39 protein-coding genes and 3 tRNA genes (1 of these 42 running past the window's edge) are annotated in these 43,012 nt (G+C 56.2%); 23 read left to right on the forward strand and 19 right to left on the reverse strand.

The window, feature by feature from the left end:
• Nucleotides 1–36 carry the final stretch of a hypothetical protein gene (locus OKC27_RS09535; RefSeq protein ID WP_182970889.1) on the forward strand. Its footprint begins 1,962 nt before the window's first position, so only the last 36 of its 1,998 coding nucleotides appear in the window; its start codon lies off the left edge, out of view; it ends in the stop codon at nucleotides 34–36.
• A gap of 84 nt (nucleotides 37–120) precedes the next feature.
• On the opposite strand, the gene glgC is transcribed toward OKC27_RS09535, so the two are convergent.
• The gene (gene glgC / locus OKC27_RS09540; protein ID WP_042063835.1) at nucleotides 121–1,395 is read right to left on the reverse strand and encodes a glucose-1-phosphate adenylyltransferase; all 1,275 of its coding nucleotides are present in this window, start codon (nucleotides 1,393–1,395) and stop codon (nucleotides 121–123) included.
• Nucleotides 1,396–1,584: 189 nt separating this feature from the next.
• Between glgC and OKC27_RS09545 the strand changes: the two genes are divergently transcribed.
• Nucleotides 1,585–3,225 carry an EAL domain-containing protein gene (locus tag OKC27_RS09545; protein ID WP_182970888.1) on the forward strand — a complete coding sequence of 547 codons (1,641 nt, stop codon included), beginning with the start codon at nucleotides 1,585–1,587 and terminating at the stop codon, nucleotides 3,223–3,225.
• Here OKC27_RS09545 and OKC27_RS09550 read toward each other — a convergent pair.
• The 9 genes from OKC27_RS09550 to OKC27_RS09590 form a co-directional block, all read right to left on the reverse strand.
• Nucleotides 3,188–3,682, reverse strand: a complete 495-nt coding sequence (locus tag OKC27_RS09550) for a hypothetical protein (RefSeq protein ID WP_042063839.1) — start codon at nucleotides 3,680–3,682, stop codon at nucleotides 3,188–3,190. The two genes, OKC27_RS09545 and OKC27_RS09550, sit on opposite strands and share 38 nt — an antisense overlap.
• Before the next feature lie 175 nt (nucleotides 3,683–3,857).
• Nucleotides 3,858–4,220 (reverse strand): DUF2750 domain-containing protein, encoded by a 363-nt coding sequence (locus OKC27_RS09555; protein ID WP_005337077.1) that lies wholly within the window; start codon nucleotides 4,218–4,220, stop codon nucleotides 3,858–3,860.
• A gap of 180 nt (nucleotides 4,221–4,400) precedes the next feature.
• The gene (locus tag OKC27_RS09560; RefSeq protein WP_042063841.1) at nucleotides 4,401–5,705 is read right to left on the reverse strand and encodes an inosine/guanosine kinase; all 1,305 of its coding nucleotides are present in this window, start codon (nucleotides 5,703–5,705) and stop codon (nucleotides 4,401–4,403) included.
• A gap of 187 nt (nucleotides 5,706–5,892) precedes the next feature.
• Entirely contained in the window at nucleotides 5,893–6,285 is a 393-nt protein-coding gene (locus tag OKC27_RS09565; RefSeq protein ID WP_270693378.1) for an MAPEG family protein, read from the reverse strand.
• 34 nt (nucleotides 6,286–6,319) lie between these two features.
• On the reverse strand, nucleotides 6,320–7,294 hold the full coding sequence (hemH, locus tag OKC27_RS09570) for a ferrochelatase (protein WP_270693377.1): 975 nt from the start codon (nucleotides 7,292–7,294) through the stop codon (nucleotides 6,320–6,322).
• A gap of 98 nt (nucleotides 7,295–7,392) precedes the next feature.
• A complete protein-coding gene (adk, locus tag OKC27_RS09575) occupies nucleotides 7,393–8,037 on the reverse strand; it encodes an adenylate kinase (RefSeq protein WP_042657889.1) in 645 nt (214 codons plus the stop codon).
• 303 nt (nucleotides 8,038–8,340) lie between these two features.
• On the reverse strand, nucleotides 8,341–9,099 hold the full coding sequence (gene miaE, locus OKC27_RS09580; RefSeq protein WP_005346385.1) for a tRNA isopentenyl-2-thiomethyl-A-37 hydroxylase MiaE: 759 nt from the start codon (nucleotides 9,097–9,099) through the stop codon (nucleotides 8,341–8,343).
• 218 nt (nucleotides 9,100–9,317) lie between these two features.
• A complete protein-coding gene (purF, locus tag OKC27_RS09585) occupies nucleotides 9,318–10,838 on the reverse strand; it encodes an amidophosphoribosyltransferase (RefSeq protein WP_058051778.1) in 1,521 nt (506 codons plus the stop codon).
• 21 nt (nucleotides 10,839–10,859) lie between these two features.
• Nucleotides 10,860–11,348: a CvpA family protein gene (locus OKC27_RS09590; RefSeq protein WP_042657886.1), complete on the reverse strand. Its 489-nt coding sequence runs from the start codon at nucleotides 11,346–11,348 to the stop codon at nucleotides 10,860–10,862.
• Between the two features lie 8 nt (nucleotides 11,349–11,356).
• Here OKC27_RS09590 and OKC27_RS09595 point away from each other — a divergent pair, with 8 nt between their 5' ends.
• The gene (locus OKC27_RS09595; RefSeq protein ID WP_162626921.1) at nucleotides 11,357–11,533 is read left to right on the forward strand and encodes a hypothetical protein; all 177 of its coding nucleotides are present in this window, start codon (nucleotides 11,357–11,359) and stop codon (nucleotides 11,531–11,533) included.
• Between the two features lie 2 nt (nucleotides 11,534–11,535).
• Here the strand turns inward: OKC27_RS09595 and serS are convergent, their stop codons facing one another.
• From serS to lrp, 5 genes are all read right to left on the reverse strand, one after another.
• Entirely contained in the window at nucleotides 11,536–12,831 is a 1,296-nt protein-coding gene (serS, locus tag OKC27_RS09600) for a serine--tRNA ligase (RefSeq protein ID WP_270693376.1), read from the reverse strand.
• Nucleotides 12,832–13,121: 290 nt separating this feature from the next.
• On the reverse strand, nucleotides 13,122–14,459 hold the full coding sequence (locus OKC27_RS09605; protein ID WP_270693375.1) for a replication-associated recombination protein A: 1,338 nt from the start codon (nucleotides 14,457–14,459) through the stop codon (nucleotides 13,122–13,124).
• Between the two features lie 76 nt (nucleotides 14,460–14,535).
• Nucleotides 14,536–15,144 carry an outer membrane lipoprotein chaperone LolA gene (gene lolA, locus OKC27_RS09610; RefSeq protein WP_042063852.1) on the reverse strand — a complete coding sequence of 203 codons (609 nt, stop codon included), beginning with the start codon at nucleotides 15,142–15,144 and terminating at the stop codon, nucleotides 14,536–14,538.
• A gap of 80 nt (nucleotides 15,145–15,224) precedes the next feature.
• On the reverse strand, nucleotides 15,225–17,741 hold the full coding sequence (locus tag OKC27_RS09615; RefSeq protein WP_042657884.1) for a DNA translocase FtsK: 2,517 nt from the start codon (nucleotides 17,739–17,741) through the stop codon (nucleotides 15,225–15,227).
• A gap of 202 nt (nucleotides 17,742–17,943) precedes the next feature.
• On the reverse strand, nucleotides 17,944–18,435 hold the full coding sequence (gene lrp / locus OKC27_RS09620; protein ID WP_005300047.1) for a leucine-responsive transcriptional regulator Lrp: 492 nt from the start codon (nucleotides 18,433–18,435) through the stop codon (nucleotides 17,944–17,946).
• Between the two features lie 150 nt (nucleotides 18,436–18,585).
• Between lrp and ald the strand changes: the two genes are divergently transcribed.
• The 3 genes from ald to OKC27_RS09635 all read left to right on the forward strand — a co-directional run bounded on the left by ald (nucleotide 18,586) and on the right by OKC27_RS09635 (nucleotide 22,150).
• Nucleotides 18,586–19,701, forward strand: coding sequence for an alanine dehydrogenase (ald, locus tag OKC27_RS09625; RefSeq protein WP_042657883.1), 1,116 nt, complete (start codon nucleotides 18,586–18,588; stop codon nucleotides 19,699–19,701).
• Nucleotides 19,702–19,888: 187 nt separating this feature from the next.
• Entirely contained in the window at nucleotides 19,889–20,839 is a 951-nt protein-coding gene (gene trxB / locus OKC27_RS09630) for a thioredoxin-disulfide reductase (RefSeq protein ID WP_042062225.1), read from the forward strand.
• 63 nt (nucleotides 20,840–20,902) lie between these two features.
• Nucleotides 20,903–22,150, forward strand: coding sequence for a diguanylate cyclase (locus tag OKC27_RS09635; protein WP_182932480.1), 1,248 nt, complete (start codon nucleotides 20,903–20,905; stop codon nucleotides 22,148–22,150).
• A gap of 108 nt (nucleotides 22,151–22,258) precedes the next feature.
• Here the strand turns inward: OKC27_RS09635 and OKC27_RS09640 are convergent, their stop codons facing one another.
• Nucleotides 22,259–22,729 (reverse strand): glycine zipper 2TM domain-containing protein, encoded by a 471-nt coding sequence (locus OKC27_RS09640; RefSeq protein ID WP_182937644.1) that lies wholly within the window; start codon nucleotides 22,727–22,729, stop codon nucleotides 22,259–22,261.
• Nucleotides 22,730–22,748: 19 nt separating this feature from the next.
• On the opposite strand from OKC27_RS09640, the gene aat reads away from it, so the two are divergent.
• The 3 genes from aat (at nucleotide 22,749) to infA (ending at nucleotide 24,456) form a co-directional block, all read left to right on the forward strand.
• Nucleotides 22,749–23,456 carry a leucyl/phenylalanyl-tRNA--protein transferase gene (gene aat / locus OKC27_RS09645; protein WP_042062222.1) on the forward strand — a complete coding sequence of 236 codons (708 nt, stop codon included), beginning with the start codon at nucleotides 22,749–22,751 and terminating at the stop codon, nucleotides 23,454–23,456.
• Complete coding sequence (locus tag OKC27_RS09650; protein ID WP_042062220.1) at nucleotides 23,453–24,169, forward strand: arginyltransferase; 717 nt, start codon at nucleotides 23,453–23,455, stop codon at nucleotides 24,167–24,169. Before aat ends, OKC27_RS09650 begins: the two co-directional genes overlap by 4 nt.
• 68 nt (nucleotides 24,170–24,237) lie before the next feature.
• On the forward strand, nucleotides 24,238–24,456 hold the full coding sequence (gene infA / locus OKC27_RS09655) for a translation initiation factor IF-1 (RefSeq protein ID WP_005300033.1): 219 nt from the start codon (nucleotides 24,238–24,240) through the stop codon (nucleotides 24,454–24,456).
• 68 nt (nucleotides 24,457–24,524) lie between these two features.
• Here infA and clpA read toward each other — a convergent pair whose 3' ends face one another.
• Both clpA and clpS read right to left on the reverse strand, forming a co-directional pair.
• Nucleotides 24,525–26,780 carry an ATP-dependent Clp protease ATP-binding subunit ClpA gene (clpA, locus tag OKC27_RS09660; protein WP_042657877.1) on the reverse strand — a complete coding sequence of 752 codons (2,256 nt, stop codon included), beginning with the start codon at nucleotides 26,778–26,780 and terminating at the stop codon, nucleotides 24,525–24,527.
• A 59-nt stretch (nucleotides 26,781–26,839) separates the two neighbouring features.
• Nucleotides 26,840–27,157, reverse strand: coding sequence for an ATP-dependent Clp protease adapter ClpS (gene clpS / locus OKC27_RS09665; RefSeq protein ID WP_005337111.1), 318 nt, complete (start codon nucleotides 27,155–27,157; stop codon nucleotides 26,840–26,842).
• Between the two features lie 229 nt (nucleotides 27,158–27,386).
• On the opposite strand from clpS, the gene cspD reads away from it, so the two are divergent.
• The gene (gene cspD, locus OKC27_RS09670) at nucleotides 27,387–27,605 is read left to right on the forward strand and encodes a cold shock-like protein CspD (RefSeq protein ID WP_005300025.1); all 219 of its coding nucleotides are present in this window, start codon (nucleotides 27,387–27,389) and stop codon (nucleotides 27,603–27,605) included.
• A 117-nt stretch (nucleotides 27,606–27,722) separates the two neighbouring features.
• Here the strand turns inward: cspD and folD are convergent, their stop codons facing one another.
• Complete coding sequence (gene folD, locus OKC27_RS09675; RefSeq protein ID WP_182937645.1) at nucleotides 27,723–28,577, reverse strand: bifunctional methylenetetrahydrofolate dehydrogenase/methenyltetrahydrofolate cyclohydrolase FolD; 855 nt, start codon at nucleotides 28,575–28,577, stop codon at nucleotides 27,723–27,725.
• A gap of 213 nt (nucleotides 28,578–28,790) precedes the next feature.
• Here folD and OKC27_RS09680 point away from each other — a divergent pair.
• The 13 genes from OKC27_RS09680 to OKC27_RS09740 all read left to right on the forward strand — a co-directional run.
• Nucleotides 28,791–28,867 (forward strand) — tRNA-Pro (locus OKC27_RS09680).
• A 37-nt stretch (nucleotides 28,868–28,904) separates the two neighbouring features.
• Nucleotides 28,905–28,981, forward strand: a tRNA-Arg gene (locus OKC27_RS09685).
• Nucleotides 28,982–29,033: 52 nt separating this feature from the next.
• Nucleotides 29,034–29,109: transfer RNA gene (locus tag OKC27_RS09690), tRNA-His, on the forward strand.
• Between the two features lie 323 nt (nucleotides 29,110–29,432).
• The gene (rstA, locus tag OKC27_RS09695; RefSeq protein ID WP_270806189.1) at nucleotides 29,433–30,143 is read left to right on the forward strand and encodes a two-component system response regulator RstA; all 711 of its coding nucleotides are present in this window, start codon (nucleotides 29,433–29,435) and stop codon (nucleotides 30,141–30,143) included.
• A gap of 21 nt (nucleotides 30,144–30,164) precedes the next feature.
• On the forward strand, nucleotides 30,165–31,490 hold the full coding sequence (rstB, locus tag OKC27_RS09700; RefSeq protein WP_270806190.1) for a two-component system sensor histidine kinase RstB: 1,326 nt from the start codon (nucleotides 30,165–30,167) through the stop codon (nucleotides 31,488–31,490).
• Between the two features lie 54 nt (nucleotides 31,491–31,544).
• Nucleotides 31,545–31,727: a hypothetical protein gene (locus OKC27_RS09705; protein ID WP_270806191.1), complete on the forward strand. Its 183-nt coding sequence runs from the start codon at nucleotides 31,545–31,547 to the stop codon at nucleotides 31,725–31,727.
• A gap of 152 nt (nucleotides 31,728–31,879) precedes the next feature.
• On the forward strand, nucleotides 31,880–34,429 hold the full coding sequence (gene mprF / locus OKC27_RS09710) for a bifunctional lysylphosphatidylglycerol flippase/synthetase MprF (RefSeq protein WP_270806192.1): 2,550 nt from the start codon (nucleotides 31,880–31,882) through the stop codon (nucleotides 34,427–34,429).
• An 11-nt stretch (nucleotides 34,430–34,440) separates the two neighbouring features.
• The gene (locus OKC27_RS09715; RefSeq protein ID WP_182937649.1) at nucleotides 34,441–35,163 is read left to right on the forward strand and encodes an AcvB/VirJ family lysyl-phosphatidylglycerol hydrolase; all 723 of its coding nucleotides are present in this window, start codon (nucleotides 34,441–34,443) and stop codon (nucleotides 35,161–35,163) included.
• A gap of 764 nt (nucleotides 35,164–35,927) precedes the next feature.
• Nucleotides 35,928–36,518: a restriction endonuclease subunit S gene (locus OKC27_RS09720; protein ID WP_270806193.1), complete on the forward strand. Its 591-nt coding sequence runs from the start codon at nucleotides 35,928–35,930 to the stop codon at nucleotides 36,516–36,518.
• Nucleotides 36,519–36,568: 50 nt separating this feature from the next.
• Nucleotides 36,569–38,092 (forward strand): type I restriction-modification system subunit M, encoded by a 1,524-nt coding sequence (locus tag OKC27_RS09725; RefSeq protein ID WP_270806194.1) that lies wholly within the window; start codon nucleotides 36,569–36,571, stop codon nucleotides 38,090–38,092.
• Complete coding sequence (locus OKC27_RS09730; protein ID WP_270806195.1) at nucleotides 38,082–39,320, forward strand: restriction endonuclease subunit S; 1,239 nt, start codon at nucleotides 38,082–38,084, stop codon at nucleotides 39,318–39,320. The genes OKC27_RS09725 and OKC27_RS09730 overlap by 11 nt, the downstream gene beginning before the upstream one ends.
• A 20-nt stretch (nucleotides 39,321–39,340) precedes the next feature.
• Nucleotides 39,341–41,938, forward strand: coding sequence for a cold shock domain-containing protein (locus OKC27_RS09735; RefSeq protein ID WP_270806196.1), 2,598 nt, complete (start codon nucleotides 39,341–39,343; stop codon nucleotides 41,936–41,938).
• Nucleotides 41,928–43,012 (forward strand): type I restriction endonuclease (locus tag OKC27_RS09740; protein WP_270806197.1); only part of this gene is annotated, 1,085 nt, incomplete at its 3' end. The genes OKC27_RS09735 and OKC27_RS09740, both read left to right, overlap by 11 nt.

Below are 43,012 nucleotides of genomic sequence, written 5' to 3' on the forward strand. Positions count from 1 at the left end.
ATGGTGATGGCCGCCAAAGCGGTGGTTAGCGAGTAATATTCACCATTCACCTGCATGAAAAAGGGAGCCAACTTGGCTCCCTTTGCATTACAGCGTCTGACACAGTTTCAAGGACCTTCCTCAAACCAGCTTGTCCAGCATCTCCTTGGTCACCAGCACGATCCCCTGCTCGGAGCGGTAGAAGCGGCGGCTATCCTCATCGGCATTCTCGCCCACCACCAGCCCATCGGGCAGGACACAACCTTTATCCACCACCACCCGACGCAGACGGCAACCGGCACCGATCTCTACCCCGGGGAAGATGATGGCCTGATCCAGGGTGCAGAAGGAGTGCACCCGCACATTGGTAAAGAGCACCGAGTTGAGCACGAACGATCCGCTGACGATGGTGCCGCCCGAGAACATGGAGTTGATGGTCATGCCGTGCTGACCATTGCGGTCCTGCACAAACTTGGCCGGTGGCGTCAGGGTCTGGCTGGTCCAGATGGGCCAGTTCTGATCGTAGATATCGAGCTCGGGCAACACGGAGGCGAGATCCATGTTCGCTTCCCAGAACGAATCCAGGGTGCCCACGTCACGCCAGTAGGGTTTTTGCCCCTCGCGGGCGCCGACACAGGACATGCTGAAGGGGTGCGCAAACGCCAGCCCCTCCTCCACGATACGGGGGATCAGATCCATGCCGAAGTCGTGTTTGGAGTCCTGATTGAGAATGTCCTCTTCCAGCAGTTGATAGAGGTACTCCGCCTCGAAGATGTAGATCCCCATGGAGGCCAGCGAACGATCCTCGCAACCCGGCATGGCGGGCGGATTGGCCGGTTTCTCCACGAAGGCGCGGATCTTGCGCTGCTCGTCGATGTCCATCACCCCGAAGGCGGATGCCTCGGCTCTTGGCACCTCGATACAGGCCACCGTCACCTTGGCGCCGAGGCGCACATGGTCGAGCAGCATGGCGGCATAGTCCATCTTGTAGATGTGATCCCCCGCCAGCACCACTATGTATTTGGGGCCGTAGTCACGGATGATATCGACGTTCTGATAGATGGCATCGGCGGTGCCGCGATACCAGTGCACCTCGTCCACCCGTTGCTGGGCCGGCAGCAGATCGATGAATTCGTTCATCTGATAACGCAGGAAGGACCAGCCCGATTGCAGGTGACGCAGCAGGCTGTGGGATTTGTATTGAGTGACTACACCAACGCGGCGGATCCCCGAGTTGATACAGTTGGAGAGCACAAAATCAATGATCCGGAATTTGCCACCGAAATGGACGGCAGGCTTGGCACGGTTGTCGGTCAACTGTTTCAGGCGACTGCCACGCCCTCCTGCCAGCACCAGTGCCATACTCTGGTTCAGTAATTGTCGTGCTTTGGCACTATTTTCGGGCTCTAACAACATGATTTACCTCTGCCTTGTTTGATCTATTTTCAACTCATCTTCGCCTGATTCGGTAGCTGTGAAAGTGGTTTCACTCACATTTAACCGATCCCAATTGACCCTTTTAACCAAGTTGCGAGGAATAGCATGCTTTGCTCCGCCAGCTTGGTTAAAATTCCCCCATAAAGCAGCCACTTCAAGGATGACAAGATGGTTCACAAGCTCGGACGTTCCCTGTTTCTCATCGCCACCATAGTGACCATACCCCTGCTGCTACTGCAAGCAGTTTGGTTGGCCCTTCAGAGCACACCGCTCACCCTGGCCATTATTGTGGCCACCACACTGCTTGGCATGATCCTGCTGCTGATGCTGGCCATTCGTACCCTGGATGGCCTGCTCCAGCATCAGGAGCTCACCTGGGTCAAGGCGCTCAGAAGCCGGGATCCCTCCCAGCTCGATGAGCTCGCCTCCCGCGAGGTGCTGCAACAGTTGCTGGAGCAGTTCGAAAGCGCCGAGCAGAGCGCCCATCGCCAGCTGACCGAGCTCAGCAATCTGGCCACCACCGATGAGCTGACCCAGCTACTCAACCGCCACGCCTTTCGCCGCGACATGACCGAGTTGCTGCAGCGGGATCAGGACACCCAGACCGCCACCCTGGTGCTGATCCGCGCCACCGAGCTTGGAAAGATCAACGCCCAGCGCGGCTTCCAGTCTGGTGATGCCTATATCAAGGACATGGCCGCCCTCATCAAGCGGGTGGTTAGCCGCTTCCCGGGCAATCAGGTCTATCGCATCTCGGGGGCCGATTTCGCCGTGCTGGTGCAGCCGGTGGCCAATATCCCCCCTCATCTGCTGGGGCAGGATTTGAAAGCGGCCTTCGATCACTATCAGGATCAGCACGAGCTGGAGAGCACCGCTTACTCCGGCCTCACCAAGCTCAGCAGCGGTCAGCAAATCGAAGCGGTACTGGCCAGAGCGGATCTGGCGCTGGCCCGCGCCCAAACCGAGACCATCAACGGCTGGGCCATCCAGCAGGATGACAACGTCTCCGATCTGCAGGGGCAACACCACTGGCGCGAGGTGCTGACCGAGGTGTTGGCGCAGGAGCGGCTCAGCTTTACCTACCAGCCGATCCAGCCGCTGCACCGCAGCATGCTGGCCTACAACGAGATCTATACCCGCTTCAGCGGCAACGACGGCACCGCCCTGCCCACCGACACCCTGTTTGCCATGGCGCAGCGGCTGGATATGGTGATGCGGCTGGAGCAGCTGGTCATTACCCACATCATGCGCCAGTACCGGGCCTTTGGTGCCAACCAGAGTCGCTGGGGGATCAACCTCTCCCCCAACCTGCTGCAAAACAGCACCTTCCTGATCTGGCTTGACCGCCAGCTGCTTAAAGATCCCAATACCAGCGCCAATCTGGTGTTCGAACTGGATGAGGAGCATCTGGAGCGCAACCTGACCGGCGCCAAGCGGGTGTTCGAGCTGCTGCGCCGCAACGGCAGCCGCTCGGCTATCGCCAACTTCGGCAAGGGGATCGGCTCCTTTACCCTGTTTCGCGAGCTCAAGCCCGACTACATCAAGCTGGATCCCGCCCTTATTACCGGGCTGGAACAGGATCAGACCAACCAGCAGTTCGTGCGGATGATCGTCGATGTATCACATCGGATGGGGTGTCAGGTGATTGCAGAGGGGGTGGAACAGCTTGGCCAGAAACAGCTGCTGCAGGGGATGTACGTGGATGGTTTGCAGGGCTATCTGATCGCCCGGCCGCAACCGCTGCGACCGGATATCAGCCAGCTGGGGCTCTTTACTGAGGATGCTTCAGCTTCAAAAGGGTCAGAATGATGTCATTGAGCTGGCGATAGCGCTCCAGCTCTTTTTGATCGTAACGGGTCGCCAGCGTGGTGGGGTTGTGGCGATTCTTGAGGTAACGGTTGATTTGCAGGCGATTGAACCCCGCCACCTGATAAACCTGGCCAAGCAGGGTATTGAGTTCATCGTGCTCCAGACCGGCTCTGGCCAGATACTCCCCATCGGCGGGACTCTCGGTCTGATGGCTCCATTTGCCAATGCGGCCACTCTCCTGCAGATAGCTGAGCCATTGCTCGATATAGAGGGGTTTGCAGCCCGCCAGCAGATTGAAAAAGCCCACCGCATCGCAACGACAACCGCTCAGGAGTACGACCGCCAGCTGATCGTCATCGCACTGGAAGGTCACTGGCCCGGCTTGCGCCCAGTCCAGTGCCTGCACCCGAATGCTGGCCTTCTCACCCGCAGCTCCCGTTACGTCGAATACAAACATGGCGCTCCTCCCTTGGCAAAAGGTTGATGATGGACCATCCCCCTGACAGGTGCAAAGGCAAATCGGCTTTTAACTCATCAATCTGGATATTCGGCCATAAAAAAGACCGGTATCCTCACGAATACCGGTCTTTATCTTGATGGCCTGTACGTTCAGGCCATCAATGGAGGCGCTTTCAGGCGTCCAGTTCAACCAGTGCCTTGGCCAGCTCGATAGGCTCGAGCTCCTGACCTTCCAGATCGGCGTTCCAGTTCGGGCCGACCAGCACATCATCTTCATCCAGATCGTTGATCCAGATATCGAGAAACTCTTCCAGGTCGATCACTTCTGGCTCGTAATCGGCCCACTCGTCGACGCAGTGCAGACGGGCGTCCTCTTCGGCAGACCAGAGCGGCATCACGTCGGCGTCTTCAAATTCGGCGGAGCGGCAGACGACCCAGTCTTCCCCATAGCGCAGACCCCACACCTGACCCGACTCGCGGACTTGTTCGATAAACAGTTGGAAATTGGCGTCAAGGTTGTCGTTAAGCATGCTCATGGGATTCTCTCTTTCTTTCGGGTGCTGCGGCATTGTCGGGCGACAATACGATGGCCAAATGGTGTCGCAAAAGCGACATGGACTCAAGCATATTGGGGTTATTACTGGAAAAAAGCCGGGATAACCCCCATTAGCCTGCAAAAACGCCTCCCGATGGAGGCGCCTTGCAGATTCAGGAGATCAACGCTCCCAGTAAACCTCTTCCAGGCTGTCCTCTTTCTCCGGCAAACCGCGGGAGAGACGGGGGCTGCTCTGGGCCAGCACCTCGTAGCTGACACGGTTGGCATATTTGCACACCTGGGCCAGTGAGGAGTAGGTCAGGAACTCGGAGGTGTGCTTGGCAGAATTAGGCACATTCATCCGGTGATAGGAGTTGGCGACCATGTCGTGCAGCACGGCAGAGAGCGCGCCATCCCCTGCCCCGTTGGTGTTTTTGATCTTCTCCGGGCCACCCATGTACGGGGAGATGTGGGAGTAGATGCGGGCAGGTTTGCGGCACTTGGCGCGGGCCATCGGGCGGCTGAACTCATACATGTTGAACTCGGGGATCACGCCAGGCAGCAAGGTATGGGTGGTTTCGCGCTTGTAATCCTCGTCGGTGTAGCTCGCCATATAGAGACCGATGGGGCCAGCAGTACAGAGCACCATGTCGGCCCAGTCGAGCGCCTTGTCGGCAGCACCGAGCGGATCAGCGATGCCGGTCAGGGCTTCACCCTCGTCTTCGTTCATCGCCAGCACGGTCACGTTCTCGGCAATGAAGTCACGCCACCACTGGGGATTTTCGTCGATGACGAAACGGGTGCCCAGAGTCAGCACCACGGGAATACCGGCCTCGCGGGCATAACGGACGGCGGCCATCGCGGCCTCTTTCATCGGATCACCATCGTCACCACGCACGAGATAGGCGGTGATCACCAGTGCAGAGGCCCCCTTGATTACATCCTCCGGAATGTGCTGCACATCCAGCTGGTTCATCTTGCCGGCGTTGATGCCGAAGCTGCGCTCGCCACACTCGGTGATGAAGGTGAAGCAACGACCGATGGGGCCATCCACCGGCTGCAGATAGTCCAGATTGACGCGCGAAGAGGTGTTGCACAGATAGCGATAGGCGTAGCAGCCGATGCGAATGTCCTGGCTCATTACACCCAGCAGGATGGAGTGGGAATCGGCCAGCACCGAGTAGTTGTGTACCGTGTTGCCGATGGTGCCACCGGCAAACTCGCTCACCACCATGTTGTTGGCCTTGAGCTCGTCATAAATGCGTTCGGCCACGTCGTCGTTGATGACAACGGAGTGCCCCTTGCTCAGACCATAACGGGTCAGAAACGCTTCATCCACATGGGCTTCGATATCAACCAGGGTCTGATCAATCCCGACCACGTAGGCTTTGCCCAGCTCGGTTAACAGGGGATTTTGCGGCACCAGGGGATCGCGTCTGTCGACAGGGAAGTAGTGTTTGGACTTGCGCTGACCGGGAAATTTCATGGCAATGTTCTGTGCTCTGGGGGAAAGAGGGGCGGGATTTTAACACAATCCGCCGTCCCGAAAAGTCGCCCTGTTTAAATAATGGAGTCAGTATAGACAAGGGCCGCAAGGAAAAACGTTTGCCTTTTCACCATAAAAAAACCACCCCGCCCGGGGTGGTTCTGAAGTACAAAAATGCGGCCAGCTTTCAGAATGCCGCAACGCCCTGCAACAGAGCCAGCACCGAGAAGAGTCCGAGGGCGAGCCAGAACAGCAAGGTGCCCAGAAAACGGGGCACATTGGGGGCTTTGGGGATCTGGATGCCGATGGCATGAAGGATGCGACCAGCCAGCAGCATGGCGCCACCGGCATGCAGCCAGAGCGCACCGGCACCGGAAAGCTCGCACAGCGCCATCAGCAGCAGGGTCAGCGGCACATACTCGGCAAAATTGCCGTGAGCCCGGATCGCCGCCAGCAGCTCGGGGGCTTCCCCCTGCCCTATCATCACCCCGAACTGGGCGCGGCGTCTGACCACCCAGAAGGAGAGCCCCAGAAACAGCAGCCCCAGCAGACCTGCGTAAATCAGCGTGATATGTACCATGACTCGACTCCTTGTTTGACTGACTGTCGATCACTCATGCCAGTTCGCGGCAGATGAGCGAGACCATCATTCTGATGTGGGCCTGATCGCTGTTGAGGGCCGCAATATATTCAAACCGCTCGCCACCGGCCTCCATGAAGATCTCCCGGTTCTGTACCTGAATTTCCTCGAGGGTTTCGAGGCAATCGGCAGCGAAGGCCGGACAAATCACATCGAGCCGCTTGATGCCCGCTGCAGGCATACCGGCGATGGTCACGTCGGTGTAGGGCTTGAGCCACTCCTCCTTGCCAAAGCGGGACTGGAAGCTGGCCGTCCACTGCCCGGCCGCCAGCCCGAGCGCCTCGGCCAGCAGGGTGGCGGTATGGCGACACTGGTGACCATATGGGTCCCCTTCGTTCTCATAGCGCTCGGGAATACCGTGGAACGACATCAGCAGGTGATCACCCTGGCCGTGCAGCTCCCAGTGACGGCGCACGCTCATGGCCAGTGCCTGAATGTATTCGGGATGGGCGTGATAATCACGAATGAGCCGCACCACCGGCAGATTGCGCTCCTTCTTCATCGCCTTGCCCCAGGCATCGAAGACCGAGGCGGTGGTACTGACCGAATATTGCGGATAGAGCGGCAACAGGATCACCCGGTTGACCCCTTTGGTCTTGAGCGCCTGCCAGCCATCATTCACTGACGGGGAACCATAGGTCATCGCCAGCTCCACCGGCACCTCGACCCCCTCCCGCTTGAGCTCCTGCTCCAGCGCGGCGCGCTGCTGCTTGCTTATCACCATCAGCGGCGAGCCCTGCTCGGTCCACACCTGCTGATAGAGCTTGGCCACTTTGGGCGAGCGCGTCGGCAAGATAATGAAGTGGAGCAGCGGGCACCAGAGATAACGGGGCAGGTCCACCACACGGGGATCGTGCAGGAACTGGCTGAGGAACGCTTTGACGGCAGCGGTGGTCGGTGCGGCTGGGGTACCCAGATTGACCAGCAATATTCCGGTTTTCGTGGTCACGTTGGCTTCCTGTCTATCTGTCATTATGCAAAAAGGGCCCCGCAGGGCCCTTCTCTTTATTTATCTGATGGCACGGGAAACTGTGCCGGCAGCAAAGATCAGCCCAGAATGGTGGCAAGCTGCTTGCTGACCTGATCAACCGGCTGGGTGCCGTCGATCTTGACGTAACGGGTGTGGCCCGCTTCTGCCTCTTTGCCGTAGAAACCGATCAGCGGCGCGGTCTGCTGATGATATACATCCAGACGCTTGCGTACTGTGGTCTCTTCGTCGTCGGCGCGGATCACCAGATCTTCACCGGTCACGTCATCCTTGCCTTCCACTTTCGGCGGGTTGAACACCACGTGGTAGGTACGGCCGGAGCCGGAGTGAACGCGACGGCCGCTCATGCGCTTGACGATCTCTTCGTCCGGCACAGCAAACTCCAGCACGAAATCAACCACAACACCGGCGTCCTTCATGGCTTGCGCCTGGGGAATGGTGCGCGGGAAACCGTCCAACAGGAAGCCTTTGGCGCAATCCGGCTGAGCGATGCGCTCTTTGACCAGACCGATGATGATGTCGTCAGAGACCAGCTGACCTGCGTCCATCACAGCTTTGGCTTTCAGACCGAGCTCGGTACCCGCTTTGATCGCCGCACGCAGCATGTCTCCGGTGGAGATCTGGGGAATACCGTGTTTTTCCATGATGAACTGAGCCTGAGTACCTTTGCCGGCGCCCGGAGCCCCCAACAGAACAATGCGCATACACGCTCCTATTGATTGGTTATTCAAATCTTGCGAAGGCAAAAAAGTACACGGTTTCGCCCGTTTCTACAAGGGTGAGCCACCTGAATGAGCACTTTATCGCCACAATAACCGGCTGATCGAACAGGATTTCATCGCAAGGGGAAGACGCAAAAATAGCCAGGGATTCAGCATAGAGCGCCACATGCAGGAAGGACGTACGGCAGAAAAAAAGATCCCGGCTCGGGGCCGGGAATTGCGCTCAAAAGTAACTACTTGTCGCTCGTAGTAGGAACAGGGCAATAGTAGTTTGCCCCCTGTGCGTCAACAACTGTCAGATGTGACAGGCAGGCCGCTATGGAACCGGAACTGCGGATCCGGCGAGCAGATAAGCTCGGCTTCCAGCTTGCCAAAGAAGGCCACCCGCTCGCTGATATCCTCCCCTGCATACTGTTCGGCCAGGCTCAGGTAATCCTGATAGTGACGTGCCTCGGAGCGCAGCAAGGAGACGTAGAAGCGGCTCAGCTCTTCGTCCAGATGGGGCGCCAGCTTGGCAAACCGCTCGCACGAGCGGGCCTCGATATAGGCGCCGATGATCATCTTGTCGACTATGGTGGCCGGTTCATGGGTGCGCACATGCTGCATCAATTGGCGGGCATAGCGGGAGGCCGTCACCGGCCCGTATTCGATGCCGCGGGCCTGCATGATCTCCAGCACCTGCTCGAAGTGATGCAGCTCCTCCTGAATGAGCCGCACCATGGGAAACAGCAGCGGATTGCGTTCCAGCTCGGCAAAGACGGTGCGATCAGACTCCCCCATGCTGCGTTTGCCCAGGATCTCGGCCTTCTCCGGAATGGCATCCAGCTCGCGATAAAACTCCAGCTTGGGCAGCAGATGGCGCTTGCCCTTGGGCAGGCAGTAGCGGCGCACCAGACTGTGGGCGGTGAGTGCGGCCTTGGTCTCGCAGTTGGCGTGATCGATGAGCAGGGTCGGCAAACGGGCCGGATCCCGCGCCATCTCCACCCACTCATCCGGGGTCTCGCACTGCAAAAACTGGCGCACTGGGGCTAGCAGATCATCCATCTGAACTCTCGTTTGTTAAACACGCCGGTTAAAAGCGTATCGGTCATATATGTTGCCGCCTATGCTAGCGGATCCCGCTGACCATGCCCATATCCGGCAAAATAAACGGATGTTTTTCAAACAGATATTCCCTCCCCCTTCTGCCCGTGCGCGGCAGAAACGACAATGGGGGCCACTGGCCCCCATCTCGCTATCCCATCCGGCAAAACCGCAAACGTTTAACTGCCTTCGTTAAAAATTTCCAGATTGCTGGTGCCTTCCTGCCATTCACGCACCGCTTTGGTGTCATCGTTGCGCAGGGCGTTGAGGTGATCCAGGTAGGACTGATCCACATCGGAAGTGACGTAGTGGCCATTGAACACCGAGGTCTCGAAGTGACGCAGATCCGGGTTGATCTCCCGTACTGCTTCTTCCAGATCTTCCAGATCCTGGAAAATCAGGCCATCGGCGCCAATCAGCTTGCACACCTCTTCCACTTCACGGCCGTGAGCGATCAGCTCGTTGGCGGTGGGCATGTCGATACCGTAAACATTGGGGAAGCGGATTTCCGGCGCAGCCGAAGCGAAGTAGACCTTGGCTGCCCCTGCTTCACGGGCCATCTGGATGATCTGCTCGGACGTGGTACCGCGCACTATGCTGTCATCCACCAGCAACACCTTCTTGCCCTTGAACTCGGAGCCAATGGCGTTGAGCTTGCGGCGCACCGACTTCTTGCGCTGGGTCTGGCCCGGCATGATGAAGGTACGGCCGATGTAGCGGTTCTTTACGAAGCCCTGACGGTATGGCAGGTCGAGGGTGTGAGCGATCTCCAGCGCCACGTCACAGGAGGTCTCGGGGATGGGGATAACCACATCGACGTCGAGATCTTCCCATTCGCGGGCAATCTTCTGACCCAGCTTGCGACCCATGTTGAGGCGGGCAGCGTAGACCGAGACCTTGTCGATGCACGAATCGGGACGGGCAAAGTAGACATATTCGAAGATGCAGGAGCTCATCTGCGGGTTCTCCGCACACTGCTCGGAGAAGAGCTGGCCCTGCTCGGTGATGTAGATGGCTTCACCCGGCGCAATATCGCGCACCGTCTCGAAACCGATGGCGTCGAGCGCCACGCTCTCGGAGGCGAGCATGTACTCCACCTGACCCTGCTCGTCCTGACGACGACCGAGGATCAGCGGGCGAATGCCGTTGGGATCACGAAAGCCGATGAGGCCATGGCCAATCACCAGAGAAACCACAGCATAAGCGCCGCGGATCTGCTGATGGGTTCTGCGCACCGCCGCGAAGATATCTTCGGGGCGCAGCGCCATCTTGTCACAGCGATCCAGCTCATGGGCCAGCACGTTCAGCAACACTTCCGAGTCGGAGGTGGTGTTGATGTGACGGCGGGCGACCTTGAACTGCTGCTCCTTGAGCTCCTTGGCGTTGGTGAGGTTGCCGTTATGGGCCAGCACCATGCCGTAGGGCGAGTTCACATAAAAAGGTTGGGCTTCAGCGGCACTTGAGCTGCCTGCGGTGGGATATCTGACATGACCTATGCCGATGTTCCCTTGCAGACGCTGCATGTGGCGCACTTCAAACACGTCCTTCACCAGGCCATTGGCCTTGCGTTGCCGGAAGTTTCCACTCTCAATGGTCACGATCCCGGCGGCATCCTGTCCCCTGTGCTGCAACACCGTCAAGGCGTCGTAGAGGGCCTGATTGACGGGGGTGGTGCCAACTATACCGACAATACCACACATGTCTTTGCTACCTCGAAGTCACTATACCTGTTTAAGAAAACTGGATGAGTTCAACATGAACCCGAAAAACCACTGGATCACCGGCTTGAACTCCGGCACCAGCTTGGACGCCACCCACCAGTCGCTCTGGGAGAGGCTGGTGAAGGTATCCATGAAAAAAAGCAGGGCACTGACGATCAGCACCCCGCGAATTGCACCGAAGCAGACCCCCAGCACCCGATCGGTACCGGAGAGACCCGTCTTGTCCACCAACAGGCCCACCACATAGTTGACCACGCTGCCGAGGATCAGGGTCGCTACAAACAGGGCGGCGATGGCCAGACCGTTGCGCACCAGCGCGTCGGAGAACGAGGTGAAATAGACGGCAAGATCGGGATAGAAATGGCTGGCAATAAAGAAGGCGATAAACCAGGTGACAAGAGACATGGCCTCCTTGACGAAGCCGCGCACCAGGCTGATGAGAGCAGAAAAACCGACGATGCCGATGATGGCGTAATCAATCCAGACCATAGAAAAAGATGTCCTGCGAAATTGCGGCGCAGTCTAACAAAAACGATTGTGCATTGCTTGATAAAAATGTGTTAACTGTTCAAAGCGGCGCCGAAAAGCCGCATTTTTTCAGCACTAAAACGGTTGACCGGCGCCAGAATGCACAACGCCATGGCAATGCCATGGCGTTGTGGTCAGCGGTGTGAGCTTACCCGATGTGGGTCAGGCCACCCATGTAGGATTGCAGCGCAGCCGGGATGGCGATGCGGCCATCTTCCTGCTGGTAGTTCTCCATCACCGCGACCAGAGTACGACCCACCGCCAGACCGGAGCCGTTCAGGGTGTGTAGCAACTGCGGCTTGCCGTCGATACGCACGCGAGCCTGCATGCGGCGCGCCTGGAAGTCGGTACAGTTGGAGACAGAGGAGATCTCGCGGTAAGTGTTCTGGGCTGGCAGCCACACTTCCAGATCGTAGGTCTTGGCGGCGCAGAAGCCCATGTCACCAGTAGAGAGTGCCATCACGCGATACGGCAGTTCCAGCAGTTGCAGCACCTTCTCGGCGTGACCCACCATCTCTTCCAGCGCTTCCCAGGATTGCTCCGGGTGAACCAGCTGAACCATCTCGACCTTGTCGAACTGGTGCATACGGATGAGACCACGGGTATCACGACCGTAGGAGCCCGCTTCGGAGCGGAAGCAGGGGCTGTGGGCGGTCATCTTGATCGGCAGTTCCTGCTCGTCGAAGATCTCGTCGCGGGCCATGTTGGTGAGCGGCACTTCTGAGGTCGGGATCAGCGAGAACTTGCGCATCTTGCCTTCATCTTCCCCTTCGCCCTCAATCCCGGTATTGAACAGATCCTGGGAGAACTTGGGCAACTGGCCGGTGCCATAGAGGCTATCCGGGTTGACCAGATAGGGCACGTAGCACTCGGTGTAACCGTGCTGCAGGGTGTGTAGATCCAGCATGAACTGGGCCAGCGCGCGGTGCAGACGGGCAATCTGCCCCTTCATCACCACGAAACGGGCACCGGAGAGCTTGACGCCATTTTTGAAGTCAACACCCTTGGCCGCTTCACCGAGATCGATGTGATCACGCACCGAGAAGCTGAACTGACGCGGGGTACCCCAGCGGCGCACTTCCACGTTGTCGTTCTCGTCACGACCCACCGGAGTCGTCTCGCTCGGCAGGTTGGGGATGGCGTCGGCGATGGCTTTCAGCTGGGCCAACAGGGCATCCAGCTCGACCTTGCTGGTTTCCAGCTCGTCGTTGATCTTGGTCACTTCGGCCTTGAGCGGGGCAACATCTTCACCACGACGGGCAGCTTCACCGATGGATTTGGAGCGGGCGTTGCGCTCGGCCTGCAGCTCCTGGGTACGGGACTGCAGATCCTTGCGTTTCTCTTCCAGAGCGTTGACAGCCGCTACGTCCAGAACGTAACCGCGTGTCGCCAGACGAGCGGCAGCCTCTTCGATATCGCTGCGCAGATATTTGGGATCCAGCATGGTTTACCTACTTTTTTAAAATGGGATCTGGGCCTGAGTCATCATGACGGGCTGGGAAACAGATCCGGAAGTTAACATCGGTTGGCGCACCCCAATCGTGTTCAGAATCGGGCCTTCGAAATCAAGAAGATGGTATCAGGCCGAAACCAACGGGGTCAGACGGGCAGTGTAGCAGACCGCCCCCCCGCCCGAACAGGGACTATTTGGGTCGTTTTTGCCGACTTGTGGGGTCAGACACCCCATTTTTCCAGTGTCTGACCACTTTTCATCCAGCAGGAGAAAACACGCGACTAGCGACCCCGTTTTTGCGGGCTCTGCCGGTCCAGTTCATGGAGATAGTCGAGCTTCTGGCCGATCTGCTTTTCCAGACCGCGATCGGTGGGCTGGTAGTACTGCTTGCCCGCCAGCTCCGGCGGAAAATACTGCTCGCCCGCGGCATAGGCGCCCGGCTCGTCATGGGCGTAGCGATATTCGGCGCCATAGCCCAGATCGCTCATCAGTTTGGTCGGAGCATTGCGCAGGTGTACCGGCACCTCGAAGTCAGGCAGGTTTTTGGCATCATGGAGCGCCGCCTTCCAGGCGGTATAGACCGCATTGCTTTTCGGGGCACAGGCGAGATAGACGATCGCCTGGGCGATGGCTCGTTCCCCTTCCGCCGGACCGATCCGATGGAAGCAATCCCAGGCCGACAGGGCAACCTGCATGGCACGGGGATCGGCATTGCCCACATCTTCCGAGGCAATCGCCAACAAGCGACGGGCGATATAGAGGGGATCGCAACCGGCGCTCACCATGCGGGCGTACCAATAGAGCGCCGCATCCGGCGCCGAACCGCGAATGGATTTGTGCACCGCCGAGATGAGGTCGTAGAAGTGATCCCCCCCCTTGTCGAAGCGGGCCACATGCTCCCCCACCACGGCAGCGAGCAGACCGCTGTCGATCACCCGCGCCCCTGCGCTATCGGTTTCGGCCATGTCGGCCAACAGTTCCAGATAGTTGAGGGATTTTCGTCCGTCCCCATCCACCGCCTTGGCCAGCGCCTCTTTGACGCCGGGGGCGAAGGTGAGTGCCGGATCATTGAGACCACGGGGATCGGTCATCGCCTGATCAATCATGGCGAGGATATCGCTCTCTTCCAGCCGCTTGAGCAGATAGACCCGGGCCCGGGAGAGCAGTGCGTTGTTGAGTTCGAACGAGGGGTTTTCAGTGGTGGCACCGATAAAGGTAATGGTGCCATCTTCGATGTGAGGCAGGAACACATCCTGCTGGCTCTTGTTGAAGCGGTGCACTTCATCCACGAACAGGATGGTACGCACCCCGCGCCAACTGTTCTCCTTCGCCTTGTCAATGGCGGCGCGGATCTCCTTGATGCCGGAGGTGACCGCAGAGAGTCGCTCCACTTCCGCCTGGCAGTAGTGAGCCATCAGCTCCGCCAGCGTGGTCTTGCCGGTACCGGGCGGTCCCCACAGGATCATCGAGTGGCAGTGCCCCGCCAGAATGGCTTTGCGCAGGGGCTTGTCAGCCCCCAGGATATGTTGCTGACCGATATACTGGTCGAGGTTTTGCGGCCGCATGCGGGCCGCCAGCGGACGAAAGTCCGATGAGAAATCCAGCGACAAGTTGCTCATCTGTATTGACCGTTCAGTATCACGGATACCGCCATGGAAAAACGGTCCGACGAGAAATCCAACGACCGCCTGCTCATCAGCGCTGATCGTCCAGCTCGACCCCCTTCGGGATCTTGAAAACAAATTCGTTGCCCTTGAGCACCGGCTTGCGGTTAAAGCTACTCAGGGTGAATTCGCTCCACTGCCCTTGCGCCTCTTTCACATCGAAACGGCTGATGTTGTTGGCCCGATCGAAGGTGACACGGAAGGAGGCGATCAGCTCATCTTTGTTGCGGCTGGTGACGGTGTAGACATCCCCCTGCTGGGTCACGTCATAGTTCTTCCAGAACTTGTCGTCATTGCCGGCGATCAGAATAAAGGGGGTGTTGAGCACCGCATCTTTCAACTTGAGGGCGGTGACCTGCTCGACGAAGGGATCATAGACCCAGACATCCTGACCATCGGCCACGATCAGGCTCTCGTCCGGCGAGGTTGTGTGCCAGTTGAAACGGTTTGGCCGCTGCACCAGCAGATCGCCGCTGGCCTTTTGCAGCTCCTTGCCCTTGCTGTCATAGACGGTCTGGGCAAACTTGGCGGAGAAGAGGCTGACACCCGCCAGCTTCTGTTTGAGATCGCTGGCCGCATCGGCCCACACCTGACTGCTGGCCATCAACAGCACGGTACCCATCAACAGTTGTTTTTTCATCACGATCTTCATAAAGAGGCTCTCGATAAAAGGCCACGCCCGCGGAGGGCATGGCCAGGGATAGTATGAAACGGTGAGGCTTAGTCCCGCACCGGCGGCGGTGCCAGCACGTCGCGCTGACCATTGCCACCCGGTGAGCTGACGATGCCCTGATTCTCCATCTGCTCGATGAGACGGGCGGCCCGGTTGTAACCAATCTTGAACTTGCGCTGGACGCTGGAGGTCGAGCCACGGCGGGACTCCACCACAAAGGCGACCGCTTCGTCGAACAGGGGGTCCAGCTCTTCATCGCCACCACCGCCGTATTCGCCGCTGCCACCTTCGCCACCCGACTCACCGGAGAGGATCTCCTCGATGTAGTTCGGCTCGCCACGCAGTTTCCAGTCCGCCACCACCTTGTGCACTTCGTGGTCATCGACGAAGGCACCGTGTACCCGGGTCGGGTTGGAGGTACCGGACGGCATGTAGAGCATGTCGCCCATGCCGAGCAGGGATTCGGCCCCGCCCTGATCGATGATGGTGCGCGAGTCGATCTTGCTCGACACCTGGAACGAAATACGGGTCGGGATGTTGGCCTTGATAAGGCCGGTAATCACATCCACCGACGGACGCTGGGTCGCCAGAATGAGGTGAATACCGGCCGCCCGCGCCTTCTGGGCGATACGGGCAATCAGCTCTTCCACCTTCTTGCCGACGATCATCATCATGTCGGCAAATTCGTCCACCACCACCACGATGTGGGGCAGTTTTTCCAGCTCCGGCGGCATCTGATCCATGGAGTCACCCGGACGCCACAGCGGGTCGAGCAGCGGCTCGCCCGCTTCGATAGCAGCCAGCACCTTGTCGTTGTAGCCCTTGAGGTTACGCACGCCAACTGCCGACATCAGTTTGTAACGGCGCTCCATCTCGCCCACGCACCAGCGCAGGGCGTTGGCGGCGTCCTTCATGTCGGTCACCACCTCGGTCAGCAGATGCGGGATCCCTTCATAGACCGAGAGTTCCAGCATCTTGGGGTCGATCATGATGAAGCGCAGGTCATCGGGGGATGACTTGTAGAGCATGGAGATGATCATGGTGTTCACCCCCACCGACTTACCGGAACCTGTGGTACCGGCCACCAGCAGGTGCGGCATCTTGGCCAGATTCACCACCACCGGCTCCCCGGCGATGTCCTGACCCAGGCCCATGGTAAGCGGGTTGCGGCTGTCGCGGAAGGCATCGCAGTCGAGGGTCTCGCGCAGGTAGACGGTCTGGCGCACCCGGTTAGGCAGCTCGATACCGACGAAGGTCTTGCCCGGGATAACCTCAACCACCCGCACACTGCTGGCAGAGAGGGAACGGGCCAGATCGCGCGAGAGGTTGGTGATCTTGCTCGCCTTCATGCCCGGCGCCAGATCCAGCTCGAAACGGGTGATGACCGGGCCCGGATAGACACCGACCACCTTGGCCTGCACGTTGTAGTCGGCGAGCTTGGCTTCCACCAGACGGCCCATGCGATCCAGCTCATCCTTGCTCATCATCTGGGTCTTGGCAGGCGGTCTGTCCAACAGCTCGATGCTTGGCAACGGGGGCATCGTTGATTGCGGACGACGCTTGGGCCTGCTCGGTGCCACGGCCACCGGTGCGGCGACCTCATCGTCCCCTTCAGCCCACGGCAGATCCAGATCGTCTTCATCATCGTCATCGGCCACAGCCAGTACCGGTTGACGGCGACCATTGGCTGCCGCCACCGCACGTTTGGGCTTGGCAGCCGGAGCCGGCTCGTCATCTTCATCATCAAACTGCGGGTCGAACTCGAAGGTATCGTCGTCGAGTTCCGGCAGCCACTCTTCGGCGGCGGCCTTCTGATCCTTGGCCTTGGGTCGGCGGGTCCAGCTGGTGTGCGGCTCATCTTCCTCATCATCAAACGCGATAGCACCTACCCCGCCTTCCAGCAAGGGATCCGGCCCCTCGTTGCGGGGTTGACGCCAGCCACCGGTCAGCCAGCGACCGAGGGTAGTAGGGAAGTGGTAAACGGCGCTGACCGAACCGGTACAGGCCGCGCCGATCTGCTCGACGATGGTGAGCCAGGACCAGCCGGTAAACAGGGTGATACCGGTTGCCACAAAGCAGAGCAGCATCAGGTTGGCCCCGACGCCGCCAAACAGCGGCACCACCGCGGAGGCGATCACATCCCCCACCAGACCACCGGCGGAGAAGTTCTGCATATCGTTGAAGTTCATGCTGGCAATGGCCGACATGCCGAGCACGGTCAGGATAAAGCCGATGATCCGCACCCCCAGGGTGAGGTAATCCACATCGAGCAGACGGCTCGGCCGCCAGAAGAGACTCCAGCCCAGCAGTACCACCAGCGGCGGCACCAGATAGGAGAAGGCACCAAAGGTAAACATGGTGATGTCGGCGAGCCAGGCACCGGCACTACCGGCGAGGTTCTTCACCTCCCCTTGCCAGGAGGTCTGGGACCAGCCGGGATCAGCGGGATGATAGGACAACAGGGCAAGCAGAAGATAAGCAGCCATCAGGGTGATGGCGATCAAGACGGCTTCGAAGATCCGTTGTGTACCTGATAAAGGAGTAAACAGCTTTTTATCGGCCAAACTCCGGCTCCTTTCTGAAAACATGTAATGCAGGAAATAAGGGGGCCTAGTATCCCCGAAAAGCCCACCGATTGTCAGCCAGAGCCTGATGGGACGGGGCCATATTTGCAATTATCTTTACAAGAAGAAACGAGCGGACCGGCCGCTCGTTTCTGGCTGTCATGGTGTCTCATATGGAAAAGAAACCACGGCATAACCTGCTTTATCGGGTGCTGATCACCAGACGACTGCTCTGCTTGACCTCTTCCATCACCACGTAGGTGCGGGTGTCATTGACACCGGGCAGACGCAGCAGGGTTTCCCCCAACAGACGGCGGTAAGCCGACATGTCGCTGACTCGGGTCTTGAGCAGGTAGTCAAAGTCACCGGAGACCAGATGACACTCCTGGATCTCTTCGAGTACCTGAACAGCCTTGTTGAACTGTTCAAATACATCAGGCGCCCCGCGATTGAGGGTTATCTCTACAAACACCAGCAGAGATGCGTCCAGATAATGAGGGTTCAGAATAGCGGCATATCCTTCGATATAACCTTGTCGCTCGAGGCGACGAACCCGTTCCAGACACGGTGTAGGACTCAGGCCAACTCGTTTGGACAACTCAACATTCGAAATCCTGCCATCCTTTTGCAGTTCATTAAGAATGTTGCGGTCAATCCTGTCCAAATCCTTTAGCCGACTCTTAGCTTCCATCATTTTATTCCATCCTTTGGCTATTTTTTGGTAAGAATCACCAGTCATTTTATAATTATGGTCACAAATCCTGTCAATACCTGAATATACTAGGCGCAAATGTTGGTTAACATTTTGGCAACATGAAACACCAATCTATAGACGAGGGATAGCATGATTATCGGTGTACCTAAAGAGATAAAAAACCATGAATACCGCGTAGGCATGGTTCCGGCCAGTGTACGTGAACTGACAGCACGAAACCATACTGTTTTCGTCCAAAGCGGTGCCGGAAACGGCATTGGCTTTAGCGATGCAGATTATATCGCTGTTGGCGCCGAAATTTTGGCCTCTGCAGCAGAGGTTTTCGCCAAAGCCGAGATGATCGTCAAGGTCAAGGAACCTCAGCCTGTCGAATGTGCCATGCTGCGTCCGGGTCAAACCCTGTTCACCTATCTGCATCTGGCGCCAGACTTGGCCCAGACCGAAGCTCTGCTGCAAAGCGGCGCCATCTGCATCGCCTATGAAACTGTCACCGACGGCCGTGGCGGCCTGCCCCTGCTGGCCCCCATGTCGGAAGTGGCCGGACGCATGTCTATTCAGGCGGGTGCCCAGGCGCTGGAAAAATCGCGCGGCGGGAGTGGGGTGCTGCTCGGCGGCGTACCCGGTGTCGAGCCGGCCAAGGTGGTGATCATCGGCGGCGGCGTGGTCGGCTCCAATGCAGCCCGCATGGCCATTGGCCTGCGTGCAGATGTTACCATCCTCGACAACAACGTCGATACCCTGCGCCGTCTCGATAACGAGTTCCAGGGCGCGGCCAAGGTGGTCTACTCCAACAGCGAGACCCTGGAGCGCCATCTGCTGGCCGCGGATCTGGTCATCGGCGGCGTGCTGGTGCCGGGTGCCACTGCGCCAAAACTTGTCAGCCGTGACCATATTGCGCGCATGAAGCCGGGCTCTGCCATCGTCGATGTGGCGATCGATCAGGGCGGCTGTGTGGAAACCTCCCACGCCACCACCCATGAAGATCCTACTTTTATCGTCGATGAGGTGGTGCACTACTGCGTTGCCAACATGCCGGGGGCGGTAGCCCGTACCTCGACCGTGGCGCTCAACAATGCCACCCTCCCCTTTATCATCAAGCTGGCACAACAAGGCTACCGCGACGCCCTGTTGTCAGACGTACACCTGCGTCATGGCCTCAACGTGATGAATGGCAAGCTGACTTGCAAGGAGGTAGCCGTGGCTCATGGCCTTGCCCATACGGATGCCCTGACCCTGCTGAACTGATCTGCGCTGGCCTGCGCCAGTCAACGATGAGTGAAAATCCGCCCGCGATGGGCGGTTTTTTTTATCCCTTTGTTTTGCGCTGTCACCGCTTGCGCACACGATTAGTGCAATCGACTCGCCAGCCTTTGACCGCGGATCACGAATTACCTACAATCGCGCAAACTCATCACATCCCGGAAATTACATCATGAGCCAAGTCACTCACAGCAAATTGCTGATCTTAGGGTCAGGCCCGGCCGGTTACACAGCGGCCGTCTACGCCGCCCGCGCCAACCTCAATCCCCTGCTCATCACCGGCATGCAACAAGGTGGTCAGCTGACCACCACCACCGAAGTGGAGAACTGGCCAGGTGATCCGGAAGGTCTGACCGGCCCGGCGCTGATGGAGCGTATGAAAGCCCATGCAGAGAAGTTCGATACCCGTATCCTGTTTGATCACATCAACAGTGTCGAACTGACCCAGCGCCCATTCCGCCTCAAAGGGGACAACGGCGAGTACACCTGCGATGCCCTGATCATCGCGACCGGCGCCTCCGCCAAGTATCTGGGCCTTCCTTCCGAAGAGGCCTTCAAGGGCCGCGGTGTCTCCGCCTGTGCGACCTGTGACGGTTTCTTCTACCGCAATCAGGAAGTGGCGGTGATCGGTGGCGGTAACACCGCAGTGGAAGAGGCCCTCTATCTGGCCAACATCGCCAAGAAGGTGCACCTGATCCACCGCCGCGACGAGTTCCGTGCCGAAAAGATCCTGATCAAGCGTCTGCACGACAAGGTCGCGAGCGGCAACATCGTGTTGCACACCCACCAGACTCTGGACGAAGTGCTGGGGGATCAGATGGGGGTCACCGGTGTGCGCCTGCGCAACACTCAGGACAACAGCACCAGCGAGCTGCCGCTGATGGGCGTCTTCATCGCCATCGGCCACCAGCCCAATACCCAGATCTTCGATGGCCAGCTGGAGATGCAAAACGGCTATCTGAAAGTACGTGGCGGGCTGGACGGTTTTGCCACCCAGACCAGCATTGAAGGGGTGTTTGCCGCCGGTGACGTGGCCGACCACAACTACCGTCAGGCCATCACCTCGGCCGGTACCGGCTGCATGGCAGCCCTCGATGCCGAGCGTTATCTCGACGCACAATAAACGCGCGCAAGATGTGATATAAGGCATACCAGTCGGTATGCCTTTTTTCATTTAAGGAGTCTAATGAAACAGAAGATATTGATTGTCGAAGATAGCCTGACCATTCGCCGTATGCTCACTCAGGCCATTGCCCAGCAGACTGGCCTCGAGATTGACGCCTTCGATACCCTCGAAGGTGCCCGTCACTGCCGGGGCGAGGAGTATGTGGTCGCACTGGTGGACTTGACCTTGCCGGATGCTCCCCGTGGCGAGGCGGTGAACGAGCTGCTGGAGCGGGGTTTGCCGGTGGTGATCCTCACTGCCGACATCAGCGAGGATAAACGTGCCGCCTGGCTGGAAACCGGCGTGCTGGACTATGTGATGAAGGATTCGCGCCACTCGCTGCAATATGCCGTCAGTCTGGTGCACCGCCTCTATCTCAACCAGTCCATCGAAGTGCTGGTGGTCGATGACTCACGCACCTCCCGCCACCGCACCATGGCCCAGTTGCGCAAACAGCTGTTGCAGGTGCATGAGGCAAGCCATGCCCGTGAAGCGATGGCGATGCTGGAGCAGCACCCGGCCATTCGACTGGCACTGGTCGACTACTACATGCCGGATATCGATGGCATCAGTCTGGTGAGGATGCTGAGAGAGCGTTACAGCAAGCAGCAACTCGCGATCATCGGGATCTCGGTCTCGGACAAGCGCGGTCTCTCTGCTCGCTACCTCAAGCAGGGCGCCAACGACTTTCTCAACCAGCCGTTCGAGCCAGAAGAGCTGCAGTGCCGGGTCAGCCACAATCTGGAAGCGCTCGAACAGTTCAACAGCATTCAGGAGTCAGCCAATCGTGACTACCTGACCGGTCTCTACAACCGGCGTTACTGGTTCAACGAAGGGCAAAAATGGTTTGAAGAGCATCAACGCCAGCAGACACAACTCGCACTCTGTGTGCTCGATGTGGATCACTTCAAGCAGGTCAACGATCACTGGGGCCATGCCATCGGCGATCAACTGCTCTGCCACCTGACCCGGCTACTGACCCAGTTCTTCCCCGATGCCATGATCGCCCGCTTTGGCGGAGAGGAATTTGCCATGATGGTGCCTCACTGCACCGTCCCCGTGTTGATCAAGCGTCTTGAAGGGCTGCGTCAGCAGCTGCGCCAGCAACCCCTGTCACCGGAGACCCCGCTGTTTGTGCGCGCCAGTTACGGCGTGATCAGCGTCGGGCGGGTATCCATGGACGAGGCGCTGAGCGAAGCAGACCGGCTGCTTTATCAGGCAAAGAACACCGGTCGCGACAAGATAGTCTCTCAAGAGACGGCTATCTGAATCCTCAGGGCATCAGTCCCGTGTATTACCGCCCGACAGACTTTCCAGCAGGAGAGTCTGCGGGTTCATTTCCTGCCACAGTCTCCCCATCACCATGACTATCGAAAGTCAGTAAGTCTTGTCGACCCGCACCCCATCATCGAAATAGAGAATGCGCACCTTGTCCCCATTGGCAAAGACCATGGCGGGATCATAATCCTGGATCACGTTGATAAGGGCATTTTGCTCGTTGCGGATCAACAGCTCCACCAGCTTGTTTTCCACCACGGTTTCCCCGGACTGGTATTGCTGCGCAGCTGCAGCTCCCGCGAGCGCGCCGACGGCGGTGGCGATTTCACGGCCATGACCGCCGCCAAACTGGTTGCCAAGCAGGCCGCCCAGCACGGCACCGCCCAACGTCTTCCAGCCAGAGTGCTCGGACTCCAGGATCTGGCGCTGAGTAATATTGCGCACCGTTTCGACCTGGCCAAACACCACCTGATTGACCGGCCGCGCGGTATTGCGCTGGTAGACTTCTGCCCCGGCGGGCGCCGTGACAAAGCAGAGCAAGCTGGATACTATCAGGATAATGGCCTTCATCTATGAACCTCGTCGCCTTATGTCTCGCTATCTTACCCAACTGGATGATGAGCTTTGCTGGTTTCCCGACCCCAGCCATGCGCTGGAAGAGCCCAACGGCTTGCTGGCGATCGGCGGAGATCTCTCCCCGGCCAGATTGCTGGCAGCTTACCACAAGGGGATCTTCCCGTGGAATGAACCCCACCAGCCGACCCTGTGGTGGTCACCGGATCCCCGCGGGGTGATCCGTCCAGACCAACTCCATGTGGGGCGGACATTGCAGAAGATTATCCGCCGTACCCCATTCGATATTTCCGTCAATCGCGCCTTTAATGAAGTCATCACCGCCTGCGCCGCCCCTCGTCGCACCGCTGATGGCACCTGGATCAGCCAACCCATGATCGAGGCCTACCAGCAACTGCACCGGCTGGGTCATGCCCACTCTATCGAGATCTGGCAGGAGGGAGAACTGCAAGCGGGACTGTATGGCCTCTCTATCGGCCGACTGTTTTGCGGTGAATCCATGTTCAGCCGCATCGATAACGGCGCCAAGCTGGCCATGGTGGCACTCTGTCGCCACTTCGTCCGCCATCGCGGCGCCCTCATCGATTGCCAGATGCAAAACCCGTTTCTGGCGACCCTGGGTATCGAGGAATGGCCAAGAGCCCGTTTTCTGGCCGAGCTGGCGCGCCTTGGCCATCAACCACTGTTGGCTTCCTGCTGGCAAGAGGGAGAGATCAGCTTATGACTGAAGAAGTGATCCTCAAGGTTGGGCTGACCCCCAAGCATCCTTGCAGCTATCTGGATCATGAGCAGGAACAGTTGCTGGTGCTGATGGATCACAATCTGCTCAACGCCAACGGCTACGAGCGATTGTTGACAGCCGGTTTTCGCCGCAGTGGCAATGACATCTATCGTCCCCACTGCCCGGCGTGCCATGCCTGCCAATCCCTTCGTATTCACAGCGAACGCTTTCGTCCCAGCCGCGGCCAGAAGCGGATCCGCCAGCTCAACAAAGATATCGAGCTCGTCCTGAGCTACGATGACAAGCCCGAGTATTACCTGCTCTACGAACGCTATATCCGCGAACGCCATCACGATGGCAGCATGTATCCCCCCAACCGCAGCCAGTATCGCGGTTTTCTCCATTGTGACTGGATGCCGCCGCTCTATCTGGAGATGCGCAAGGAGGGCCGTCTTATCGGCGTGGCCACCACAGACCTGCTGCCCCACTCCCTCAGCGCCATGTACACCTTCTTCGATCCGGACTATGCCGATCGCTCCCTGGGCACTTTTGCGATCCTCTGCCAGCTTGATCTGGCCAGGCGAACCGGGCGAAGCTGGCTCTATCTTGGCTACCTGGTGGAGGCGTGCCGCAAGATGAATTACAAGCGCAATTACCTCCCTCACGAGCTGTTAATTCAGGGGGAATGGAAAAATATCGACACCAAGCCCGAGTAAACTTTACACATAGCCTTAAATCCGGCATGATCCAGCGGTTTTTTGTTGTGGCTTATCAAGAGGATTCAATGGCTAAAGAAGACAGTATTGAGATGCAGGGCACTATTCTCGAAACCCTGCCCAATACCATGTTCCGTGTGGAACTGGAGAATGGTCACGTGGTTATCGCTCATATTTCAGGCAAGATGCGCAAAAACTACATTCGTATCCTGACTGGAGACAAAGTAACGGTAGCACTGACTCCCTACGATCTCTCCAAGGGACGTATTGTTTTCCGCTCTCGCTAAGCCAGGAATTCAGCAAAAAACCCCAACCTGTCGGTTGGGGTTTTTTGTCGTTTTCTGATCACTGACGCTTAGTGGGAAACAGCTTCAACATTGACCTGAAAATCAAAGCTGAGGCTGTCATTTACCAACTCAACCTTCACTATCCCCCCGTCAACCAGTGAACCGAACAGGATCTCGTTGGCCAGGGGTTTCTTGAGGTGCTCCTGGATCACCCGACCCATCGGTCTGGCACCCATGGCTCTGTCATATCCCTTCTCTGCCAACCAGTGGCGGGCACGCTCGGACACCTCGAGAGAGACTCCCTTCGCATCCAGTTGAACCTGCAACTCGACAATGAACTTGTCGACCACCTGATGGATCACCGTCATATCGAGATGGTTGAACCAGATGGTGTGATCAAGCCGGTTACGAAACTCCGGACTGAAGGTCTTGTTGATCACCGCCATGGCATCGTGGCTCAAATCCTGTTGCTGGAAGCCAATCGACTTGCGCTGGGTCTCCTGAACGCCAGCGTTAGTGGTCATCACCAGAATGACATTACGAAAATCCGCCTTGCGCCCGTTGTTATCGGTCAGGGTACCGTTGTCCATCACCTGCAACAGCAGGTTGAACACATCCGGGTGAGCCTTCTCAATCTCGTCGAGCAACACCACCGAGTGGGGATGCTTGATCACCGCATCGGTCAGCAAACCACCCTGTTCAAAACCGACGTAGCCGGGAGGCGCGCCAATCAGGCGAGATACGGTATGGCGTTCCATGTACTCGGACATATCAAAGCGCAGCATCTCGACACCCAATGCTTTGCCCAACTGCTGGGTCACCTCTGTTTTACCGACACCGGTGGGGCCAGCAAACAGGAAGCAGCCAACCGGGCGACGCTCGTTGCCAAGGCCCGAGCGTGACAGGCGGATCGCATCAGCCAGCACCTCAATGGCCTTGTCCTGACCAAAGACCACCATCTTGAGATTGCGCTCCAGGTGCTTCAGCACCTCTTTATCAGAGGAGGAGACTGATTTCTCCGGAATACGGGCAATCTTGGCAACGATGGACTCAATCTCCTGCACATTGATCACTTTCTTGCGCTTGCTCGCTGGCAGCAACCGTTGACCGGCACCGGCCTCATCGATCACGTCGATCGCCTTGTCGGGCAAGTGACGATCATTGATGTACTTGGCAGAGAGCTCGGCAGCCGCCCGGATCGCCTTGGCGGTGTAGCGCACGCCGTGGTGAGCCTCGTAGCGGCTCTTGAGCCCCATCAGAATACGCGTGGTGTCATCGATAGTCGGCTCGACAATATCGATCTTCTGGAAGCGACGCGCCAACGCACGGTCTTTCTCGAAGATCTGGGCATACTCCTGATAGGTGGTGGATCCCACACAGCGAAGCAAACCATTGGAGAGCAGCGGCTTGATCAGGTTGGCCGCATCCAGCTGACCACCAGATGCCGCACCGGCACCGATGATGGTATGGATCTCGTCGATAAAGAGGATCGCCCCTTCCTGACGTTCAATCTGCTTGAGCAGTACCTTGAGGCGCTTCTCGAAATCACCACGGTATTTGGTACCCGCCAGCAGAGAACCCATATCCAGCGAATAGATGGTGCTGCCCGCAATCACCTCGGGCACATCACCCTTGACGATGCGATAGGCAAGCCCTTCGGCAATGGCAGTTTTGCCCACGCCAGCTTCACCCACCAACAGCGGGTTGTTCTTGCGACGGCGACAGAGCACTTGAATGGTGCGGTTGAGCTCCTGATCACGGCCAATCAGTGGATCGATGCGCCCTTCCAGCACCAGCTGGTTCAGGTTGGTGGCAAAGCTCTCGATCTGGGCGGCCGAGACATCATCATCAGACTCGGGATTGTTATTGCTGCCGAGATCCGGCTTGTTATCCTTGCGCACCCCGTGGGAGAGGAAATTGACGACGTCGAGACGGCTGATCTCGGCTTTTTTCAGGAAATAGGCAGCTTGTGACTCCTGCTCACTGAAGATAGCGACCAGCACGTTGGCGCCGCTGACTTCGGTATTGCCGGAGGATTGCACATGGAAGACGGCACGCTGCAACACGCGCTGGAAGCCCAGTGTCGGCTGGGTTTCACGATCTTCATCATCGCGCGGAATGAGTGGAGTAGTTTGGGTGATAAATGCGCGGATCTCCTTGCGCATCTGCTCGACATCGGCACCACAGGAGCTCAGCGCCTCATGGGCTGAACTGTTATCCAGAAGGGCTAACAACAGGTGCTCGACAGTCATGAATTCGTGGCGCTCGTCACGGGCCAGTTTGAACGCCTCGTTCAGCGTCTTTTCTAGATCTTTATTCAACATAGGCACCTCCCCTAGTACAGCTACAATGTGGTGTCACACTCGCCATCAAGTCATCAGATTCAAGCCTTTTCCATAGTACAGAGCAGTGGATGTTCATTGTTACGTGCATAGGTGTTGACCTGGACAACCTTGGTTTCGGCGATCTCTGCAGTAAACATGCCGCAGACACCCTTACCACTATAATGCACACTCAGCATGACCTGAGTCGCCTTGTCCAAATCCATACCAAAGAACTTTTGCAGCACCTCCACCACAAACTCCATCGGCGTATAGTCATCGTTGTTCAACACAACCTTATACATGGGTGGCGGCTGCAGCTTGGTTTTCTCTGCTTCTGCAATCTCTTCATTAGCAAAGAGTTCTTTCTGCTTGCTCATAATCGCGCTTTGGTACCTCTAGATTACTACCGTCTAACACAAGGTTGTCAATAGACTTGTTAACCAGATCACATCAGCTGTTAACAACTTCTTGACTCGCTCAAAAGTTGGACTAGATTGGTTACTTGCTAATCTGTGCCCGTCTGCTACGGGCTCATGTCCCTAGTTATAAAGGGCTGGCGCAGGTTACTCAACGACTTCTGGGTAATCAATAAAAGGATGTAGAAGTATGGCAACCGGCACAGTTAAGTGGTTTAACAACGCAAAAGGATTTGGGTTTATCTGTCCGGAAGGGGGCGGTGAGGATATCTTCGCTCACTACTCCACGATTCAAATGGAGGGCTACAAGACCCTGAAAGCGGGTCAGGCCGTCAATTTTGAACTGCAACAGGGGCCGAAAGGAAATCACGCTTCTGTGATTGTGCCAAACGAAGCACAAAATATGTAAATAACACCCGTTGGATAAATAAAAAACCGGTTCCTCTTTGAGCAACCGGTTTTTTATTGTCAGATTTCTGGCGCGTCCTGCCTCCTCACGGGATCACAGGGTTATCGCCAGTCACGATCAGTCGTGATATTCACTGCAGGCGATCAGGGTATTTTCCATCAGGCTGGCTACCGTCATCGGGCCCACGCCACCGGGTACCGGGGTAATGAAAGAAGCATGGCTGCGCGCCGTCTCAAACTCCACATCGCCGACCAGTGAACCATCAGCCAGGCGGTTGATACCCACATCGATCACCAGCGCGCCCGGTTTGATCCACTCGCCCGGAATGAAGTTGGGCTTGCCGACCGCAACAACCAGCAGATCGGCACGGCGTACCTGATCTTCCAGATCCCGGGTAAAGCGGTGACAAGTCGTGGTCGTGCAGCCCGCCAGCAGCAATTCGAGGGTCATGGGACGCCCCACTATATTGGACGCTCCCACCACGACCGCATGCAGACCATGCGTCTTCACGCCGGTGGTCTCAATCAGCGTCATGATCCCTTTCGGGGTGCAGGGGCGCAGCGCCGGAATACGTTGGGCCAGACGGCCTACGTTATAGGGGTGGAAACCGTCAACATCCTTGTCAGGCTGGATCCGCTCCAGCACCTGAGTGGTATCGAAGTGATCCGGCAACGGCAACTGAACCAGAATGCCATCTACGTGGCTATCTTCATTCAGCTGGTCGATCAGCGCCAGCAGATCTTCCTGACTGGCAGTTGCACTCAGGTCATAGGAACGGGAGAGAAAACCCACCTCCTCACACGCCCGGCGTTTGCTGCCGACATAGACCTGAGAGGCCGGATCCGCCCCCACCAGAATGACTGCCAGCCCTGGAGCCCGTTTCCCTGCCGCCAACCGCTGTTGGACTTGCGCCGCGACCTGGCTGCGAATCGTTTGCGCAACCTGTTTTCCATCTATGATTTTGGCAGACATCGTTCTCCACTCACCATGTGTTCAACTGCCGCGCATTGTCGCATTTTTTTAGCCGGGGTGTTAGCGGCAGACGCACGCCAGGCCTGTAGCGGGCAATAAGTAGGCACTTGAATTTACTGGGGGAAAAATACGTTGACGCTGGCCCGTACGCTTGGCTATGATGCCCGCCCGTTGCCCAGTACGACGCTTGTCGCTATGCTGGTCAGGGATTTTCGGTGATTAGCGCAGTCCGGTAGCGCATCTGGTTTGGGACCAGAGGGTCAAAGGTTCGAATCCTTTATCACCGACCATGTTCATCGACTCGTCGTCAAGACGTGTTGATACCGAGCGCCCTTAGCTCAGTCGGATAGAGCAACGGCCTTCTAAGCCGTGGGTCGCAGGTTCGAATCCTGCAGGGCGCGCCATTGATTCTCCCCTTCCCTTCTGGATTGGCGAGCGTTGATGAAGATTTCAGTGGTGGCTGTAGCTCAGTTGGTAGAGTCCCGGATTGTGATTCCGGTTGTCGTGGGTTCGAGCCCCATCAGCCACCCCATTATTCTGTCGATGATTGCCGCAAGGTGATGTCAATCGACCAGGTGCAGTGACCTTCTGGTCTGCCCCACGAAAAACCGGCCTTGGCCGGTTTTTTTTGTTTTTGCGCATGTTTGCGCACGACAGCGCCTTACCTTGTCTGCAAGGCCATCCTTCAGATCGATAAACGCGGCTCGCCCATTTGTCACGATTCGTAGCCCCCGTCGATACACACGGCCACGCTCCCCCGCACATCAGCCTGCCCGGTTCTTTTTCTGTATTTCCCAAGCGCCATTGATATGCTGATCGCTCTTCTTCTCTCCTGCTTCCCGTTGGAGCTTTTCTATGCAACGCATTCTTTTTATCGAAGATGATCCCGAGATTGGCCAGCTCATCAGCAGTTGGCTCGGTCGCCACGATATGGAGGTGATCCTCGAGCCCCGAGGGGACATGGCGCTGGCCCGGGTCGAGGCCGAACAGCCCGATCTGGTGCTGCTCGATATCATGCTGCCGGGACAGGATGGCATGTCCCTCTGTCGGGATCTGCGCCCGCGCTTCGACGGCCCCATCGTGATGCTCACCTCGCTGGACAGCGACATGAACCAGATCCTGAGTCTGGAGCTGGGTGCCAACGACTACATCCTCAAAACGACGCCGCCGCCGGTGCTACTTGCCCGGTTGCGGGTGCAGTTTCGCCAGCACCAGCAAACATCAACCCAACCCGTCGTCACCAGCAGTGTTCCCCAGCAGCTGCAATTTGGTCGGCTGCGGGTGGATGGCCCGGGGCGAGATGTGCGGCTCGATGGCGAGAGCATTGCCCTCTCGACCGCCGATTTTGATCTGCTGTGGGAGCTCACCTGTCACGCGGGCCAAATCTTGAGTCGGGAAGCCCTCTTTCGCAGTCTGCGCGGCCGGGAGTATGACGGTCAGGATCGCAGCATGGATGTGGCCATCTCCCGCCTGCGCCGAAAACTGGGTGATAACCCCGACAACCCGACACGGATCAAGACGGTGCGCCAGAAAGGCTACCTGTTTGTCCCCCACGCCTGGGAATAACCCTCTTTCGGGAGCACCGCCATGCGCCGTCTCTTTATCCAGTTCTATCTGTTGCTGATCGGCTGCTTCACCCTCGCCATTCTGCTGGTTGGCGTGGTCTATCAGGTGACCGCCGAGCGGGCGGGCGATCGCTATCTCGAACGCATGATGCAAGGCTCCCTTGGCCTGTTGACCGGCGAGTTGGCAAGAACCCCGCCCGAGCGCTGGCCAGATCGACTGGCCGAGCAGAGCAGTCAATTTACCCTCCCCCTCAAGATCGGCGAGCTGACACGCCAGCCGCTGGCCAGCGAGGATCAGGCGTTTCTGGCCGCCGGCAACATCGTCATCGTCGAGGAGGATGACACCTTCCTGCAGCGCATTCCCGATACCGACCGGGTACTGATTGTCGGCCCCGTCCCCTACCTCTCCTACCTGCATGAGCTGCACTGGGTCGATGTGGGACTGCTGCTGGTGATCGGCCTCTCTCTCGGCCTGCCGATCCTGCTGTGGCTACGCCCCCACTGGCGCGGCTTGCAGCAGTTGGAGCAGACCGCACGTCGCGTGGGCGATGGGGATCTCTCCTGCCGAACCAATCTGCCACCGGGCAGTAGTCTGGCCCGGGTGGGACGCACCTTCGATCAAATGGCGAGCCAGTTGCAGGCCATGATTGCCAGCCGCAAGCAGCTGACCGATGCCATCGCCCACGAGTTGCGCACCCCGTTAGTCCGGTTGCGCTATCGGCTTGCCATGCTGGAGCCAGCCCCTGCCGAGCAGGAGCAGTTGGCGCTGGAGCGAGATCTGGGGGCGCTGGACGCCCTGATCGAAGAGATGCTCACCTACGCCAGGCTGGACAGACCGGAGTTGCCATTGCAACAGGACGAGCTGGAGCTCAGCCACTGGGCACAAGCGCATCTCGGCGACTGGCAAGCGCTAGCCCCCGAGAAGAGGCTCACCATCGAGCTGCCGCCACGCCACATGCCCTGGTGCGGCGATCAGCGTCTGCTGACGCGCGCGGTGGAGAACCTGATCGGCAACGCCCTGCGTTATGCCGAAAACCGGGTCACCCTCTCGCTTTCGCGCTTGCAGGATAACTATCTGCTGGAGGTGAGCGACGATGGGCCGGGGATCGATCCGGCACTGGCGCCCCAGATCTTCGAGCCGTTCGTACGCCTTGATCAGAGCCGGGATCGTCGCACTGGCGGCACCGGGCTGGGACTGGCCATCGTGCGCAGCATTGCCCGTCATCACGGGGGGGATGTGGCGCTGCTGGCCAGTGATCACGGCGCCCGCTTCTGCCTCACCCTGCCTGTACATTTGGATACAAACCGTCACCAACCGCTCACTGAAGGACCGCCGCAACCGTCATAGGATGACTGTCATGGAGAACGCTCCATAACATCCACCCGAATAAGGAAATTGAACATGAAAAAGATCATTCCCCTGACCCTGGCAGCCGTCTTCGCCCTCACCTCCGGTTTCACCATGGCGGCCACCCCGACCAAGACCGCTACACAGCAAGCAACCCAAACCAAGGTGGTGAAAAAACACCATAAAGCCACCCACGCCAAGACCACTGCCGTCAAAGTCGCGCCGAAAACCAAGTGATCCACTCGGTCACTGGATAGCACCAAGGGAGGCTGACGCCTCCCTTTCCATATCTTCCCGAAATTTTCCTGACGAGCGCCTCCCTCGTCCAAACCGGATCCACGACCCGGCCCCCCTTTGCGGGAAAGGGTCAATGACCACAGGAACATGGCATGTGGCGTCATCTGCTTAAATGGCTCGGCCCCTTCTGCAGCTTGCTGCTGCTCGGCACCGCACTGACCGTGCTGTATCACCTGACTCAGGCATGGCACTGGCACGACATTCGTGTGGCCATCTGGTCCCAACCCCTGCCGCGACTGGCGGGTGCCCTGTTGCTGACTCTGCTCAGTTATGGTTGCCTCTGCAGCTATGACATGCTGGCACTCCATGCGCTGGGTAAGCGCCTTCCCTGGCAACAGGTCAGTATCACCTCCTTTATCGCCTACACCTTCTCCAATACCCTGGGATTTGCCCTGCTGACCGGCACCTCGGTACGCTACCGGCTCTACTCCGCGCTGGGGCTCGCCACCGGGGAAGTGGCCCGCGTGGTGCTGTTCTGCTCCATCACCTTTTTCCTCGGCCTGCTGGCGTGGGGAGGTGGCGCCCTACTGACCTGCGATGTGACACAGCTGTTGCCTGACTGGCCGCAGTGGGCAGATACCCTGCTCAGGCTGGCGGGCGTGATGGCACTACTGTTGGTCGCCTGCTACCTCTGCTGGCCCGCCCCACGTCTCTCTTTGCGGAAACACACCCTGACCCTGCCGAGCTTCCGGGTACGTCTGTTGCAACTGCTGGTCGCCCTGGCGGACTGGATGGCCGCTGCTGCCGTGCTGTTTGTGCTGCTGCCCGCCCAGAGCGTTCCCTACCCCGTGCTGCTTAGCGCCTTCGTGCTGGCCAGTTTCCTCGGGGTGCTGGCCCACGTGCCGGGCGGGATCGGCGTGTTCGAAGCGAGCATGAGCCTGCTGCTGGCCCACTACCTTCCGGCCGACAAGCTGCTCGCCTCGCTACTGCTCTACCGCTGCATCTATTACCTACTTCCCTTTCTCTGTGCCCTGCTGCTCTTTGCGAGTCAGGAGATGCTGCAACAAAAAGCACGCTGGCAGCGGCTACAGGGGCTGATGAGCGCAATACGCGAATTTCTGCCCGCCCTCATCAGCATGGGGACCTTCGCCGCCGGCAGCCTGCTGCTCTGCTCGGGGATGATCCCGACCATGCGCAGCCGCATCGAAGTGTGGCTGCAGGTGCTGCCGCTCCATCTGCTGGAGCTCTCCCATGTGCTCGGCAGCGTGAGCGGTATCCTCCTGATCCTGCTGGCGCGCAGCCTCTATCGCCGTCACGACGCCGCGTTTCGCATCACCCAGCTGCTGCTGGCACTTGGGATCGCCTTCTCCCTGCTCAAGGGGGGAGACTGGGAGTCCGCCCTGCTGCTCGGCAGCTTCCTGCTGATCATGACCCCTTGTCGTTCCCTCTTCTATCGCAAGGGGTCGCTGCTCTATCCCCAGTACACCCCGGGCTGGCTCATTTCAGTCGGCGCAGTGCTGCTGGGAGCGCTGTGGCTACTGCTCTTCTCCTACCGTCAGGTGGAGTATGACCACGCCCTCTGGTTCCACTTCTCGCCACACGGCGGGGCTGCCCGCGGCCTGCGCGCCATGGGGAGCGTGGTGGCCGTGCTGGCCGTGGCCGGGGTTGCCCAGCTGCTTGCACCGCTGCGCGTAGTCGGTGAAAAGCCGGACAAGGAGACGCTTGCTCGCGCCCACGAGCTGGTGGTGCGTGAAGGGGGGATCCACGGCTATCTGGCCCAGCTACAGGACAAGTCCCTGCTGTTCCACCCCGCCGGCGACGCCTTCCTGATGTATGGCATCGAGGGCAACAGCTGGATTGTGATGGGGGATCCCGTCGGCCGCCCCGAGCAGATCGAAGAGCTGCTCTGGCAATTTCGCGAGCGATGCGATGAGCACGACGCCAATCCAGTCTTTTATCAGGTGTCGGCCCGCTATCTTCCGCTCTATCTGGAGCTGGGACTGATCCCCTTCAAGCTCGGTGAAGAGGCGATGGTCGATCTGGCCACCTTCGATCTGGCGGGCAGCCGGCTGCGCAACCTGCGCCAGAGCCATGCCAAGGGCAAACGGGAAGGGTTGACCTTCGAGGTGGTCGAGGCAAGTGCCGTGGCTCCCCTGCTGCCCAGATTGCAGACCGTCTCCGATAGCTGGCTGCAGAGCAAGATGGGCAAGGAGAAGGGCTTCTCGGTCGGCCGTTTCGAGCCTGACTACCTGACCTTAAGCCCGGCAGCGCTGGTGATGCACGAGGGGCAGATCGTCGGCTTTGCCAACCTCTGGGTGAGCGATAACAAGGAGAGTCTCTCCATCGATCTGATGCGCTATAGCCTGGATACCGGCACCGCCCCCATCATGGATTTTCTTTTTGTCGAGCTGCTGCTGTGGGGCAAGGCGCAGGGGTACGCCAGCTTCAATCTGGGGATGGCCCCCATGTCCGGCTTCAACGATCACCCGCTCGGTAGCTACTGGGATCGCCTTGGCAACACCCTGTTTATGCGGGGCAGCCGTTTTTACAACTTTCAGGGGCTTAGACGCTACAAGGAGAAATTTTCGCCCCGCTGGGAACCCCGCTACCTGCTCTGCAGCAGCAAACTGGTACTGCCCAGAACCCTGACTCACCTGATCACCCTGATTAGCCGCGGCCCGCTGGGGCTGATCAAGAAATAGGAGCATGGCCAATGAGAGCCTTGATTTTGCTGTTACTTAGTCTCGTCCTGCCCATCTCGTCATTTGCGGTGCACGCCGCCCCGGTCAAGGATGACCTGAGCCTGATTGAGCTGCCGGTCAAGCAGCCATCGGACGCCCCCATGGTGATCTTTCTCAGCGGCGATGGCGGATGGGCGGCCCTCGACAAGGGGTTGAGCGCCCAGTTTCAGCTGCACGGCATGCCGGTCGTGGGCTGGAGCTCCCTCACCTACTACTGGAAGAAGAAAACCCCGGAGCAGGTGACCGCCGATCTGGAGCGGATCCTCGATGATTATCAGGCCAGCTGGCAGCGCCCCCACTGGCTACTGGTCGGTTTCTCGTTTGGTGCAGAGATTGTCCCCTTCGTCATCAACCGGTTGCCGGAGCACTATCGTCAGGGGCTGGTCGGGGCCGTGATGCTCTCCCCCTCCACCAGCTCGGATTTCGAGATCCACGTCAGCGACATGCTGACCCACAAGGCCCGCAGCTACCCGACCGAGCCGCAGGTGAAGACCATCCGGGATCTGCCGATGCTCTGCCTGCAAGGAGCCGATGACGATGACGGCGACCGCCTCTGCCCCCGTCTCAACCAGCCCAACATCACGACCGTCACCCTGCCGGGAGGGCATCATTTTGACGATAACTACATCCACCTCTACGACACCATCACCAACCAGCTGAACCTGCTACCGGATCCACGGCCTGTGGAGCGTTAACCGGTATCACCATGGAATGCCTTATAAACACCAATCAAGACAAATCAGCGAGTAATTAAAATGGCCTCTCTTGCGAGAGGCCATTTTACTAAATTCGGCGGAAAGTTTGACAGGAACAAGCTTGGGTACGGCGTCAAGGTCACTGCAACTTTTCACTGCGATTGCCAAAGCGGCTCAGCCAGATGCGCTATCAAGAATGAAGATTTGCATTCTTATGCCAGCAACCACGCTGGGATTGCGCCATAAAACAAAAAGCCCTGACGTTTCCATCAGGGCTTTGCAATTTGGCGGTGAGGGAGGGATTCGAACCCTCACTCTCGTACATTACAGCACAAATATAACCTTCAATTTCAATAACTTACGCAATATTTTGTTGCAATAAAGCTGCGTAATTGTCTCAGGTAATTGCTATGAGACCTATTGTACTTTTATATAGAAAATTAATTAAATGTCAACCACATAGGTTGTGGCAATTCACTGCGTTGTTGGTCACGGACAATTAAGTTGGAAACCGTGACATTGAAGTTGGAAACTCAAAGGCCCTGCAACAGCAGGGCCTTTTTATTTTGTGCGGTGATTAGCTGTAATTAAATTACAAAATGATCTCTTTTGGGTCTTTTTGGTGGGTCAGGGTTTACCTCTTGTCAATGGTACACATAAAAGCATCATTCCCATTGATGCAAAAATAATGGGCGTTGATATTGACTCAGTAGCGTCAGATGCGACACACTGTAACTGCATCATTAACGATGAAGAGATTTTTTGTGAAGCTGAACCAAATTGCCACCATCAGTGCTGGGCACCCCTATCGCGGCAAGATCCCGGAGATCGATTCCGGCAGCATGGCCGTGGTGCAGATGAGAGATGCCTCGCCAGAAGGGGGGGTTGACTGGTCTGCCTGCCTTCGTTCTGAGCCTACCAGCAAGAAGGAGCCTGACTGGCTGCAAACCGGCGATATCTTGGTGGCTGCCCGTGGCAGTACTAACTATGCCGTGCTGGTCGATACCGGGCTTGCACCATTGCCCGCCGTAGCCGCCCCTCACTTCTATGTGGTGCGGTTGCATAGCGAGGCGCTCAGTCCCGAATTTCTGGCCTGGCAGCTCAATCAGTCTCCTTGCCAACGCTACTTCGAACTGCACGCCGAAGGCAGCGCTGCAAAAAGTATTCGCCGTCAGGTGTTGGAGGAGGCCCCTATCGGTATCCCGTCTCTTGCGAGACAAGCCGCCATCATGAAGCTGGCCCACAGCCTGCGTGAAGAACGGAACCTGATGCAACAACTGCAACGTAATGGCGAGCAGATGATGCAGGCCATCGCTACCAGCCTGCTCGAACAATCCGATCAGCCAGCGAAATAGTTTCGCTGAGCAGCCCATTTTTCCAAGAAATACCCAAGGAATCACGATTTATGACTACCTCGATAAACCAGGACGATATCAACAAGGCCCTCTGGTCTGCCTGCGATACCTTCCGGGGCACCATCAGTGCCGATACCTATAAGGACTTCGTGCTCACCATGCTGTTCCTGAAATACATCTCCGATGTTTGGCAGGATCACTACGATGGCTACAAGGTCGAATATGGCGATGAGCCGGAGCTCATTGAAGAGATGCTTAAAAACGAGCGTTTCGTGCTGCCCAAACAGGCCAGTTTCTACGCTCTTTATGAGCGTCGTCACGAGCCGGGCAACGGCGAGCGGATCGATCAGGCGCTGCACGCCATCGAAGAGGCCAATGGCACCAAGCTCAAAGACGCGGGTAAGAGCGTGTTTCAGGACATCAGCTTCAACACCGACCGCCTCGGCGAAGAGAAGCAGAAGAACACCATACTGCGCCACCTCTTGGAAGACTTCGCCAAGGACGAGCTCAACCTCAAGCCCAGCCGGGTCGGCACCCTGGATGTGATCGGCAACGCCTATGAGTACCTTATCAAGAACTTCGCCGCCAGCGGCGGCCAGAAGGCGGGCGAGTTCTATACCCCGCCCGAAGTTTCCGATCTTATCGCCGAGCTGTTGGAGCCACAACTGGGGGATACCATCTGCGATCCGGCCTGCGGCTCCGGGTCACTGCTGATGAAGTGCGGTCGCAAGATAGTGCAAAACTATGGTGAGAAGCACTACGCCCTCTACGGTCAGGAGGCCATCGGCTCCACCTGGTCGCTGGCCAAGATGAACATGTTTCTGCACGGGGAAGACAACCACAAGATCGAGTGGGGCGACACCATCCGCAACCCCAAGCTGCTCGATGGCAATGGCAACCTGCTGCGCTTCGATATCGTGACCGCCAACCCGCCGTTTAGCCTGGACAAATGGGGTCATGACGAGGCCGAGCACGATAAGTTCGGTCGCTTCAAACGCGGCGTCCCGCCCAAAACCAAGGGCGATTACGCCTTTATTCTCCATATGATCGAAACCTTGAAACCAAAAACGGGCCGCATGGGGGTAGTGGTGCCCCACGGTGTATTGTTCCGGGGTTCCAGCGAGGGCAAGATCCGCCAACAGTTGATTGACGAGAACCTGCTCGATGCGGTGATCGGTTTGCCTGAGAAGCTGTTCTACGGCACCGGCATCCCCGCCGCCATCCTGATCTTCAAGAAAGAGAAGCTGGACGACAACGTGCTGTTTATCGACGCCAGCCGTGATTGCAAGGCGGGCAAGAACCAGAACCTGCTGACAGAGGAAAACATCGCCCGCATCGTCGCCACCTATCGCAACGGCGGCAATGTCGATAAATACGCCTATCTTGCCTCGCTGCAAGAAATTAAGGATAACGACTACAACCTCAATATTCCGCGCTATGTGGATACCTTCGAGGAAGAAGAGGAGATCGATCTGCTGGCGGTACGTGCCGAGCGGGAGCAGCTGAAAGCCCAACTGACTGAGCTGGAAACTGAGATGGCCAAGTATCTGGAGGAGTTGGGTTATGGCTCGTAGTTTATCCGCAGGTAGTATTCCAGCAGGTTGGCTGTACGATTTGTTAGACAAATTTGCAGTGCGCTGTAGTGGACATACACCTAGTAAGTCATTTCCAGAATATTGGGATGGCGGAATCAAGTGGATATCTTTGGCAGATAGTTATCGCTTGGATCAAGGCTATGTTTACGAAACTGATAACGAAATATCGGAAGAAGGCATAAAAAATAGCTCGGCTGAGTTGCACCCAGCTGAGACGGTCGTCATTTCGCGAGATGCAGGGATCGGAAAAAGTGGTGTAATGGCCGTACCAATGGCTGTCAGCCAACATTTCATCGCATGGAAGTGCGATAATAAAGAGAAGCTCAATAGTTGGTTTTTGTATAACTGGTTGCAGTTTAATAAATCTGAATTTGAACGGCAAGCGGTTGGTTCGACGATAAAAACAATCGGATTACCCTATTTTAAAAAATTAAAAATAGCCGTGCCTCCATACATAGAACAAAAGAAAATTGCCCAAATCCTCTCTGCTTGGGATAAGGCCATCACAACCACAGAGCAGCTGCTGGCTAATAGTCAGCAGCAGAAAAAGGCGCTGATGCAGCAACTGCTCACCGGCGAAAAACGCCTGCTGGATAACAACGGGGTGAGGTTTAGTGGGGAGTGGAAGAGTGCACAGTTTGCACAGATTTGCACTATTAATCCTAAGCGTCCTCCAGAGCCTTCTAACGGAATTGTTTCATTTATACCAATGGATTCTGTTTCAGAAGATGCAAAGCTATTAAGAACAGAAGAGAGGCAATATTCAGAGGTCTCGACTGGTTTCACCTCATTTATTGATAATGATGTTCTAGTTGCTAAGATCACGCCTTGTTTTGAAAATGGGAAAGGCGCTCATGTGCAAGGCATGGTGAATGGCGTTGGTTTTGGCAGTACAGAATTTCATGTTTTAAGAGCTAACTCTAAGACCAGTTCAAAGTTCGTTTACTATCTAACAAATACCACAGAGTTCCGAGTTCGTGGTGAAGCAAATATGCAAGGCTCCGCTGGGCAGAAAAGAGTGACAACTGACTATTTAAAGTCTTTGATCGTGCGATTGCCTTCATCTATTGAAGAACAACAAAAAATCGCGGCTGTACTCTCCACTGCCGATGAGGAAATCACAGTCCTGCAACAAAAGCTCGACGCCTTAAAGCAGGAGAAAAAGGCCCTGATGCAACAACTGCTGACCGGCAAACGGCGGGTTTAAATAGATTTAATGGTGATACGATGACTGCACATATTATAGATGGATTTGGTTCCCCAAAAAATTGGAAGCTTGCTTGTGTTAAATGGTTCGGAGGTCGTAACAACAACACAGGCAGAGATAACGATTTTGGATTTTTAGAAACAAATATAAATAAAGATATTTTTGTGCATAAGAATGCAGTCATCAATAAGCCATTATTGGTGGAAGGTGAAATAGTACTCTATGAAATAGGTAAGGACAATAGAGGTAAAGTAAATGCATCTAATGCATATGCGCTTTCAAAAAATGATAATAACCTAACAGAAATACTCTATCAGTATTTGGTTTTTTCTGATGAGTTTGTTGAGTTACGTGATTATTCAATCAAGAAGGCTTTAGCTGATTTGTTTGATTGCAATGATGCTTGTCGTATCGTGGATAAATTTTCAGAAAACTCTGAGCGTATCGCAGAGTTCATTTCCATAATAATGGCGTGTAGCAATAAAAATAGTTTGCTAACTGTGTATATCGAAAAAATTGGCCTTATTAAGGCAATATCCAGTGGCATTCGACTCTCAATAATACCAAGCGATTTGATTGCTCATCATGTCAATAAATTTGGGTTCCCGGAGTCCATATCACAAGGTATACCGATATCGAGCATGCCAGATAGGTTGGTTCTTGATTATATTTCTACAGTAGGGATTATAGAGGCCATTTCTCACGGTGTCCCTGTTGCTAGGATACCAAGGGAATTGATAATGGAGCATGTAAATAATGTTGGAGTTATTGCTGCTGTTTCAAATGGTATTCCGACATCAAAAATTCCGGATGACTTAATTTCGGAACATGTAAAGTCAGTAGGGTTAGTTAATGCTTTGGCGCAAGAAATTCCTCTTAATAGAATATCAATAGATATCATTTTGGACTTCGTAAAATGTGTAGGCGTTATTAGCGCCAACGCTAATGGCATACCATTGTCAATGGTGCCAGATGATTTGATAGTAGAATGTTTTATAAAGGATGGTGTTATATCTGATATTGCACATGGTATTCCGTTATCTTATCTACCAAGAGATTTAATTGCGAAACATGCAAGAGATGTTGGTATTGATGAAGTCAAATTGCACGGCATTCCACTAACGGAAATACCAAAGCAAGTAATATCAGATTTTGTTAAATCTGTAGGGCTTGAAATAGCGATTTCTCATGGTGTTCAGCCTGCTGAAATGTCAAGTCAATTAATAGATGACATCACAAGGAAAAAAGGCATTGCTTATGTTGTCTCAAATGGAGTTTCTCCATTATTGATTAGCAAGGAGTTAATTGACAATCAAATTGAAGCCTTTACTACATTCATTGTAGATATGCAGGTCGGCAAGATTAAAGTAAACGCATTACTAAGTGAGATAATAAATCACATTTCATTTAGCGCTGCTCTATATCTCGGATTTAATCAGGTGGTGGGTTCAAAAGAGATATTAGACGTTTGGCGAAATGACATGGAAGGTTTTGTCACTAAACAATTTATCAACGAAAAAATTAATGTTGCCAATTTTGTTATGGGGGCTTACCAAAGAAATATAACTACCTATGATCAATATCGTCAGCACCCACTAATCAAGCCATTTGCTGATGCATTTTACACTAAGGAAAAAATTTTCTTAAAAGATTTCAGTTTTATAGATGATATAATAAAATCGCCTACACTATCTATCGATCCTGAATTCTACGTTTTGGCGAACTTAATACCAATAATTAATCAATGCAATACTCCTGATTCTATAATCACTTCTATCCTGCATGACATATGGGAAGCCTTGCTTACTAATAAATTTCGCATAGATCACCCTTCATTTTTTAATCTTTTCCCACGCTGCCAAACACTAGCAGAACACTTTCCATATATAGATTTATCCTGCGAAGCATTTTATTGGAAAACGCAAACGCCAGAAGAAATCAAAGGTTATCAAAAACGTTATCCTCATAGTCTCTCTCGTATTCCAAATGCGACAAATGTTGAGGCTGATACTAGTATATTTTTATGTCGTGGCAAAAAATGTACAGGTCAGCATGTAATACCAAACCTTAATAAACATTATCTTGAGTTTAGTTTGTATGATTGGTTAAGCCATTATGGAGTTAAATATGAGTTGTTAAATAAACCATCTCAACGAGATCTCCCAATTAAACTTGCAGGATATCTGAATCGTATTCGAGAAATTTTTCATAGGCTGCATTGTCGTTGCTGCGGTATGCTTATGAAGCCTAACCTTAGTTACGCGCTAGTCGAAGTAACCACATTCGATATTAAATCCAATTCATTTATTACCAAGCCCAAAAGTGCAGCATACCGAGCGACAGTTTTTTATTGTGCAAATGAAGGTTGTGTAGAGCATAAAATAAATTATTACATCAATCACTGCATTGGTTTTAAATGCTATGAAATAATAGATAGTCGAGATCTAAAGGAAAAATGTTCAGAAGGTCGGTACATCTGTACGTCGTGCGGCAGTTGCTGTGTTTATCACAAAGAAAAATACGGCAATGTTAATAATGGCGAGTCTGATAGTATCAAATATAAAAAAATATATAATGACTCTCCATTTTATTTTGGGGGAAAGGGTGATGTGGAATAAAAAATTACCACGGTTTCAGGAAGAATACAGCGCCAAGATCCCGGCTCTGACCCTGCTGACACAGCTGGGCTGGTCTTTCCTCTCCCCTGAACAGGCGCTGGCGGCACGGGATAACAAGTTCGATCAGGTGGTGCTGCGCCAACAACTGCGCAGCGTGCTGGTCGAGCGCACCTTTGTGTTTGCGGGCAAAACCTATCCGCTTTCCCCTAAGTCAGTGGACAATCTGGTGAGCGAGCTGTGTAGTCCGGCCCTGAATGAAGGGTTGCAGGCGGCCAACGAGCGGCTCTATAACCACCTGCTCTATGGCATGTCCGTCACCGAGTTTTTTGATGGCAAGAAGGTGAGCCCCACCATCCCCCTCATTGACTGGCACAACCCGCACAACAACCGCTTTACCTTTACCGAGGAGTTTCGGGTCACCCGCGCAGGGGGCATCGAGTCGCGTCGCCCGGATATCGTCTGTTTCGTCAATGGCTTGCCCTTGGTGGTGATCGAGGCCAAGCGCCCGGATGGCAACGCCAAAAAAGGGCCGACCATCAAGGAGGGGATCTCCCAGAGCCTACGCAACCAGCGCCCCGACGAGATCCCGCTGCTGTTTGCCTACAGCCAGTTGTTGCTCTCCATCAATGGCATCGAGGGGCGATATGGCACTTGCGGTACGCCAGAGAAGTTCTGGGCCGCCTGGCGTGAGGAGGACATCGGTGATGGCGAGATGACGGCCATCAAGAATCAGCCGCTCTCATCCGAACAACGCTCTGCCCTGTTTAGCCACCGTTCCGCCGCCGATCTGGGCTGGTATCAGTCTCTGGTTGCGGCGGGCGAGCTGGCGGTCAGCGATCAGGATCGGCTGCTCATCAGCCTGCTCTCGCCGGAGCGGCTGCTGGAGATGACCCGGCTGTTCACCCTGTTTGACAAGAAGGCGGGCAAGATAGTCGCCCGCTACCAGCAGGTGTTTGGCATCAAGCGGTTGATCGAGCGTATCAACCAGAAACGCCCAGATGGCGGGAGAGAAGGTGGGGTGATCTGGCACACCACTGGTTCGGGCAAGTCGTTCACCATGGTGTTCCTCAGCAA

It is taken from the genome of Aeromonas sp. QDB62 (assembly GCF_027705695.1).
Classification (GTDB): Bacteria; Pseudomonadota; Gammaproteobacteria; order Enterobacterales; family Aeromonadaceae; genus Aeromonas; species Aeromonas allosaccharophila.

Bases quoted from the DNA above. Each gene is read 5' to 3' on its own strand.
- OKC27_RS09730 (WP_270806195.1), top strand. From the start codon at position 38,082: ATGGCTCGTAGTTTATCCGCAGGTAGTATTCCAGCAGGTTGGCTGTAC.
- OKC27_RS09735 (WP_270806196.1), top strand. From the start codon at position 39,341: ATGACTGCACATATTATAGATGGATTTGGTTCCCCAAAAAATTGGAAG.
- trxB (WP_042062225.1), top strand. From the start codon at position 19,889: ATGAGCCAAGTCACTCACAGCAAATTGCTGATCTTAGGGTCAGGCCCG.
- OKC27_RS09555 (WP_005337077.1), bottom strand. From the start codon at position 4,220: ATGAGCATGCTTAACGACAACCTTGACGCCAATTTCCAACTGTTTATC.
- OKC27_RS09590 (WP_042657886.1), bottom strand. From the start codon at position 11,348: ATGGTCTGGATTGATTACGCCATCATCGGCATCGTCGGTTTTTCTGCT.
- OKC27_RS09595 (WP_162626921.1), top strand. From the start codon at position 11,357: ATGTCCTGCGAAATTGCGGCGCAGTCTAACAAAAACGATTGTGCATTG.
- adk (WP_042657889.1), bottom strand. From the start codon at position 8,037: ATGCGCATTGTTCTGTTGGGGGCTCCGGGCGCCGGCAAAGGTACTCAG.
- clpS (WP_005337111.1), bottom strand. From the start codon at position 27,157: ATGAGCAAGCAGAAAGAACTCTTTGCTAATGAAGAGATTGCAGAAGCA.
- lolA (WP_042063852.1), bottom strand. From the start codon at position 15,144: ATGAAAAAACAACTGTTGATGGGTACCGTGCTGTTGATGGCCAGCAGT.
- OKC27_RS09705 (WP_270806191.1), top strand. From the start codon at position 31,545: ATGAAAAAGATCATTCCCCTGACCCTGGCAGCCGTCTTCGCCCTCACC.
- OKC27_RS09550 (WP_042063839.1), bottom strand. From the start codon at position 3,682: ATGTTTGTATTCGACGTAACGGGAGCTGCGGGTGAGAAGGCCAGCATT.
- folD (WP_182937645.1), bottom strand. From the start codon at position 28,577: ATGTCTGCCAAAATCATAGATGGAAAACAGGTTGCGCAAACGATTCGC.
- OKC27_RS09565 (WP_270693378.1), bottom strand. From the start codon at position 6,285: ATGGTACATATCACGCTGATTTACGCAGGTCTGCTGGGGCTGCTGTTT.
- glgC (WP_042063835.1), bottom strand. From the start codon at position 1,395: ATGTTGTTAGAGCCCGAAAATAGTGCCAAAGCACGACAATTACTGAAC.
- mprF (WP_270806192.1), top strand. From the start codon at position 31,880: ATGTGGCGTCATCTGCTTAAATGGCTCGGCCCCTTCTGCAGCTTGCTG.
- OKC27_RS09560 (WP_042063841.1), bottom strand. From the start codon at position 5,705: ATGAAATTTCCCGGTCAGCGCAAGTCCAAACACTACTTCCCTGTCGAC.
- OKC27_RS09725 (WP_270806194.1), top strand. From the start codon at position 36,569: ATGACTACCTCGATAAACCAGGACGATATCAACAAGGCCCTCTGGTCT.
- OKC27_RS09635 (WP_182932480.1), top strand. From the start codon at position 20,903: ATGAAACAGAAGATATTGATTGTCGAAGATAGCCTGACCATTCGCCGT.
- OKC27_RS09605 (WP_270693375.1), bottom strand. From the start codon at position 14,459: ATGAGCAACTTGTCGCTGGATTTCTCATCGGACTTTCGTCCGCTGGCG.
- cspD (WP_005300025.1), top strand. From the start codon at position 27,387: ATGGCAACCGGCACAGTTAAGTGGTTTAACAACGCAAAAGGATTTGGG.
- rstB (WP_270806190.1), top strand. From the start codon at position 30,165: ATGCGCCGTCTCTTTATCCAGTTCTATCTGTTGCTGATCGGCTGCTTC.
- ald (WP_042657883.1), top strand. From the start codon at position 18,586: ATGATTATCGGTGTACCTAAAGAGATAAAAAACCATGAATACCGCGTA.
- lrp (WP_005300047.1), bottom strand. From the start codon at position 18,435: ATGATGGAAGCTAAGAGTCGGCTAAAGGATTTGGACAGGATTGACCGC.
- miaE (WP_005346385.1), bottom strand. From the start codon at position 9,099: ATGGATGATCTGCTAGCCCCAGTGCGCCAGTTTTTGCAGTGCGAGACC.
- serS (WP_270693376.1), bottom strand. From the start codon at position 12,831: ATGCTGGATCCCAAATATCTGCGCAGCGATATCGAAGAGGCTGCCGCT.
- aat (WP_042062222.1), top strand. From the start codon at position 22,749: ATGTCTCGCTATCTTACCCAACTGGATGATGAGCTTTGCTGGTTTCCC.
- OKC27_RS09650 (WP_042062220.1), top strand. From the start codon at position 23,453: ATGACTGAAGAAGTGATCCTCAAGGTTGGGCTGACCCCCAAGCATCCT.
- purF (WP_058051778.1), bottom strand. From the start codon at position 10,838: ATGTGTGGTATTGTCGGTATAGTTGGCACCACCCCCGTCAATCAGGCC.
- infA (WP_005300033.1), top strand. From the start codon at position 24,238: ATGGCTAAAGAAGACAGTATTGAGATGCAGGGCACTATTCTCGAAACC.
- OKC27_RS09715 (WP_182937649.1), top strand. From the start codon at position 34,441: ATGAGAGCCTTGATTTTGCTGTTACTTAGTCTCGTCCTGCCCATCTCG.
- clpA (WP_042657877.1), bottom strand. From the start codon at position 26,780: ATGTTGAATAAAGATCTAGAAAAGACGCTGAACGAGGCGTTCAAACTG.
- rstA (WP_270806189.1), top strand. From the start codon at position 29,433: ATGCAACGCATTCTTTTTATCGAAGATGATCCCGAGATTGGCCAGCTC.
- OKC27_RS09640 (WP_182937644.1), bottom strand. From the start codon at position 22,729: ATGAAGGCCATTATCCTGATAGTATCCAGCTTGCTCTGCTTTGTCACG.
- OKC27_RS09545 (WP_182970888.1), top strand. From the start codon at position 1,585: ATGGTTCACAAGCTCGGACGTTCCCTGTTTCTCATCGCCACCATAGTG.